This is a genomic window from Vibrio sp. B1-2 (assembly GCF_963888445.1).
GTDB classification, from domain to species: Bacteria; Pseudomonadota; Gammaproteobacteria; order Enterobacterales; family Vibrionaceae; genus Vibrio; species Vibrio anguillarum.
The window spans coordinates 1-57671 of the sequence record NZ_CAWPJH010000012.1 but is presented as its reverse complement, the minus strand read 5'-3'; the positions used below and the strand labels follow the sequence as shown (position 1 = coordinate 57671).

50 protein-coding genes are annotated in these 57671 nt (G+C 44.9%); 20 read left to right on the top strand and 30 right to left on the bottom strand.

The window, feature by feature from the left end; genetic code table 11:
• Positions 1-288 precede the first annotated feature (288 nt).
• A complete protein-coding gene (locus AACQ75_RS06945) occupies positions 289-1260 on the top strand; it encodes an arginine deiminase-related protein (protein ID WP_017045022.1) in 972 nt (323 codons plus the stop codon).
• Here the strand turns inward: AACQ75_RS06945 and AACQ75_RS06940 are convergent.
• The 8 genes from AACQ75_RS06940 to AACQ75_RS06905 all read right to left on the bottom strand — a co-directional run bounded on the left by AACQ75_RS06940 (position 1250) and on the right by AACQ75_RS06905 (position 8327).
• Positions 1250-2206 carry a diguanylate cyclase domain-containing protein gene (locus AACQ75_RS06940; RefSeq protein ID WP_026028163.1) on the bottom strand — a complete coding sequence of 319 codons (957 nt, stop codon included), beginning with the start codon at positions 2204-2206 and terminating at the stop codon, positions 1250-1252. The genes AACQ75_RS06945 and AACQ75_RS06940 overlap by 11 nt on opposite strands.
• A gap of 119 nt (positions 2207-2325) precedes the next feature.
• Positions 2326-2748: a hypothetical protein gene (locus AACQ75_RS06935; protein WP_010316849.1), complete on the bottom strand. Its 423-nt coding sequence runs from the start codon at positions 2746-2748 to the stop codon at positions 2326-2328.
• 188 nt (positions 2749-2936) lie between these two features.
• Entirely contained in the window at positions 2937-3818 is an 882-nt protein-coding gene (locus AACQ75_RS06930) for an L-ribulose-5-phosphate 3-epimerase (protein WP_029189691.1), read from the bottom strand.
• Positions 3819-3826: 8 nt separating this feature from the next.
• On the bottom strand, positions 3827-4474 hold the full coding sequence (locus AACQ75_RS06925; protein WP_017049270.1) for a 3-keto-L-gulonate-6-phosphate decarboxylase UlaD: 648 nt from the start codon (positions 4472-4474) through the stop codon (positions 3827-3829).
• A 5-nt stretch (positions 4475-4479) separates the two neighbouring features.
• Positions 4480-5301: a Cof-type HAD-IIB family hydrolase gene (locus AACQ75_RS06920; RefSeq protein WP_170889692.1), complete on the bottom strand. Its 822-nt coding sequence runs from the start codon at positions 5299-5301 to the stop codon at positions 4480-4482.
• A gap of 5 nt (positions 5302-5306) precedes the next feature.
• Positions 5307-5999, bottom strand: a complete 693-nt coding sequence (locus AACQ75_RS06915; protein WP_019282360.1) for an L-ribulose-5-phosphate 4-epimerase — start codon at positions 5997-5999, stop codon at positions 5307-5309.
• Positions 6000-6006: 7 nt separating this feature from the next.
• Positions 6007-6489, bottom strand: a complete 483-nt coding sequence (locus AACQ75_RS06910; RefSeq protein WP_170889690.1) for a PTS sugar transporter subunit IIA — start codon at positions 6487-6489, stop codon at positions 6007-6009.
• 77 nt (positions 6490-6566) lie between these two features.
• A complete protein-coding gene (locus tag AACQ75_RS06905; RefSeq protein WP_170889688.1) occupies positions 6567-8327 on the bottom strand; it encodes a PTS ascorbate-specific subunit IIBC in 1761 nt (586 codons plus the stop codon).
• A 390-nt stretch (positions 8328-8717) separates the two neighbouring features.
• On the opposite strand from AACQ75_RS06905, the gene ulaR reads away from it, so the two are divergent.
• Positions 8718-9473, top strand: a complete 756-nt coding sequence (gene ulaR / locus AACQ75_RS06900) for an HTH-type transcriptional regulator UlaR (protein WP_026027147.1) — start codon at positions 8718-8720, stop codon at positions 9471-9473.
• A gap of 123 nt (positions 9474-9596) precedes the next feature.
• A complete protein-coding gene (gene ulaG / locus AACQ75_RS06895; RefSeq protein ID WP_013868344.1) occupies positions 9597-10664 on the top strand; it encodes an L-ascorbate 6-phosphate lactonase in 1068 nt (355 codons plus the stop codon).
• Positions 10665-10765: 101 nt separating this feature from the next.
• Here ulaG and glgX read toward each other — a convergent pair whose 3' ends face one another.
• Complete coding sequence (gene glgX / locus AACQ75_RS06890) at positions 10766-12763, bottom strand: glycogen debranching protein GlgX (RefSeq protein ID WP_017048138.1); 1998 nt, start codon at positions 12761-12763, stop codon at positions 10766-10768.
• 438 nt (positions 12764-13201) lie between these two features.
• Here glgX and lamB point away from each other — a divergent pair, with 438 nt between their 5' ends.
• The 4 genes from lamB to AACQ75_RS06870 all read left to right on the top strand — a co-directional run bounded on the left by lamB (position 13202) and on the right by AACQ75_RS06870 (position 18607).
• Positions 13202-14401 carry a maltoporin LamB gene (lamB, locus tag AACQ75_RS06885; RefSeq protein ID WP_017042148.1) on the top strand — a complete coding sequence of 400 codons (1200 nt, stop codon included), beginning with the start codon at positions 13202-13204 and terminating at the stop codon, positions 14399-14401.
• Between the two features lie 111 nt (positions 14402-14512).
• On the top strand, positions 14513-15346 hold the full coding sequence (locus tag AACQ75_RS06880; protein ID WP_017048140.1) for a MalM family protein: 834 nt from the start codon (positions 14513-14515) through the stop codon (positions 15344-15346).
• A gap of 148 nt (positions 15347-15494) precedes the next feature.
• Complete coding sequence (locus AACQ75_RS06875; RefSeq protein ID WP_170889686.1) at positions 15495-17132, top strand: glycoside hydrolase family 13 protein; 1638 nt, start codon at positions 15495-15497, stop codon at positions 17130-17132.
• 329 nt (positions 17133-17461) lie between these two features.
• Positions 17462-18607: a tetratricopeptide repeat protein gene (locus AACQ75_RS06870; protein ID WP_019282475.1), complete on the top strand. Its 1146-nt coding sequence runs from the start codon at positions 17462-17464 to the stop codon at positions 18605-18607.
• A 111-nt stretch (positions 18608-18718) separates the two neighbouring features.
• Here the strand turns inward: AACQ75_RS06870 and sstT are convergent, their stop codons facing one another.
• The 5 genes from sstT to AACQ75_RS06845 all read right to left on the bottom strand — a co-directional run bounded on the left by sstT (position 18719) and on the right by AACQ75_RS06845 (position 22833).
• Complete coding sequence (gene sstT, locus AACQ75_RS06865; RefSeq protein ID WP_026028166.1) at positions 18719-19936, bottom strand: serine/threonine transporter SstT; 1218 nt, start codon at positions 19934-19936, stop codon at positions 18719-18721.
• A 354-nt stretch (positions 19937-20290) separates the two neighbouring features.
• Complete coding sequence (locus tag AACQ75_RS06860; RefSeq protein WP_017048143.1) at positions 20291-20734, bottom strand: copper chaperone PCu(A)C; 444 nt, start codon at positions 20732-20734, stop codon at positions 20291-20293.
• A gap of 1 nt (position 20735) precedes the next feature.
• Positions 20736-21344, bottom strand: coding sequence for an SCO family protein (locus tag AACQ75_RS06855; protein ID WP_094133716.1), 609 nt, complete (start codon positions 21342-21344; stop codon positions 20736-20738).
• Complete coding sequence (locus tag AACQ75_RS06850) at positions 21341-21769, bottom strand: hypothetical protein (RefSeq protein ID WP_019282478.1); 429 nt, start codon at positions 21767-21769, stop codon at positions 21341-21343. Before AACQ75_RS06850 ends, AACQ75_RS06855 begins: the two co-directional genes overlap by 4 nt.
• A 143-nt stretch (positions 21770-21912) precedes the next feature.
• The gene (locus AACQ75_RS06845) at positions 21913-22833 is read right to left on the bottom strand and encodes a DUF368 domain-containing protein (RefSeq protein WP_017042156.1); all 921 of its coding nucleotides are present in this window, start codon (positions 22831-22833) and stop codon (positions 21913-21915) included.
• 651 nt (positions 22834-23484) lie between these two features.
• Here AACQ75_RS06845 and gltS point away from each other — a divergent pair.
• Positions 23485-24711, top strand: coding sequence for a sodium/glutamate symporter (gene gltS / locus AACQ75_RS06840; protein WP_026027149.1), 1227 nt, complete (start codon positions 23485-23487; stop codon positions 24709-24711).
• A gap of 44 nt (positions 24712-24755) precedes the next feature.
• Here gltS and AACQ75_RS06835 read toward each other — a convergent pair whose 3' ends face one another.
• Positions 24756-25499, bottom strand: a complete 744-nt coding sequence (locus tag AACQ75_RS06835) for a flagellar brake protein (RefSeq protein WP_017042158.1) — start codon at positions 25497-25499, stop codon at positions 24756-24758.
• A 136-nt stretch (positions 25500-25635) separates the two neighbouring features.
• On the opposite strand from AACQ75_RS06835, the gene AACQ75_RS06830 reads away from it, so the two are divergent.
• Positions 25636-25923 carry a GNAT family N-acetyltransferase gene (locus tag AACQ75_RS06830; RefSeq protein WP_017042159.1) on the top strand — a complete coding sequence of 96 codons (288 nt, stop codon included), beginning with the start codon at positions 25636-25638 and terminating at the stop codon, positions 25921-25923.
• Positions 25924-25935: 12 nt separating this feature from the next.
• Here the strand turns inward: AACQ75_RS06830 and AACQ75_RS06825 are convergent, their stop codons facing one another.
• Positions 25936-27063, bottom strand: a complete 1128-nt coding sequence (locus tag AACQ75_RS06825; RefSeq protein ID WP_170889684.1) for an endonuclease/exonuclease/phosphatase family protein — start codon at positions 27061-27063, stop codon at positions 25936-25938.
• Here AACQ75_RS06825 and AACQ75_RS06820 point away from each other — a divergent pair.
• Positions 27062-28252, top strand: coding sequence for an MFS transporter (locus AACQ75_RS06820; RefSeq protein WP_170889682.1), 1191 nt, complete (start codon positions 27062-27064; stop codon positions 28250-28252). The two genes, AACQ75_RS06825 and AACQ75_RS06820, sit on opposite strands and share 2 nt — an antisense overlap.
• Positions 28253-28353: 101 nt before the next feature.
• Here AACQ75_RS06820 and AACQ75_RS06815 read toward each other — a convergent pair whose 3' ends face one another.
• The 6 genes from AACQ75_RS06815 to deoD form a co-directional block, all read right to left on the bottom strand.
• Positions 28354-29484, bottom strand: coding sequence for an HlyD family secretion protein (locus tag AACQ75_RS06815; protein ID WP_170889680.1), 1131 nt, complete (start codon positions 29482-29484; stop codon positions 28354-28356).
• On the bottom strand, positions 29484-29870 hold the full coding sequence (locus AACQ75_RS06810) for a DUF3302 domain-containing protein (RefSeq protein ID WP_170889678.1): 387 nt from the start codon (positions 29868-29870) through the stop codon (positions 29484-29486). The genes AACQ75_RS06815 and AACQ75_RS06810 overlap by 1 nt, the downstream gene beginning before the upstream one ends.
• 62 nt (positions 29871-29932) lie before the next feature.
• A complete protein-coding gene (locus AACQ75_RS06805; RefSeq protein ID WP_013868365.1) occupies positions 29933-31513 on the bottom strand; it encodes a diguanylate cyclase domain-containing protein in 1581 nt (526 codons plus the stop codon).
• A complete protein-coding gene (locus tag AACQ75_RS06800) occupies positions 31494-32981 on the bottom strand; it encodes a hypothetical protein (RefSeq protein WP_013868366.1) in 1488 nt (495 codons plus the stop codon). Before AACQ75_RS06800 ends, AACQ75_RS06805 begins: the two co-directional genes overlap by 20 nt.
• A gap of 163 nt (positions 32982-33144) precedes the next feature.
• Positions 33145-34614: a hypothetical protein gene (locus AACQ75_RS06795; protein WP_064626598.1), complete on the bottom strand. Its 1470-nt coding sequence runs from the start codon at positions 34612-34614 to the stop codon at positions 33145-33147.
• A 60-nt stretch (positions 34615-34674) separates the two neighbouring features.
• Complete coding sequence (gene deoD, locus AACQ75_RS06790; RefSeq protein ID WP_013868368.1) at positions 34675-35385, bottom strand: purine-nucleoside phosphorylase; 711 nt, start codon at positions 35383-35385, stop codon at positions 34675-34677.
• Positions 35386-35696: 311 nt separating this feature from the next.
• Here deoD and AACQ75_RS06785 point away from each other — a divergent pair, with 311 nt between their 5' ends.
• The 4 genes from AACQ75_RS06785 to AACQ75_RS06770 are packed head-to-tail and all read left to right on the top strand — an operon-like array spanning position 35697 to position 39831.
• A complete protein-coding gene (locus tag AACQ75_RS06785) occupies positions 35697-36650 on the top strand; it encodes a YbgA family protein (RefSeq protein WP_026027151.1) in 954 nt (317 codons plus the stop codon).
• Positions 36640-37473 (top strand): MerR family transcriptional regulator, encoded by an 834-nt coding sequence (locus AACQ75_RS06780; protein ID WP_019282545.1) that lies wholly within the window; start codon positions 36640-36642, stop codon positions 37471-37473. The genes AACQ75_RS06785 and AACQ75_RS06780 overlap by 11 nt, the downstream gene beginning before the upstream one ends.
• Before the next feature lie 16 nt (positions 37474-37489).
• Positions 37490-38902: a deoxyribodipyrimidine photo-lyase gene (gene phrB, locus AACQ75_RS06775; protein WP_170889675.1), complete on the top strand. Its 1413-nt coding sequence runs from the start codon at positions 37490-37492 to the stop codon at positions 38900-38902.
• Between the two features lie 5 nt (positions 38903-38907).
• Positions 38908-39831, top strand: coding sequence for a L,D-transpeptidase family protein (locus AACQ75_RS06770; RefSeq protein ID WP_013868372.1), 924 nt, complete (start codon positions 38908-38910; stop codon positions 39829-39831).
• A 108-nt stretch (positions 39832-39939) separates the two neighbouring features.
• Here AACQ75_RS06770 and AACQ75_RS06765 read toward each other — a convergent pair whose 3' ends face one another.
• Positions 39940-40209 carry an Lpp/OprI family alanine-zipper lipoprotein gene (locus tag AACQ75_RS06765; protein WP_026027153.1) on the bottom strand — a complete coding sequence of 90 codons (270 nt, stop codon included), beginning with the start codon at positions 40207-40209 and terminating at the stop codon, positions 39940-39942.
• Between the two features lie 395 nt (positions 40210-40604).
• Here AACQ75_RS06765 and AACQ75_RS06760 point away from each other — a divergent pair, with 395 nt between their 5' ends.
• From AACQ75_RS06760 to AACQ75_RS06735, 6 genes are all read left to right on the top strand, one after another.
• A complete protein-coding gene (locus AACQ75_RS06760; RefSeq protein WP_026028423.1) occupies positions 40605-41951 on the top strand; it encodes a DEAD/DEAH box helicase in 1347 nt (448 codons plus the stop codon).
• A gap of 256 nt (positions 41952-42207) precedes the next feature.
• Positions 42208-44220 (top strand): prolyl oligopeptidase family serine peptidase, encoded by a 2013-nt coding sequence (locus tag AACQ75_RS06755; RefSeq protein WP_170889674.1) that lies wholly within the window; start codon positions 42208-42210, stop codon positions 44218-44220.
• On the top strand, positions 44221-46362 hold the full coding sequence (locus AACQ75_RS06750) for a TonB-dependent hemoglobin/transferrin/lactoferrin family receptor (RefSeq protein WP_170889671.1): 2142 nt from the start codon (positions 44221-44223) through the stop codon (positions 46360-46362).
• Positions 46363-46371: 9 nt separating this feature from the next.
• Positions 46372-48648, top strand: a complete 2277-nt coding sequence (locus AACQ75_RS06745; RefSeq protein WP_170889670.1) for a proprotein convertase P-domain-containing protein — start codon at positions 46372-46374, stop codon at positions 48646-48648.
• 2 nt (positions 48649-48650) lie between these two features.
• Positions 48651-50111, top strand: a complete 1461-nt coding sequence (locus AACQ75_RS06740) for an Lcl domain-containing protein (protein WP_170889668.1) — start codon at positions 48651-48653, stop codon at positions 50109-50111.
• Positions 50108-50665 (top strand): Lcl C-terminal domain-containing protein, encoded by a 558-nt coding sequence (locus tag AACQ75_RS06735; protein ID WP_017042172.1) that lies wholly within the window; start codon positions 50108-50110, stop codon positions 50663-50665. The genes AACQ75_RS06740 and AACQ75_RS06735 overlap by 4 nt, the downstream gene beginning before the upstream one ends.
• A 175-nt stretch (positions 50666-50840) precedes the next feature.
• Here the strand turns inward: AACQ75_RS06735 and AACQ75_RS06730 are convergent, their stop codons facing one another.
• The 7 genes from AACQ75_RS06730 to yhfZ form a co-directional block, all read right to left on the bottom strand.
• Positions 50841-52094 carry a phosphopentomutase gene (locus AACQ75_RS06730; protein ID WP_170889666.1) on the bottom strand — a complete coding sequence of 418 codons (1254 nt, stop codon included), beginning with the start codon at positions 52092-52094 and terminating at the stop codon, positions 50841-50843.
• Between the two features lies 1 nt (position 52095).
• Entirely contained in the window at positions 52096-53253 is a 1158-nt protein-coding gene (locus AACQ75_RS06725) for a YhfX family PLP-dependent enzyme (RefSeq protein WP_094123393.1), read from the bottom strand.
• A 159-nt stretch (positions 53254-53412) separates the two neighbouring features.
• A complete protein-coding gene (locus AACQ75_RS06720; protein WP_094123394.1) occupies positions 53413-54714 on the bottom strand; it encodes a YhfT family protein in 1302 nt (433 codons plus the stop codon).
• 9 nt (positions 54715-54723) lie between these two features.
• Positions 54724-55083 (bottom strand): DUF2620 domain-containing protein, encoded by a 360-nt coding sequence (locus AACQ75_RS06715; RefSeq protein ID WP_013868383.1) that lies wholly within the window; start codon positions 55081-55083, stop codon positions 54724-54726.
• 37 nt (positions 55084-55120) lie between these two features.
• The gene (locus AACQ75_RS06710) at positions 55121-55996 is read right to left on the bottom strand and encodes a phosphotriesterase-related protein (RefSeq protein WP_094123395.1); all 876 of its coding nucleotides are present in this window, start codon (positions 55994-55996) and stop codon (positions 55121-55123) included.
• Positions 55997-55999: 3 nt separating this feature from the next.
• The gene (locus AACQ75_RS06705) at positions 56000-56377 is read right to left on the bottom strand and encodes a hypothetical protein (protein ID WP_228209306.1); all 378 of its coding nucleotides are present in this window, start codon (positions 56375-56377) and stop codon (positions 56000-56002) included.
• Positions 56378-56429: 52 nt separating this feature from the next.
• On the bottom strand, positions 56430-57326 hold the full coding sequence (yhfZ, locus tag AACQ75_RS06700) for a GntR family transcriptional regulator YhfZ (protein WP_026028897.1): 897 nt from the start codon (positions 57324-57326) through the stop codon (positions 56430-56432).
• Positions 57327-57671 lie beyond the last annotated feature (345 nt).

Below are 57671 nucleotides of genomic sequence, written 5' to 3'. Positions count from 1 at the left end.
TCTAACGTCCATCGGGTGAAAAAATGAAGCGAGTTAAATATCGTTATCGACGATAAGAGAACCATAAACGAGTTGCGTTACGTTTAAGTGAGTTTTTACTGTGAATATTTTTTGAATAAGGGTGAATATTTTTAGGTGTGATGAGGATTTTGCCGTAATTTTTAATGTGAAAAATAGTTTTCTCAGTAATTAATAGGAGTTATTCGATGAAATAACCCAAAATTCAGTCAATGTTGATTTAACATTATGCTTACAATTGGCCTAAAGTGAGTAGAAGGGAAAGTTTCTATGATGTTGCAGGAACAAGTGATCACACAGCCAGCCGTGAATACGGTGCAAAATGCCAATTGTGTCGTAATGGTGCCGCCAAAAGAGTTCAAATTTAACGCTCAAACGGCACAAGATAATGAATTTCAACACCAAGTTGCATTGAGTACCGAACAAGTTCGCATCCAAGCCATGGCCGAATATCAAAGCATGGTTGAGACACTGCGTCTCGAAGGCGTACAAGTAGTGGAGTTTGATTACCCATTATCTGAAGTGGAAACGCCAGATGCCGTCTTTCCCAATAACTGGTTTAGCACTACGCCAGAGGGAACCTTGTTTACCTTTCCGATGGCTTGTAAAAATCGACAGCAAGAAGTGCGCCCACAAGCGTTGGTTGAAGCCCTTACTTTGTCAGGCCGAAAGGTATTGGCGCAAGATTCGTTGCTCGCGTATCAAGACCAGCAGGCTTATCTTGAAAGCACCGGTGTGATGGTGATGGATCACCTTAATCGAACCATCTATTCGGCGTTGTCACAGCGCTGTGACCGTGAAGTGCTAGAGGAGTACGCTAAACGTATCGGTTATGATCGCGTGGTCTCTTTTCAAACGGCGTTGCCTTCAGGCCAACCGGTTTATCACACCAATGTGATGATGGCGGTTGGTGAAGCATTCTGCGTGATTTGCGATGAAGTGATCCCGGAGTTTGAACGCCGTTTTGTGGTTAAATCACTGGCCAAAGATAAACAGATCATCTCAATTTCACTTGAGCAGATGAACTGTTTCTGCGGCAACATTTTACAATTAGAAACGGCGGCAGGGGATAAAGTGATCGCTATGTCGCAATCGGCGTTTGATGCCTTTTCGCCGGCGCAGCGTGCGCAGCTGGCCAGTCACGGTAAGTTACTGCCGTGTAATGTGAAGACCATTGAGGATATTGGCGGTGGTTCGGTGAGATGTATGTTAGGGGAAGTGTTTTTGCCTTCTATTGGCTAAGATTGATGTACTCAACGCCATTTTTGCCATTTTTCTTCACCTGATACATTGCTTGGTCGGCCAATTCATATAAGGTTTCAAAAGTATGCGTTGAGGTTGTGAATTGGCAAACACCAATACTAAAGCCAATTTGCACTTCTCCATGGCTTAATTTTAGTGGTGAATAGGCTTTGGTGAGCAAACTGTCGATAAACTGCTTTAACGTTTCTGTGCTTTGGTTGATGCACAATAGGACAAACTCATCGCCGCCCAAACGAGCAATCGATGATGGTTGAGGCGCATTTTCTTGAAGCCATTGAGAAACTTGGAGTAGCACGAAATCCCCAGCTTGGTGCCCAAGATGATCATTGACGGTTTTAAAGTCATCCAAATCGATAAAAATTAGTGCCGCAGGGTGTTCGACAAGATCATTCATCTCGTCAAACTTAGTTTCTAGCGCTTTTCGATTTAATAGGTTGGTTAATGGATCTTGCGCGGCGAGTTTGGAGAGTTCTAATTCATAATGTTTTTCATTGGTAATATCCGTGTGGGTGCCCATCATGCGCAGCGGCTTTCCATTCTCATCATATTCAACGATTCGGCCGCGATCCGACACCCAGCTTTGACCTCCATCTTTGCGGATCATCCTGTGTATGACCTGATAGGTGTCAGCCTTGCCATTCAAATGGTCCTCAAAAGCGCCCACGGCTAAGTCATAATCATCGGGGTGGAGCTTGCTTTTCCAAATGTCGACGGTGGCGTCTAGCTCGTGTGATTGATAGCCAAGCATATCACCCCATTCTCTATTGAATATTTTAAGGGTTCCGCTAGGAATGTGTTGTTCCCAAAGACAAAGACCAGTGCCTTCTAGCGTTGCATTCAGTTTTTCTTCAAGAGAGCTGTTTTCTTTTTTGAGATGCTCAACTTGCTCTTCAAGCTGCTTGATTCGTTTTAAGTACTCTTCCATAAACCGTGATGAACCGAGTCTGCATTTATGTCGAGTGTGCCACAGTTTGCCGATGGATTCACAAGGTTGTTGATATCTTGTTCAACATACATCTCATTTTTTCCCGTGGGTCACAAAGCTTATTTGGTTTGAATAAATTTGCTGTAGGTACTGACTCGGCCGTTGATGTACTCAATACCGCAGTGAATGCTGTGTTCGTTATTGCCAACAATCTGATATTCGACAATAAATTCACCGCTGATCACTTTGATAAATAAGAAACCGTCGATGACTTTCCATAATCCTTGTAGCGTTTTTTCACCAAACAGATCTCGCTCGACCAACGTGCCATTAGGCTTTAAATGCAAAGCGGAAGAAAAACCGTCTACATTCACTTTTACCCAAGTATGTTGGTGAGCTTCAAAGCTTAATATTTTGCGTCGACACTTAACCCACTCTGCCAGTGCTTGTTCTTGGGTTGGGGTGAGCGTAGGGAGCGCTTCCATTTCTAAAAGGGTGTGATGCTTTTCATACCAGAAGAGTTGTAAGTGAAGTAATTTCATTGGTTCTCAGAGTGTTATGCATCGGGGTGTTATCAAAAAGCAACTCTGCGCGATTGTGTTGGTGATGTCAATATTTGCCAAGAAAAGCTACCGCGCTCATGGGGGAGAGGGCGCGGTATTATCCAATATGAGGATGAAGGATGCATAAAAGATGCACCCGAGCACAATTTATAGGTTGAATAAATGAGCTATAGGTTGAATAAACGAGGCGAATCAGCGGCATCGCAGGCTTGATTTAGCCGATGCTGCGCAACACGAATATTGTGTTTCCAATGTTCATCTTGCGCCCACATTTCGATCACCATCGGCACAACACAGTTTGCCTCTTTCAGCGTTTGGGAAATAGCATCGAAATTGACTTCTCCTTCACCAATCACCAAGTCTCGAAATTGGCCCGTGGAACTAGAGGTGACGCAATGGGTATCTTTAAGGTGGATCTGAGTAATGTGTGGCATACCAAGTGCCAATTCAGTACACACATCGTAGTTCCAACCTGAAATGTTGCCTACATCTGGATACGCCATAAAATAGGGGGAGGGTACTTCCCGCTTTAGTATTTCGAACTTGCTCAGTGAATTAAGATAGCTGGTATCCATGATCTCCACTGCCAGCATCACGCCAGCACGCTCGGCCAGTTTGGCGGCAAGCTGCATGCCTTCAATGAAACGTTGATGAGTTTCTTTATTAGCGGGTTCGTAATAGACATCATAGCCTGCGAGTTGGATGGTGCGAATGCCCAGTTTGTAAGCTAAGGTAATCGCTTTCTCCATGTGCAGAATGGCTTGCTCTCTAATGGCGGGGTCTGACGAGCCAAAAGGAAACTTGCGGTGTGCACTTAGGCACATCGATTGCAGCGGGATTTGGTATTGCTCACACCATCTTCGTAGCTGATAGATGGTTGCATCATCCCAGTCTAAGCGTTGACGACGTTCATCCGACTCATCGACGGATATCTCTAAAAAATCAAACCCTAGCTCTTTCGTTGTGGCGAGCTTTTCTTCCCAACTGAAATGATTGGGGAGTGCTTTTTCATACAACCCGATACGTTGGCGTGGCAAATGCTGATACATACGGCCTCCTAGCACCAAAAACGATCGATTTGACTGCGCAGTGCTTCGGCAGTGACGCGACCTTTTTCACCGACCAATGCACGCCCCGCAATGAACGTTTTGGCCTTAATGCCTTCAAATAAATAGAGATCATCTGGCACGATGCCACCTGTGATGGAAAGTTCAAGCCCCATATCGGATAGAGTTCGCATCTTCTCAACATCTTCGCTTGTCCAACCAATACCGGCCAGTTCGGCATCTCTTGAACGGTGATAAATAGCTTGAGTGATACCAAGGTCAATCCACGCTTGTGCATCAGCAAAGGTCCAGTTGCCGTAAATTTCGATTTGGATTTCGCCATCCAGTTCATCGGCGACTTTCTTACACGCGCTGATGGTGGCGATATGTGCTGCGGCAGAAACGGTGATCCAATCTGCGCCAGCTTCAAATGCCATCCGCGCCAAAATAGCACCGCCATCGGTGGTTTTCATATCGCACACTAGAATATGGTCAGGGTGATTATGGCGTAACGTTTTGACGGCCTTCATGCCTTCAGCAAAGGCGAGGATGGTGCCGACTTCGATGACATCCACAAAGCTTGCTACGTTTTTTGCCACTTCGATGGCAGAAATAAGGTCAGTTTGGTCGAGAGCGATTTGGATCATTGGTTTAGTCATGAGAGTTATCCTTGAATTTTGTCACGGATCAAACGGGCGAGCCCGTCGTGATTGTTATCGGTTGTACAAATCAGTTTGGCGTGGGATTTCACCGTATCGTCGGCATTGGGCATCGCCACACCGAGCCCTGCGTAGTCGAGCATTGAAATGTCGTTATGGTTATCGCCGACAGCCAGCACGTGATTGGCGTGGTAGCCAAGCGATTGCACATATTCAGCCAAGCGCTGACCTTTACTATTGCCTTTGGCAGCAAAGTCGATGCGATTCGACCATGAACGCTCGCCATTGAATGTCTCTTGTACCCAAGCTTGTTGGGCAAGGCGTTCAACGGAACTCGGTAGCCCTTCAACCACAAATTTCCAAATAAACGTTTCTTGCTCGACGCGGTGACGAAACGAGTCAATTTGCTCGATTTTGGGCTGTGCCGTCGGTGGATACTGGTTGGCCCATTTTTCTAACGCTTGCATGTAGGCGATTGGGCTACGCTTGGAATAGGTCATCGCGTCGGTCACATACATCACCAGTTTCATTTGAAACTCTTTAGCCAGTGCAAGAAAGGTCAATGCATCGTGTTTGGTGATGGCATTGTGCTTGAGCACTTTTTCATTTTGGTAGTCATACACATAAGTGCCGTTGCAGCAGATTATGGGGGTTGTGAGCCCCAATTCTTGATAATAGGGTTTAGCCGCCGTGTGGTGACGGCCAGTCACGATCACCACGTGGCAGTGTTGCTGCGCCTGTTGAATCGCCCGCTTTAGCAGCGGATGAATGGTGTGTTCATCAGTCAACACCGTGCCATCAAGGTCGAGCGCGAGAACTTTATACATAGCCGCTACCTTTGACCGTAGTAAGCGTTATCACCATGCTTACGTTGATAGTGTTTATCGGATAATTCCGGTTGAATCTTGATGCCACTGTTGAGTGAACGAGTCGCCAGCGCCATGGCGGAAATCTCCTCTAAGACGACGGCGTTATGAACCGCATCGTTAGCATCTTTGCCCCAAGAGAAAGGAGCATGCCCGGCGACAATCACGCTTGGCACCGCCATCGGATCAATGTGACGATGTTTGAACTCTTCGATGATCACAAGGCCGGTATTTTTCTCATATTGGCCAGCGATTTCATCGCAAGAAAGTTTGCGTGTGCAGGGGATGTCACCGTAAAAATAATCGGCGTGAGTGGTCCCTAAAGCCGGAATGTCGATGCCCGCTTGCGCCCAAATAGTGGCACTGCGCGAATGGGTGTGTACCACGCCGCCGATCTCTGGATAAGCTTTATAGAGTTCGAGGTGAGTGGCGGTATCACTGGATGGATTAAGTGTGCCTTCCACAATCGCGCCGTTAAGGTCAACGATCACCATGTCATCGACTTTCATCACATCGTATTCTACGCCGGAAGGTTTGATGGCGATGACGCCCTTCTCGCGGTCTATTTCTGATACATTGCCCCAAGTGAAAGTGACTAAACCGTATTGGGGAAGCTTAAGATTTGCCGCAAATACTCGCTGTTTTAGTTCGCTATACATGACATCCTCACTCGACCAATTGTGCCGCTAACGCTTCATCAATTACTTGGTAAACATCCTGCGCGGTACGACAACGGCGCAGTTTATCGAGATCAACGCCAGTCTCGCTCTCTTCATCATCCAGCACTTGGGTTACTTCCATTAATCCTTCCATATGCTGATCAGACGAGCTACCAGCCAAGGTGATCAGCACATCGACTGGTTCATCTTCGCCGTCAAAATAGACAGGCGTTTGTAGCGTCACTAAAGCAAAGGCGGTTCTGATCACGCCATTTTCAGGACGAGCATGAGGCAGGGCAAGATTCGGCGCGATGACTATATACGGGCCTAATTGTTCAACGCTGCTGATGATGGCATCGTGATAGCTGGGGTGTATGGCTCCTGATTTGATCAGCCTATCCGTACCGATTTTGATCGCCTCTTGCCAAGTGCTCGCTTGGGCATTTAATTGAATGGAGTCATTGTCGATCAGTGATTGTTTCAGTCCCATAGTTCTATCTCCAGAGTGGGTGCCAGTGCGTCTGGCACCTATTGTTGTTTTTGTACTTATCGTTTTGTAGTAAATAGCTATTTCAAAGTGACAAAGTTTTTATCGATGATATCGAGCAGCTCATCACCAAAAGAGTTCGGATTCAGCATGTTTTGTACGCCGAGCACAAATTTGCCTTCTCCGGGCTCCATCTCACCAGAGAGATGTTTTGATGAGACGATGATGTCGGTGGTGGCGAGCTTAGATTTATAATCAGACACTGCGCAGGAATCCATCACGTGTGGAATGCCTTTCTTCTCTAGATACTTACCGATTTTCATCTTCATCATCATTGAGGAGCCTTGCCCATTGCCACACACGGCTAAAATGCTGACCGGGCGCACGCCATCACTGACTTTCAGTGCTTGTTCGACGGCGGCGATGACTTCTGGATCGTCACTGATGTTCACCAAACCTTGTGCATCTTCCTCTTCACGCAGTTTTTTAGAGGCAAAGAACATGTACACACCAGCCAATGCAATCAGTACAAAGAAGAACAGTTTTGAGACGGATAAGCCTTGCATGATTGGCGGGAAGACTAACGCCCAGTCGGCCATGCCCATCCAGCCACTGAATTCGGTGCCGTATTGGTTGAAGATGTGAATGGCCCATGCGGACCCCGCTACTTCGATGATACCCATCACAAAACAGATCTTCATGACCGCGCGCCAGCCGCCAAAGTGGTTGGCAAAAACACCAATGGTCGCGTTGGAGAAGAACATCGGGATAAAGCCGGGAATGATCATTATCGGTGCATCAAAAGCGAGCATGGCCAGCACCGCGGTAAATTGACCAATCGCGCCCCACATAAAACCAAACACCATGGCATTAGGTGAAAATGCGTAGATAGCGGCGCAGTCAATGGCTAAAACCGCGTTAGGGATGACGCGCTCTGAGATACCTTTAAAGGCTTCAGACAGTTCAGCAACGAACATGCGTACACCTGCAACAATCACTTGGATCGCTACCGCAAATTTAAGACCAGTTTCCAGAATGTAGATAGACCAATGGGTTTTGCCCGCCATTGCTTGCAGGTTGTCTAAACCAAATGAGAGCAAAATAATGCCGAAAAATAGCGTCATCACAATCGCGGTTGCGGCAATGCTGTCGTGGAAAATGTGCAACCATTTAGGCAGCTCAAGGTGGTCGACACTCTCGTTTTTGTCGCCCAATTTGGGGGCAATCTTAACCGCAATCCAAGACGCGACTTGTTGCTGGTGGCCGATGGAGAAACCTGCTCCACCCGTGACGGCTTCGGTGGGTTTGAACATAATGTTGGAGGAGATAGACCAGTAGAGCGCCATCAAAACAGCCGAATAAAGGATGGTTTCCCACATGCTTGCGCCCAGCACAAGGTAGAACACCGCAATTAACCCTGCTTGTTGGAACATAATATGCCCCGTTAGCATGATGGTGCGAATGCCTGTGTAGCGGCGCAGCAAAACGAGCAAGATGTTGATCGCCAGTGCCAGTAGTACGGTATAACCAACCCAAGAATAATCATCCCCCATGATTTCCATGGTGGCCATCATTGAGGTGTACGGGTCGATAACCGAGCCAGTTAAACCATGATATTCCGATAATTTCTCAATCACAGGCTTAAAGCCTGCCACTAAGGTTCCTGCACCCACTTGTACCAACATAAAGCCGACGATGGTTTTGATCGACCCTTTAATGATGGTGGTGGTATCTCTTCTTAATAACCAGTAACCGATAAGGGTGACTAAGCCCAGCAGCAAAGGTGCTTTAGTCATTACTTGGCTATAAAAAATGTAGAAGATATCGTAGATGAACTGCATATCTTTACCCCTTGATTCTCTATTTATCGTTATGTGTATTCCCGTCTTACTCGAAGCTGGGTGTAGGTCAGAGTGAATCAGCAAGGTGATGCCGATTTCAATCCTGTTTTGCTCACGAAATAGACTTTACCAATCAAAAGTAATCATTCAATGCTCATTTGTGATTATTTTGATTTTTATCAATTTCTTCGCCAAATGGAGACATTATTTGATACTCAAGTCACAGTTAAAATTTTATTTCAAATAAAATCAATTAGTTAGGTTTTATTGTGAGCGAGAGGGAAGTTTTGTTCGTCCAGTGTTTGACATTGTGATGGATGAGAAATAGAATCAAAACAAATCATAAATAATCACCAAGTAATCACTTGATGAAAAGATAAGGTGATAACCATGAACGAAGTACAAAGACATAACGAGATATTGTCTTTGCTAGACAATATGCGCACCATCAACGTCACGCATATTATTGAAAAATTTAACGTGTCACCAGCAACGGCCCGCCGCGATATTTCTAAGTTAGATGAGCTAGGTAAGCTGAAGAAAGTTCGCAATGGTGCTGAACGTTTAGAGATTAGAAAGCGGGCGTGGACGCCGTTAAATATCGACAGTACGGATCATTTCCATGAAAAATCACAGATTGCCATGGCTGCGGCTAAGCTCTGCAATCCAGGTGACAGTGTGGTAATTAACTGTGGTTCGACCGCCTTCTTGCTCGGTAAAGAGTTGTGTGGCCAAGATGTTCAAATCGTGACTAACTATTTTCCACTGGCCAGTTACCTTATCAATGAAGATCACGACGATGTAATCATCATTGGTGGGCAGTACAACAAAGCACAAAACATTTTCCTTAACCCCGCCCCTGATTCGTTAGGTGGTTATGCCGGACATTGGATGTTCACCAGTGGCAAAGGGCTGACGGAAAATGGCTTATACAAAACCGATATGCTCACCGCCGTTGCCGAGCAACAGATGCTAGAGCAAATCGGTAAGTTAGTGGTGGTAGTGGATAGTTCTAAAGTTGGGCAGCGTACGGGCATGCTATTTTGCCCCGCCAGCAAGGTTGATATTGTTATCACTGGCAAAGCCGCCGATCCGCAAGTTATCCAAGCGCTACAACAGCAGGGGACAGAAGTGATTCTGGTATAGAAAGCACTTCGCTCTACACATTCTAATAATAAACACAGGCTCAGTGTCTTCACCTTTGGTTAAGACGCTTGGCTCCCTACATCCAAAATTTGTCTAACTGATCGTGAAATAAAAGGTGTTGCTATGAGTAAAATTGATGAAATCACACGCGATTCATGGGTTCTAAGTACGTTTCCTGAGTGGGGAACTTGGCTGAATGAAGAGATAGAAAAGACCGAAGTGGAAGCCAACACCTTTGCTATGTGGTGGCTTGGTTGTACAGGCATTTGGCTAAAAAGTGCCGGTAATACCAATCTTTCGATCGATTTTTGGTGTGGGACGGGTAAGAAAACGCAAAAGAATGCCTTGATGAATCAACAGCATCAGATGATGCGTATGGGGGGCGTGCGTGAACTGCAACCCAACTTAAGAACGTCTCCTTTTGTGTTGGACCCATTTGGCATCAAAGAGATTGATGCGGTACTGGCGACGCATGATCACGCTGATCATATCGATATTAATGTCGCAGCAGCTGTGCTGCAAAACTGTGGTGAGCATGTGAAATTTATTGGGCCACAAGCTTGCGTTGACCTGTGGCAAGGCTGGGGAGTACCGAGTGAGCGCTGCATTGTGGCGAAAGTGGGTGATTGCATTGAAGTCGGCGATATCAGTATCCGAGTGCTGGACTCTTTTGATCGCACTGCGTTGATTACGCTGCCTAAAGGTGTTTCATCTTATGATAAGGGGATTCTTGATGGTATGGATGATCGCGCGGTCAACTACTTATTGGAAACCTCCGGTGGCTCAATCTACCATTCAGGTGATTCGCATTATTCGAACTACTATGCCAAGCATGGTAATGACTACAAGATTGATGTGGCGCTGCTCTCATACGGTGAAAACCCACGAGGCATCACAGATAAGCTGACTGCATCTGATATTTTGCGCGCAGGCGAGGCGTTAGATTGTGAAGTGGTGATCCCATTCCATCACGATATTTGGGCTAACTTCCAAAATGACCCGCGTGAAATTGAAGTATTGTGGCAAATGAAAAAAGATCGTCTGCAATACGGTTTTGCGCCATTCTTTTGGCAAGTGGGTGGAAAATACACCTACCCAACCGACAAAGGACGTATGCATTACCAGCATTTCAGAGGCTTTAAAGACATTTTTGTCGATGAACCAGAGCTGCCTTTCAAAGCATTCTTGTAATATTCTGAAAGCAAAAATTAGAGAAGAGAAAGAGGCCAATTGGGCCTCTTTGTTTATTGGCAATCTCTTTGCTTATTGGTAATGATGTGCAGCACTTGATTTTATACTTCAGGTTGGTAGTGCAAAATTGTCATTGATATAGGCGACTGTAACAACTCCCCTTCTGCATGGCCGGGTTGTACGTTACGTAAATTGGTATCGCATATCACTTCCCAGTTTTGGTTACGATCTTTAGGTAGAGTAAAACGAGCGGGTGCGTTGGTTTGGTTGATCAAATAGAGCATTTCAGCCCCATCCGATCCAATGCCCATCTGCAATGCCACAGAACTTAAGCGGTTCCAATCATCATGTTCCATCAGTGTGCCATCTACGCGTCGCCAGAATACGCGGTTGGCATTACGTTCCTCACCACTAAAAGCACGAATAAAGGGCACCATATAAAGGTGTCTTGCCGCCACCATTTGACTCAACCAATGTTTGAAGTAGCTTTTGCGTTCGGTCATGTTCCAGTCAAGCCAACTGATCTCATTGTCTTGGCAATAAGCGTTGTTATTACCTTGCTGAGTATGAGAAAGCACATCCGCGGTGAGAATATGAGGAATGCCAAAAGCAAAAAGTAAGCTCGCCATCATATTGCGTTTTTGCTTTTCGCGAGTTGCTTTTATCACCATGTTCTCTGTTTCGCCTTCGACGCCATAGTTGTCGGAGCGATTGTCACCGTGACCATCTCGGTTTTGTTCACCATTCGCTTCATTGTGCTTATGCTTGTATGACACCAAATCTTGCATGGTGAAGCCATCATGATAAGTGATGTAATTGACGGTCAGTTTGTAGGGCCAGTTGGCGGCACTGTACAAGTCGCGCGAGCCCATTAAGCGTGTGGCGAACTCTTTTAAATAGCCTTGATCGCCGCGCCAGAAGCTGCGTGTGATATCACGTAATTTGTCGTTACATTCATTCCAACCGAAAGGAAAATTGCCTACTTGGTAACCGTTTGGACCAATATCCCAAGGCTCTGCAATCAATTTAACTCGTTTTAACGTTGGATCTTGCGCCACCGCTTTAAAGAACGCAGCATCGGGGCTGAAATTATCGCCATTTCTTCCAAGCGTTGCGGCCAAATCAAAACGAAAACCATCGATTTGGTATTCGCTAACCCAGTAGCGCAGCGTGTCCATGACTAGGTTAAGGGCGGGTTGATAAGAGAGATCAATGGTGTTACCACAACCGGTAAAATTCGCGTAATGTTGGCCGTGTTTTAGATAATATTTAGGGTCGAGTGCTTTTAAATTGAAAATAGGCCCATCTTCGCCCCCCTCTGCTGAGTGGTTATAAACCACATCCAGTATCACTTCAATTCCGTGACGATGCAGTTCTCTGATAGCCGTTTTCAGTTCCGTTACCGCATCTTTTTGCGCATAACGTGGATCTGGCACCATAAACAGATAGGGGTTATATCCCCAATAGTTGACTTTGCCCATATCCAATAGATGTGGCTCATGCATACAAGCCGCGATGGGCAGTAGCTGTAGTGTGTTGATGTTTTGCTTGCGATAAAACTCCAGCATCTCCTCACTGATTAAGCCTAAATAAGTACCTTGTTCTGCTTTAGGCACACGTGGATTGAGTTTGGTCACCCCTTTGACATGGGTCTCAAATAAAATAGTCTTATCGCGAGGTATGTGTGGCTTTTTAGTTGATTGCCAATCGAATTGATCGTCGACCACGACACACTTAGGCAGCTCGAAACTCTTTTTTGAACTAAATGGTGTTTTATAGCCTAAGTTTTTATCTATCGCCTTCGCGTAGGGGTCGGAAATATAGTGTGGCTCGTCACCATTTAAAATGAGGTAACCGTATTTTTGCCCTGCTTTAATGTTTGGCACATGAGTGTACTTCACGCCCGCATATTCATTCTCTAACTCGTGGGTGGTGAAACTTCCCTGTTGATCAAACAGAGCGAGTAGAAGCTGTTTATTTGCTGGAGCATGAATAGCAAAATTGCAACCTGTGTTGTCAAGGGTTGCACCGAGTGGGTAAGGGCTAGAAATAGTACATTTCATATGGGCATCTTTAATTGTTATTTTGCTGCACGTCATCGCTTTAAGTAAAAAGCTTTGTTGATATTAGGTCAAGCGCCCAATGAATAAAATTTGAATGTAATTTTATTTCATTTTAATGATGTTATTGGCCCTAAATAGTGATCAATAAGGCATTTTGTATTCTATTTTATAACCATTAACTGATCTCCTCCCCCTGAAATCCGTGATCTGTGCGTTAAAAACGCCATACTATAAAATTACTCATCCTTTCTCCTCCCCCCTAAATTACTTTGAGGTGGAGGAAGCAAGCCTATTACGCCTTTAGTAACCTTATCACCGTTGAAACAACTGGGGACTTAGTCCCGTCTTACCTCTTCTTTTAGCGTTTATCTGTCAACTGCCTTGCAGGTTCCAATAGGAGAAGAGTGAAAGTTTTAAATGCTGTCCGTAGTTAAAATTTTCTATAAATATAAATCGTCCTTAATGGAGTTAAGAATGAAAAAAGTAAGTGTAATTGCTGCCGCAGTGGCTGCTACTCTAGCAGCAGGTTCTGCTTTTGCTGTTGATTTTAATGGTTATTTCCGCGCGGGTACCGGAATTAGTGGTCAGGGTAATGGTGATCTTGCTGTTAACAAGAATGGTGTAGGTCGTCTCGGTAACGAAAACGACAACTACTATGAGTTTGGTTTTGCTGAGGAGTTAAAGACAGGCGAGCAAACTTGGCGTGTCGAATCAATGATTGCACAAGGTAACAAAGGTGCAAATGGTTGGGAAGATGGCGATTTTAACGTTGCTCAGTTTGCGGTAAAAGCTAAAGGTCTTATTGCTGGTGATGAGTCTGCTGAAATTTGGGCGGGTAAATCTTATTACCAACGTAAAGATATCCACATCACCGATTTCTATTTCTTGAACACTTCTGGTACAGGTGGCGGTATTCAAAACCTATCAGTCGGCAATCAGAAACTGTCACTTGCTTTGATCCAAGATGGCGATAATACCAACTCAACGGGTTATATCTTTGATGCGCGCTTAGCCAATATCGGCCTTTGGGAAAATGCTAACCTAGAATTTGCATTGGCTTATAACTTTGCAACCGAAAAAGGTGATGCAACAGAGCAAGCTGATGATGGTTTGTTGGCATCAGCCATTCTGCACCAAGGTCTATCAAACGGCTTTAACCAAACAATTCTTCAAGTGGGTACCAATGGTTATGGCGTGCAAGCGGCTAATCTTTGGGGTGCAGGCACTTATTATAACCGTGGTAATGCAGATCAGAACGATGCAACTGGCTACCGTTTATTAAACTGGGGTGTAGTGAGTTTTGGTCAATCGTGGGAAATGGGCCATCAACTTGCGTACTTAGCAGGTTCTGATATTGGGGCTAGTAAAAAAGACATTGATCAGTATTCAGTTGTTGTGCGCCCAATGTACAAATGGGATGAGACAATGCGCACTGTATTTGAAGCTGGCTATAACGCTGGTGAGAAAATTAATAGTGCAGGCACAGCAACAGAAGATTTCGGCAATGCGAAATTGACAGTAGCACAAGCGTGGGCAATGGGAGACAGCTTCTGGGCTCGTCCAGAGTTCCGTGTATACGGCTCATACCTACTTGATACCGAAAACAAAAATGCATTTGCAACTGGCAAAGACACTGAATACGTCGTTGGTATTCAAGTGGAAGCTTGGTGGTAATTCCTCCTTGTTCTTATTAGTCTAAATCCATATGCTGATAGCCGACTGATGTCGGCTATTTTTTTAACGACTCGGAGATGAGTCGTTAAAAAAATACTAAAGGAGCGGAAAATGGTTTTTAAAACACTACTATTAGGTAGTTGCATTGCTTTAACTGGCTGTCAAACAGCTCCTGTTGTTGAGCAAACACAAAGTTCGGCAGTGCAAGCTGTCAATAATATAGAACAACTACAAGTCACAAAAGTGAAGCTACCGAGTACAACAAAAATGGTGCTCACAGCCAATACTCAGCGCTTGCATAACTCATTGATTCATAGCCCTGTCGCCGTGTTTGAAATACCAGCCGATCGTGGCCAAATGAATTTAACGGTCACCAGCGAAATTCAAGATTCAGTATTTTATCCTTATGTTGTTATCACAGATAAAACAGGAACCGTTTTAGAATCGTATACCGACACTGAGTTCGAATATCGTAAGCCACGTTTAAATTTGGGTAATCGTCTGGTTGCTGATTTGGAGTTTTATCCTCCCCAAGGTCATAAAACGCTTTTACTTATTGTTTATACAAAGGAAAAAGATCTATCAGGCGTAACTTATGTTGCACATCCTGGACGTATTGATGCCGAAGGCCGTGGTAACTACATGCCGGAATTAAAAGATATTCCAATGCCACACGGTTTGACTGGAACCATTGAGTTGGATGTTTCTGGTCCCAGCTTTCTATCGTTTGTGAAGCCTGAGAATAAAGTAAAGACAGTTTCAACGGATGAAGCAAAACTGATAAAAAAAGTGCAGCCAGATACTGAAACTTACTACAAGGTATCGATTCAGAAAGCGGTAAAAGCGAACGATATATCTAAAGCACTTAGCTTACTTGATGAAGCCAAAGCGCTAGGTATTGATGGAGCACAAGAAGTCTTTGTTAAAGCCGTGAATGCGAAATAATTAAAGATCGTACTACTGGCGTCCCTATGTGGACGCCTTTCTTTTTCTAGTCTCAAAATTCTGAGCTTCGATTACTAAAGATGACAAGCGAATTATCACTTCTCTCACTTTAGAACTCACTAGATCATTCAATGCAGAGATAAATATCATGGAACCCAAATGGTGGCATAGCGCTGTGGTATACCAAATATACCCGCGCAGTTTTTACGATTCTAATCACGATGGTATCGGCGATTTAAATGGCATTATTAGTAAGCTTGATTACCTTGCAGAGTTAGGCATTAACGTTATTTGGCTATCTCCTGTTTATCAATCTCCAATGGATGATAACGGTTATGATATTTCTGACTACCAAGCAATAGCTCAAGAGTTTGGTTCCATGGAAGATATGCAGCGTTTACTGAGCGAAGCACAAAAACGCAATATTAAGATAGTGATGGATCTTGTCGTTAATCACACATCGGATGAACACCAATGGTTTTTACAAGCGAAGCAATCGCGAGACAATCCGTATCGAGATTACTACATTTGGCGGGATGCAAAACCGGATGGCAGTGTACCGGATGATACAGGGTCAATTTTTGGTGGCAGTGCTTGGCACTGGGATGAGCAAACGCAGCAATATTACTTCCACCTTTTTTCTAAACGTCAGCCAGATCTGAATTGGGAAAACCCTAAAGTGCAGCAAGAAGTGCACAGCATGATGAACTGGTGGATTGAACAGGGCATTGGTGGTTTTCGATTAGATGTTATTGATTTAATTGGCAAAGAAATTGATAAGGGCATTACTGGTAATGGCCCGCGCTTGCATCCGTTATTACAGCAAATGAATGCCGCCACCTTTGGTAATCAAGATCTGCTGACCGTGGGAGAAACTTGGGGAGCCACACCAGACATTGCAAAACTGTACAGTGCGCCGAGTCGTCGTGAGTTATCGATGGTTTTCCAATTTGAACACATCACTTTGACGTGGGAGCAGGGTGACAAATGGAGCCCTATTCCGTTAGATCTTAAGCAGTTTAAACAGGTATTAACCAAGTGGCAGATTGAGCTTGCCGATCAGGGTTGGAATTCATTATTTTGGAATAATCATGACCTACCACGCGCTGTATCTAAGTATGGTGATGACAAACGCTACCGAGTTGAATCTGCGAAAATGTTGGCAACGAGCTTACACTTTCTGAAAGGCACGCCTTATATTTATCAAGGCGAAGAGATTGGTATGACGAATGTGGCCTTCGATTCGCTCGCTCAATACCGAGACATCGAGACGTTAAATTTTTATCGTGTGAAGACAGAATCGGGCGTTTCTCATCAGCATATGCTGGATGCTATTCATCAAAACAGCCGCGATAACGCTCGAACGCCAATGCAATGGTCAGCGGATAAACACGGCGGATTTACTCAAGGTTCTCCGTGGATAGAGGCGAATCCTAACTACCTAAAAGTCAATGTTGAACAAGCGCTCGCTGATAAACAATCGATTTACCATCACTATAAAAAGTTAATTGCACTGCGTAAAAAACACCTGTCCATCGTCTATGGATCGTTCACGCCTTTATTTGAAGAACATGACCAAGTGTTTGGCTATGTGCGTGAGTACCAAGGTGAGCAAATTGTCGTGGTCAGTAATTTTTCATCGGCCACAGTTTGTTTAGCAATACCCGAAAAGTTTCAATTGAGAGCGGTGGAGTGTTTGAGCTCTAATTATCAAGAGATTGAAAAATTAGAAGAAAATCTAGTACTCGAGCCTTATCAATCCATCGCGGTTTTGATGAGAGAGTAAACTGAGTGGCTCATTTTTGATCTGGAATGAATGCAGCGATTTGGCTGCGTTTTTTCATTCATTGACCCAAATCGGAATCTATTCCTCAATTAGTGTGATTGTGCGTAACACTCTTGAAAAGAGTACGGTACTATCTTAGTGCTAAGGCTATGTGGCTTTATTAATCCACGAGCATTAGATATAGAGTGGCCTCTCTGTTTTGGATGAACGGATTTGACTGTTTCGTATGCTTTAAATGGTTCGAGACAGAATGAATGTGGTCAGACTTTTTCAAAGATTGAGAAAAATGGTCGATAATGAAGTTAATCAGCTAAATAAGATTTGAATCAATGAGCACTATTGGGATTGCCATAGGCGCAACCGGGTTATCACTTATCCTCATCTTCGTGTGGATGTTTTCGCTCTCTTTGCGCAAAAAACGCTTAGAGGAAGAGAGAAAAGAGAGAGAAATCGCTTATCGCAAAGCGATAGAAAAATCACGTGAACAAGAAAGACAAGATCGCTTGTTTAAGGCCGAAACAGGCCATGTGCCGACGATTTTGTATTTAGCGAAAGAAGCCGAACGAACCAACCTCAAAGAGGCGATGTACTGGTATGACAAAGCGGCAAATTATGACAATGTTACGGGAATGTATGGTGTTGTTCGGATTTGCCAAAAGTTTCGAGATGATCTGATTTTGCGGGAAAAAGAGAAGTTTTGGCAGACTTGTATTGCAGGCATTGAAGGTAACTTAACCGCAAAGTATGAAACTGGCATGGCCTATATTCATGGCCGTGGCGTGGAAGCGAATACTGCGAAAGGAGTCTCGTTAGTACAAGAGGCTGCGGAAGCGAATTTGCTCGACGCTGTGATTTTTATGGGGGATTGGTGTGTTTCACATGACAATATTGCGCCATCACCAGCGGATTCAACATTTTGGTATTCCAAAGCCGCGAAGCTAAATAGCCCGATAGGACAGATGAAACTAGGCTTGAATTACCTTAAGGGTGTTGGTGTCGCAATGGACCACAGTAAAGCTTGTTATTGGTTAGAGCGAGCTTCTGAAAAAGGTCATGTAGAGGCGATGTATCACGCAGGAGAAGCTTGGATAGATAAAGGTTCAAATGGCAATGCTATTGCTTATATTTGGTTATTTTTATCGGCTCATTTTGGTTTTGAACCGGCAAAGGTGCTAAGAGATCAAGTGGGCTCACGTATCGGTGTCGATTCTGTTGTGGGGTTGCAATCGTTGGCCAAACCACTCATGAAGAAAATCGGCGCGGGTACTGTAAGTAAACACTCAATTATTAAGGCGCTGAACAAGCTCTACAAACGTGGGATCCCTATCCCAGAGAAAGGGGAGTTACCTGATGAAGACGATCTCTCATTGAGCGTAGTGGCGGATGCCTCCGAAGAGCTTTTGTCATCCAAGCCATCTGATGATCATGAGGTTCTAACGCGATTAGATTTCTCCAATACTTCAATGGACAGGTAATGTTGGATCGATAAAGTGGCTAAGCACTGTAAATAAAAAATCTCTGAAATGAAAATCCCCAGCGAATCGACTGGGGATTTTTGTTGGTATCGGTTTTAGTGTATCGAATGATTATGCTGATTTATTGTGCTCAGCTTGGCAAACCGCAGCGGTGAAGACAACATCTGTGGAGCTGTTGAGCGCTGTTTCAGCTGAATCTTGAATCACGCCTATGATAAAGCCAACGGCAACAACCTGCATTGCTACGTCATTTGAAATGCCAAATAGCCCACATGCGAGCGGGATCAGCAGCAGTGAACCACCTGCCACACCGGATGCGCCACATGCAGAAACAGCAGCAACGATGCTCAGTAGCAAGGCTGTCATCAGGTCAATTTCAATACCTACTGTGTTTACTGCAGCTAGGGTGAGAACCGTGATAGTAATGGCGGCACCAGCCATATTAATGGTCGCACCGAGTGGAATCGAGACTGAATAAGTATCTTCATCCAGTTTTAGTTTCTCACACAATGCCATGTTTACTGGGATGTTGGCGGCGCTTGAACGTGTAAAAAATGCGGTGACACCACTTTCACGCAAGCACTGGAACACCAATGGATACGGGTTTTGGCGAGTTTTCGCGTACACAATGATTGGGTTGACAACTAATGCGATGATCAACATAGCACTGAGCAATACGAATAAAAGGTTGGCATAACCAGCCAAAGATTCAAAGCCAGTCGTGGCAAACGTGGATGCAACCAAGCCGAAAATACCAAACGGTGCTAGGCGAATAATAAAACGCACAATTTGTGAAACGCCGTGGCTTAAATCTTCAAATACGGCTTTAGTTGTTGCTGAGGCATGGTGTAAAGCTAAGCCCAACCCAACAGCCCATGCCAGAATGCCAATATAGTTTGCACTCATTAGAGCATTGACTGGGTTATCAACCAGCTTAAACAGCAGGGTATTAAGCACTTCAGCGATGCCTTGAGGAGGCGTTGCACCTTCTGCCCCCGCAACCAATGTTAAGGTTGTAGGGAAGATAAAGCTCAATACAACGGCAGTAAGAGCGGCGGTGAAGGTCCCAAAAAGGTAAAGCACCACGATTGGGCGCATATAAGTGTGTTGGTTTTTCTTTTGGTTTGCGATGGACGCGGCGACCAAAATAAACACGAGGATCGGCGCTACGGCTTTAAGTGCGCCAACGAAAAGGTCGCCAAGTAGGCCGACGCTTTTCGCATCATCGGGTGAAAGGGTTGCTAATATCCCACCGAGAACGATACCGGCGAGTATTTGCAGAACCAAATTGCCACGCGCAAAACGGGCGAAAATATTGTTGCTTTGCATAGTTATCCCTGCAATAAATCGAATTACATCCTGCATGACCTAAATACTACGAAGCCATAGCATCGGTTATGGTAGACAAATAGAGTTATAGTGACATCAGTGAGCTCCACTGAAGGGGGTAATGATATCTACGCGGGATATTGTGTCTAGAATTAATTGATAATCAGCACAAATAATTAATCAATGTGTGGAAATGCAATCGATTTTGAGTAAAATGTAAATAAAATGTAGCATTTGTGGTGGTGGAATGATAAGCCTCTCGTCGGGATGTCTCGCTCTCGCCATTAGACTGGTCAATGAGCGGTTAGTGCGATGATAAAAGAGGGTAAGCCAACATCGCTCACCCTCTTCTTTTTAATGGTGTGCCATACCACTCATCACTTTTTTTACTGGTGCAGTAATGGTTTGCTGCTCACCATTGGCAAAGGTCAGTTGTACGTCAATCTTTTCACCTTCAACCAATGGTTTCTTCAAATCAAAAAGCATGATGTGTAAGCCGCCCGGTTTGAGTTCGACGTGCCCTTTGGCCGGAATTTTAAATTCAGTGACTTGACGCATTTTCATCACATCTCCTTCGGTGATTACATCATGCAACTCAACTTTCCCTGCCACATCGGTGTTGGCCGATACAATGAAACGGTCCGTTTCACCTTTATTCATGATTTGAGAAAATACTGCGCTGGTGGTAGCGGTTGGTGCGGTAGCACGTGCGTAAGGGTGATGTACCATAATATCTGTGTTCGCAAAAGCAAGTGGGCTAAAGGCAAGGCTTGCTAAAAAAAGAGCATTGAGCTTCATGTTATTTTCCTTGTGATGACGTCATTATTGTTTTGATGGCTTCAACAATGGGAGCCGGTGAAAGCGTGTGTGGAACTTTAGTGATTAATGTTCCATCTGGTTGTAAAAAGTAGAAGTAGGAACTGTGATCTAATGTGTATTTCAGTTCTGATCCCTTTAATTCGGTTTTGCGGAAAATGACGCCATACTGATGCGCCAGTGGTGTTGTAATGTCTAAAGGAGCAGAAAGCCCCTCGATCATAGGGTGGAAATATTGGGCGTATTGATGAGAAGCATCAGCAGCGTCACGCTCTGGATCGAGAGAGATAAATAAAGGGCGCAACTTTGCTTTGGTTACATCATCCAGTTGATTGAGTGCACCTGCTAACATAGCCAGAGATGTTGGGCAGACATCTGGGCAGCGTGTAAAGCCGAAGTAAACAACACGTATGCGTTCATCTTTAGTATCAAAAATAGAGATGGATTGATTTGCTTTGCCAAATAAAATCACCTCAGAAGATGAGCTATTACCGCTCTCTAAATCCATACTTTGCTGCGTATCAAAATAGGTTTTTATGCCAAAGCCTAATACAAACGCAACCACCAATGCCAGAGACCAATTTTTACTCATCTTTCCATCCTTATTGCCGGGAATACTTGGGTACGACCATCAGAGAGCTCGCCAATCCATGTCATTTTTTCAGTCGTGCAAACTGGGAGTACAATCTGTGCTGTGTAGAGCCCGTCTTCCTGCGGCGTCAGTACATATTTAGCGGTGCCCATCTCCATCTCTAGCCCATTGAGTGTGAGTGTGAGTTTACTTGCATTGGCTTGCGGCCATTCAACGGTCAGAGTGTTAGCCACCAAAGGTTGAGATTTATCGTGTGCCAATGTCATGACAACATCTCCTTGTCGGCAAGGGGTACTCGACAACTGGCAATATCGATTAATGTCTGGAGAAGAGTTTGCTGAAGAGAGCCAATTGAAAATATCGCTGCTAAAGTAACCCGCTAGCAGGGCTAGAACAAAGACGCCGATTTTGATTGCGTTGTGCATGGGGACAATCCAAGCGGTTATAAAACGCGAATGTTATCACAGCTATCTTTTTGCAGTGGTGACGAATGGATAAAATGTGCAATAAATCAATATAGAAAAGGTGAGTCTCCCCACCTTTACTCATTCATGCTATGCGGTGTGATTTACACATCGTGATGTTTTGCATATTGCTCCAAGCCAAGCACGAGGGCAACAGCGCAAAGCATCAATAAAATGGCTACCAGCAGTTGCGAAGGTTGTGAAGTGATGGACTCAAATTCGAATGGAGAAAGGTTTCGCTGTAGCAAAGGAACGAGCTCGCCGTGAGAATTGGTTCGCCAAGTGAGCGTTTCTTTCCAAGGCCAGATTTTGGGTAAGGTGCCGATCATTAATCCAGTAAGAAAAATTAAGGTCAAGTCTCTAAATTGTTTGAGTAACCAAGATAATACGTGAGAAAAACTCAGTAAACCACCGACACATCCGAGTAAAAAGAGTGCCAAAATATCGGCTTGCATCTCTTTCACCGCGCCCAGTACCGGTGCGTACATACCAATCAGCAACAGGATAAAACTGCCTGAAATTCCCGGTAGAATCATGGCGCAGATGGCAATAGCACCGGCTAGAACTGTGTTCAGCGCTGTTGGTTCCATCTGCATTGGGTTAAGCACCGTAATACTGTAAGCAAACGCAATTCCCAGCAAAGCGAAGAGCAACCGAGAAAGTTTGAACTGCTCAATTTGTTTCACAATATGGAACACCGAAACCAGAATTAAACCGAAGAAGAATGACCAAATGGGAATAGGATGCGTGGCTAACAGCCAAGAAATGAGTTTAGCCAAAGAGAGGATACTGGTGAATATTCCCCCAAACAGTGCGAGCAAGAAGAAGCCATTAATATGTTGAAATGCGGCGGCTAACCCATCTCGTTTGACTATGCGCAATAAACTCGGGTTAATCCTACGAATACTTTCAAGCAAAGTGTCATAGATACCAGTGATGAATGCAATGGTTCCACCCGAAACACCCGGCACAACATCGGCGGCGCCCATGGCCATCCCTTTTAAAAACGTACTGAAATAGTTCATTGAATCTGCATGATTAAGTGTATGTGCCGGAAGTATATAATGAAATAACTAAGAAATGCTTGTACAAAAGATGAGTGAGTGGTGCTGGCTTAAGGTGAAAAAGCGCAGAAAGTTAGTTTGTTTTATAGCAACTGAGTGAGTATTGTTTTGCATTCGTTTCGCATAATGCAATTTGCGTAATGCGAAAAAGTACTACATTTTGATGAATTAATGCGATGCATAGCTAAAAAGCAGACCTTTTTTAGTTGGCATACTTAATGCATAATACTATTCGACCCTTCTTAAAGCCGAGGGTCACCTAGCCAACTGACGTTGTTAGTGAATGAATTTGTTCACACTATATATAAGCCAATCGCATCATTGCGGTTGGCTCTTTTTTTGTCTGTTAGGTATGATACGCCTCCTCGCTCGTCTAATGAGAGTTTGTAAATGACAATCAAAAGCCGTGAGCGAAGATGTTTTTCGAGCAAAACCAGTTAGGCCATATGTTCGTAAAACCCATCAAATAAACATCGTATATCATTGTAAATAAACAATATCCATAAGGATGATCCGTATCGATCAATCGTATTTTTTTCGAGTTTATCAAGCTTTCTTTGATGATCTCCAAACTCATTAAGGAAGATGAGTGAAGCAGTAATAAGAGGTTATATGCACCATTTAATTTCAATTGGGCCCCTTGAGTCTTTCTTAATCGCTATTAGCGTGCTTTTTTTAGGCCACTTTATTAACGCAAAACTGCCTATCTTGGAAAAATTCAACATTCCTGAGCCCATCGTCGGTGGCTTAATTGTCGCTTTCGCGATCACTCTTCTACATTTTTACGGCTTAGATTTAGAGTTCTCATTGCCGTTGCAGAATATTTTTATGCTGATGTTTTTCAGCACTGTAGGCCTTGCGGCCAATTACACTCAACTGGTTAAGGGGGGCGCAAAAGTCTTTCTTTTCCTCGCCGTTGCCTCGTTTTATATCATCATCCAAAATGGCGTCGGTGTATCGTTAGCGACGGCTCTTGGTCTTGACCCACTGATGGGGTTGATCGCCGGTTCTATTACCCTCTCGGGTGGACACGGTACGGGAGCGGCGTGGGCTCAAACATTCAACGATAATTATGGGCTTAGCAATACGCTAGAAATTGCGATGGCCTCAGCGACCTTTGGTTTGATCATTGGGGGGATTATCGGTAGCCCAGTTGCCCAAAAACTCATTAATAAAAACGGGTTTGAATCTGAGTATGGACGAGGAACCAAAACGCACGATAGGTTCCCAGAGCTGGTTACGTACAATGAATATGAAGAAGATAAAGTCACCGCTAAGAAAGTGATTGAGGGTTTGTTCATCCTTCTTATTTGTGTCACTGGTGCTAAATATTTAGAACAGTGGGTAAGTGCATTTGAAATCAAATGGTTGATGATCCCCGATTTTGTCTATGCGCTTTTCATCGGTGTGTTCATTACCAATATACTGGAATTGACGAAAGTTCATAAAATTGATGCTGAAACCGTTGACATCTTAGGCACCGTTTCTCTATCGCTATTTCTTGCTATGGCACTCATGAGTTTAAAGTTATGGAATATTTTTGACTTGGCTGTCCCATTTCTGGTGATTTTAGCGGTGCAATCGGTTGTGTTGGGTATTTTTGCTTATTTTGTGACATTTAAAGTCATGGGATCAAATTATGACGCTGCTGTGATCGCTGGTGGGCACTGCGGTTTTGGTCTTGGAGCAACGCCAACCGCTGTGATGAATATGGGGTCGCTAGTGACACGATATGGTCCATCCCCACAAGCGTTTATGGTCGTGCCAATCGTTGGGGCATTCTTTGTGGATATTGTGAATTTGGTGATATTACAAGGGTATATTTCGTTTCTCGGTTAAAAATAATAGCAATACACCCTAACTTATTGGTTAGGGTGTATTGCTTACTTCAGCGTTAGTTTTGTGCCATCAAACTTCAATTGGCTTAATAAACTCTTTGCATTTTTGACACCTTCTTCATCAAACTGCACTCCGTAACGAGCATAGTGCAGTGAGCGTTGCAGGTTACAAACTTTACCCATCAAAGGCGCAAAGAATTGGCTGCCGCGAGGATCAGTAAATAATTCGAGACTAATCTTATCACCCACTTGGAAAGTACGTCCAAGAGGAGGTGTGACAAAACGACAGCCACTTTTGGAGAGATCTCTTACCTCACAATCCGACTTATGCGTTCCTACCGTTGCTTTTCCTGCTAGATTCACATCGTAACGAGCTTCTTTGCGCAGTTGGGTCACTTGCATGCTGTTGGGAATGGATAACATGGCGAGCGGTATAGGCTCTTGCAATACATGTAACAACTGGCTACGAAAATGGATTAAAGCCCCTTCGCCACGTGGTGAAATAGCTCTGATATTCATCCAAAAACCTTCTTGGAAGAAAAAAGAGAGATCATCTGCGGAAATTTTAGGAATTTCTACAAGGAGATGGGAATGAGAGTAGGTACCGATAAATGACGTTTTACACTGGAATTTCGTACCAACGGGAGTGGTTATACTTAAGGTTAGTTCGCTACTGTGTTCAACCATAGATAACGCATCAGTACTATTAAGTGTCGATAGGGTTTTATTACGTTCGGTTGAACGGTTTGGGTTCTGTTCATCTTTCAGCACTGCCGACTGCGATTCCATCTTAATTTTCTCCGTGATGCAGTAGCTGCATTTTATTCTAATTTTTGTAATAGTTTAAATTCTAGGGGTAGATGTTGGAAGATTCAATTCTGAGAATATCAATTTATTTGATTTATATATCAATTAGGACGTTACCATGATTCATGAAGTGCAACATGATATACAAAATTGTCAATATAAAGTACATCTTGAGGGAAATCTATTCGCTACTGTGACATACCAACAACAGGATAAAGTGTTGTTTATTACTTCGACTCGCGTACCGGATGAACTTCAGGGTAAAGGATACGGAAAAATAATGATGGAGAGTGTATTACCGCAAATTGAAGCGCAAGGTTACACCATCAAACCTGTCTGTAGTTATGTTGTGCATTATTTAAATCGACACAGTGAATGGCAGCATTTATTGCATCGAGAGTCGTAGCATACAAGCCCATTAGCTCGGTGCTGTGTTTACTTTTAATGTGACCGCGACCAGTGCATGGTCAGTACTAAAGTTATCGAGCTCATAGCTCGGGTTGACCAGATGTTGATCAAGCACAGTATAGTGGCTGATATAGCTTTTCATTGGCTGGATAAAAGGCGCGAAGTCTGCGGAAAGGAGAATATAGTCGAGTACAGATCCCGTGGAGCCGGCGTAATGAGTGGCTTTGCGAGGCTGCTCAACACTCTCGGTATGCAGATCCCAAGCATCGTAAAGCGCATAGCCAGCCAGCGGTTGTTGTGTTTCTGGTCTGCGGTATAAGGCCTGCGATAGTAGTCCTTGAAACTCCTCGTGATGTAACGGTTTATTAAAATCGCCCATTAGCACACAAGGCCGCCCAGTTTGTTTTTGAGTATTGACGATATATTGGTGAGTCAGGTTTGCTTCAAAGCCTCGCTGAACAGTAGAGAGCCAGCGTCCTAGCGTTTCTTGTTGCCATTCATCGATCAGATGATGAGGTGCCGCAGGCGATTCTGCCGGACGTTGAGATTTAAAATGCACAATATAGACATCGATATCCCCGAGCATTGGTAGGCAAACCGTAGCGTGTAACGGTGTACGATTAAAGCAAAAAGGGGCAGCTTGGTTTGGTAACGTGCCATGTACGGCGCTCACTTGGCGCAGAGAATAGCGAGAGGCAATTACTACAACCGGATGGCTATAGATGTATCCATCTTTGACGATAGGTTCATCTACACAGGCCACATACGGGTAGCCTAAATCCATCATCTGGTTGCGCAGTTCATCAAAACTGAAAACTTCTTGAAAGCCAATGATATCGGCATCCAGCTGTTGGATCTTCTGGTTAAACCATTGCTTTTTTTTCTGCCACTCTGCTTGCGTGTAAATATTGTCGAACTGATAATATGCGTTCGGCGGAGCTAAATAATTGAATAAATTAATCGTTGCGAACGTAATCGTCATGTTAAATCCCAATATTTGTGTCTCGGTCGATCTTATACCCGAACGGTGTAATTTAGCAGTGCTAATCCCTAACCTTGTTTCCTGTTGTGATGAGCTCTCGCCTTTTAAGGCGACTTGAGTATATGATGCGCTGAAACATAGATAAGGATCTCTCATGTACCCTAAAGTCTCTCAAGGTTGGCGCACGCCACAAAATTTCCTATTGATTATCTCCATTATTGTGCCGATTGCATTTTCTAGTTGGATGGCACTGTTGAATAATTTCGTGATTGAAAAAGCGAATTTCGATGGTTCAGACATTGGCTTATTACAAAGTGTACGAGAAATCCCCGGATTTTTAGCCTTCACCGCCGTATTCGTTTTACTGTTCATTCGAGAGCAGCGATTTATCCTGATCTCATTGGGTATGTTGACGTTAGGAACCGCGATGACGGGTTTTTTCCCTTCTTTAACCGGGTTACTGCTCACGACATTATTGATGTCGACTGGGTTCCACTACTTTGAAACGCTTAAACAATCCTTGTCTTTGCAGTGGTTGAATAAAGATGAAGCGCCAGAAATGCTTGGCAAACTCATTTCGGTTGGAGCACTTGCATCACTGATCACTTACGGTGCTTTGTGGGTAATGTTAGAAGTGTTTCAGCTCGATTTTAAATGGGTCTATGTCATTTCTGGCGGTGCTGGTTTTGTGCTGGTGTTGATCATTGCATTTGCCTTTCCTGAATTTAAAGCGGAAGTGCCACAAAATAAAAAGCTCGTGCTACGCAAACGTTATTGGCTGTATTACGCCTTGACCTTCATGAGTGGTGCGCGTAGGCAAATTTTCACTGTTTTCGCTGGTTTCCTTATGGTGGAGAAATTTGGCTATTCAGCGGCCGATATTACCTTACTGTTTTTGATCAACTATTTGTTCAACTTTTTGTTTGCTAAACGTATTGGTAAGTTCATTGGTGTAGTCGGCGAGCGTAAAGCGTTACTGTTTGAATACACGGGGTTGATTGTTGTTTTTGTTGGGTACGGTCTTGTACAAAACGCACATTGGGCGGCGGCACTTTATGTGGTTGACCACCTCTTTTTTGCCTTGGCTTTGGCGATTAAAACTTATTTTCAGAAAATTGCAGATCCTGCGGACATGGCGTCTACAGCGGGAGTTTCTTTTACCATTAACCATATTGCGGCCGTGTTCATCCCCGCCACGTTTGGTTTAATTTGGCTTATCTCTCCGGCGAGCGTCTTTTACATTGGAGCGGTAATGGCACTTGTTTCGCTGCTTTTATCACTCAATATTCCAATTAAACCCGAAGCGGGTAATGAAGTTAGAATTCTGCGTTGGAGCGACAGGTAGCAAAAGGGTCGTTTACGACCCTTTTAACATGATGCCAATAGTCACTAGACAAGCAACACCTGGGTTGGCTGTTTTTCAACGTATGTCGTGATGGATGGTATCTAATGATCTATGTAGAGATAGTTTTGCCAACTTTTCATCCGGATGAGTACCTTACGCATAATCGAGACATGAGAGAAACTGTCTGAATAGATAGCGGCTTCAAAAGCGGTTCCGAGCGGTAGGTGATAATCGCTTAAATCATCGGTAACTTTAAGGGTGACGAGTACGCGTCCATTGGTACGTAATGCCTCAGTTCCTAGCAAGGTGCCTCGTGCTTGGATCTGGCTTTCACCAATCACAGGCAATATCTCAACCACTTCTCCTGTGAAGACTTTTCCGGGCAGTGCTCTGAACAAAAACTCGGCTTCAAAGCCCGGTTTTAGGCGTTGAAGAGAATTTTGCCTAAATGCAGCTGTGTAGATTTTATCTTCTGTGTGTACAAATGTCATCATTGGCGCTAAGGGTAATGGTACGGACATCGCACCTGGTCTGAGAGCTAATTGCGTCACATAGCCATCAGTAGGCGCTCTGACAATGGTTTGTTCAAGGTTGAATTGGGCTTGTCTAAAATCGGCAAGCAGGCGAGCAACGGTAGTATTCTCACCATTGATTTCTGAGTTTAAGGAGATATTGGCTTGATTTAGACGTGCTTGGGCGACTTCTACTGCTGCCTCTGCTGCTTTATAAGCTTGGCGACGGGTATCAAGATCTTGTTCGGTGAATGCACCTTTATCATACCCACGTTGATAACGAGTATACTCACGTTGTGCTTTATCCCGGTCAGCGATAGCCTGTACTTTCGCTGCCGCAGCTTCAGAAACATTCGATTCTAGGCCGAGTGCACCTTGGCTCGCCTCTTTGATCTGAGCTTCAATTTTTGTCAATTCCGCTTCAAAAGGCACAGGGTCAATTCTAAAAAGCACATCACCTTGTTTTAAGGGCTGGTTTGCTTGTACCGGAACCTCAATCACTCTTCCTCGTACCCCTGATACGACAGGTGTTGTGGAAAAAACTTGGCTACCCAACTGAGTAAAAGGATGATTATAGTTCATCAGTAAGATCAGGGTGCCGATCAAAATAACACCACCTAATACAGCGGTAGGGACGGTCCACTTATTTAATGGAATTTTAAAGACTTTGAATATCGCAATACATAAAGCGGCATAAGTCATGATCAGAAGTAAATCCATTATTTCGTCTCCTGATTACTGGTATGGTCGATGTTCACTTGAGCAACGGGTGGCTGCGCTTTTAACTCATGTAACTCCCGAGTGAGTATTGCTACTTGATCGATAAGTTCATCGACGCGATGATGAATATCGTGTTGTTCTTCTTGAAGTTTAGTGAACCCCCAACCGCGATCTTTGCGCCACAAGGTTGCCCAAATCCACAAAAATGGCCAGATAGTGTGCAAGGTAAATAAACTCACCCAGCCAGAAACATGAATGGCATCTTGATGTGGATGGTCGCGCTCTTTGGCTATTTCATAAGGGATATCATGAATGACGATGATTCCATAAAAAATGACCAAGGCTACGAAAATCAGTAGACCAAGGGCAAAGTAATCTAAAAACATAGTTGCTCCTGTATTTCAATGACGAGTGTAAACGGCAGCCAATAGCTTAACGTGATGGAAAGTTACTCAGTGCACACTTGGTTGCGGCCATTCGCTTTCGCGCGATATAAGGCTTTGTCGGCGCGGTAGAATGTGCGTTGTGTATTTTCACCATCTCGATGCAAGGTTATACCGATACTGACGGTTAAGCCGCGCTCACCTAGAATATCGTGCCAACCAAATTGGAATATGCGTTCTCGATAGTTTTCGGCATGCATTTCAGCTTGGTCGAGCGAGCAATCTTCTAAAATCACCAGAAACTCTTCTCCACCAAAACGGACACAGGAGGAGCCTCGGAATTTAAAGTAGTTTTTCAACTCACGTGAAACATTGACTATCGCTTTGTCACCAACCAAGTGACTAAGTTCATCATTAATCGATTTAAAATGGTCAATATCAATGACTAGAAATGCAAATAGCTTCTCATGAAGCAGTAGGTCTTTCAGCTTGACATCTAACCAGCGGCGGTTGTGTAAGGTGGTGAGTGGGTCAGTGAAGACATCCTGTTGAAGTTGGGCTACGGCATTCTTTTGATGTTCGGTGGTTTCTTTGAGCTCGCGATTTTCAATCTCAGATAAGATCAATTTCAATTGCAATTCAAAGCGCGATAAGCGACGCAGTTGATTAGCCCCCAGCTCACTAATCGGGATGTTTTTCATCAGATCAGTTTCAATTCGAAAGCCTTTTTTTTCATAAATCAGGGCGGCTTGATAAAGGCCTTGGCGCTCGCACACGGCACTGAATGCTCGATACAGCTGCTTGGCCATCGTGGGTGACGTGTATCGTTGCAGACGTTTGTCTGTACTGGCCAGCATCATATTGGCAATATGACTTTTGCCTATTTTAGCCAGGCAGTTGGCCGTTTCAATTCGAATCATATTCGATAGCCAGGTGGAATTCATATTCCCAGCACTGTACTGAACACTAGAGAGCGTAATGAGCGCTTTATCGACTTGATCCTGATGAAGATAAAGTTGAGCTTGATAGAGTGAAATTTGCCCGGTAAGAATTTTATCGCTGACCAAAATACTCAGCTCTTCACACTCTTTAATTAGGTCGGTAGCTGCGGAGATTCGGTGCAGTTGAATGTAACACGATAGCATGTAAAGTTTATAACGCAGGCGTAATGAGCGGCTGGTGATTGCGTGATCAATACTATCAATTTTTTGGTAGTATCGAAGGGCTCGGCTGTGCTCGCCATAAGCATCACACAGGTTACCCATGCCAATGACGGCTAGTACATATTCGTCAATGTAACCCGTGTCGACGGCAATATTAGAAGCGGACACATATTCGTTGAGCGCCGCGGCAAATTCACCGCTTTCCATTAGGCGATCGCTCAAACTGTTTTTCACAGACAAAATAATTTCGGCGTCCTTAGGCAATTCAAGTAATGCTAAGGCGTGACGAAGCTCCTCTATACTGGCGGACGACTGATGCAGTTCTGAACGATACTCTGCACTGATGATGTAGCTAAGTGCTTTTTCTTTTGATGTTGAGGCTATATGTTGTCGGACGTGATTCCAGAAAATGATGGCCTCTTCTCCGGAAACGGAGGTGGCATCCAAACCCGTATCTTTAATCTTACTGAGCAGTACTTCCATGCGACCATTCCTGAGGTTGACTGTCTTCCAGTTGTTCTAATGTGAATGGGAAACTCAAAATGTCTTGGAACATCACTTGAGGTAGCGACCCCGTTAATCCTTTTCTTTCCCAGGGGTATATTTCAATCATCTTAGCCAATACATGGAAGACGTGCAGCGCTGCATCGCCTTTATCGGCAAGAAGCAGCGCTAAGCGTTCGCTACTTAAACGAGAAACGAGATCTTTTTGGTTACAGAGCGAGTGGGCAATCTCGGTACATACATCGAGGTACTTTGAGTCGTTATGTTGGATGACAATGACGGCGTGATTAGAATGCTTCAACTCGGTCTTGAACAGCATGAGTTGTTCCCACCAATAAGTCTCTGAAACTACATTGGAGAGATGTTTCTCTGGGTCGTATTCGTGTTGACCACGAATACGGTTAATGAGTTTACGTGCTCGTTGCTCAAGTTGTCGCTTAGAGGCTCTTGCTTTATCAAGGCCAATGCGCGCCGTTTGTTCTCGAAGCATCTCAACCGTAAATTGGCGATATTTCTTAAATGAGGCTAAAGAAGCTTTAAAATCACCACGCTGCTCTGCGACTAGGGATTGTTGGTAGCAAATCTGTGAAAGTAGCTCACCTTTATCAAATGAAGCAGCAGAGGCTTCAGCAAGAAGCAACAGCTCAGTTGCTTTCTTGGAGTCTTTTCTCAGCAGTTCCAAACGAGCTCGACTAATGAATGAGTGGGCCTTCATCCACACAAGGTTATGCTCCACGGCAAGTTCGAGTGCTTTGGTGGTTGCCGCTTCCGCATCTTCGATTCGTTCAAGCCCGAGCAGTGCCAAGCCGCGAAAATCCCAAACCTCGGCTTGCCAAGTTTTATCGGGATGATCCTGTAGCGCTTCTTCTGCACCATCGAGTACGGTCAGCATATCGATGTATTGGTTAAGTAGATAGAGATCCCATGCCCACAGAATACGGGCTTTGCCTTCTAACCAATGGATACGGGCATTATTAGCGACTTTAACGGCTAGCTCGTGTGTTGAACATGAAAGTTGATATTCGTTGGTAATACGCCAAACATTACCCAGACCAATGAGGCACTCTATCTGGATATCAACTTCATCAACCAGAGCTGATTGTTCTAAGGCATTTATCCAATATTGTTGGGCGGTATAATATTTTGCCTGACCCCAAAGTTGCAGCGCGTGAATATGCAGAATTTCGGGAAGGCAATCATCAGTATCGAGGGTATTTTGAGTGGATAAGGCTTCTTTAATGTATTTTAAACCCACGCGGTAGTCCATTAAACACCAAGCGCAGCGAGATAAAATGATCAAACATTGAATCGCCCCTTCTGGGAAAAAGATCTGCTGTGCTCTCAATAAACACTGCTCCGCGACGATCGACACCTTCTCCGGCTCAGTTTCAATACGGGCTCTAAGCTGTTCTATTTCAATTTCAAGAAGGTATTGGCTTTTATCCAAACGGGCTGTTCCTCAAAAGTAAGAAGCCTAAGTCACCGATTCATTATATGAAGCCAACGTTAAAGCGCACTATTTACTTTCCCAAAAGTGGGTGCATTGGTTATTCATTACCACAATAATTTGCGCTACTTCACAATCCATAATTTAAATATAACCTAAAAATCTAAGAGAGTAGTTCTTTCAACGTCAGTGGATGTTTGGTTAATTCCAAATTTTGGGCGGCGGTGAATCCATGTTTATCTTGGTAGCACAAATTGTGCCAAGCACGAAAAATATCCAGCATTGGTTGTAGGCCGCCAGGGCGAAGTTTGCGCCTCGGTTCGTTGATAAAGCTTTCGAACAACAGTTGGAAGCGTTTTTGATAGAACTCTGTTTGCTTAATCGATGCTTTATCGAGCCAAGCTTCGGGTGTTGGATTGTCTCCTGCCAAATAGCAAACACCTTTGGCAGCCTGTGCCTGATTGGCAATAGCCCAGCGATCTCGCCACCATCCCATGTGAACAATGTCCGTTTTATTCACGGAATGTCCATTTTGCCATTGCGGATCTTCCTCAACGTACATCAAGTCAACATTCTTACGCTTGATTCGCGGCAAACAGACGCTCAATGCGGCAGAACGTAAAACCGGATCTTGAGGCAGATAGATAGAAACTCGCTTATCTTCAAGGCACAAATCCAGCACGTGGAGGAAGTGAGCATAAGAGGTGTAAGGAGGGCGAATCAAGGCGCCTTTAGAAGGGTAATGAAAAGTGGTGAGGTTACCCATGGGGTCTTCAACATTACCGCGGGCTAAAATTGTTTGGTATTTCTGATCAATACGCTCACGCAATAGCGGAGATGCGTCAGGAGTGGATAGATTCGCTTCGGATGAATGTTCACGAGAAACAAAACGCGCGGGCGAGTGATAGGGGTTGTGATCAAGCTCGCCTGCAGGCTCTTCATTGGCGGAATAGTTTACGTGCTGACAGAGTATGTAACCTGTTTTGGCTTCACCTGTTGCAAACCACAATACGCCGTTGTCGCTATGGGGTTGGAGCGGGATGTAATTGCAAGCCAGTTCATATTGGTTTGCATGATTCACCCAACGCGCATCAATCATGGCCAGTTTTCGCCGACAGCGACTGGCAATGTGCTCGACATGATCATAAAACGTTTTTGGGTTGATGGATAATTTACGGCAAATCTCTCGCACCGAATAACTCATGAAGAGTAGGCCGAGTAAGGTTTCTTGAAAAGCGAGTTTTTTGTTGGCTCCTGACCACTTATCAACAAAGGTACTCTGGCAAGCTTTGCAACGGTACCGCTGGCGATCGCCGCTGTAGCCAAAAGCGTGATAGAGGTGTTTGTGTGTATGAACAGATAAACCGAAATTTTGGCAATCATCACTGCGACAAGCGGGCAACCCGTCGCTGTGAAGCTGTCTTAAACGGTGTAATTCGTTTAACACTTCTCGGTTGTTAAGTAAGGGGGGGAAAGCTCCACATTCACGACAAACCATCGTTGGACGCTTCGGGTTTACGCGCTGCAGAACGTACCGTTCGGCTTCACTCAGTCCAAAGTTGTCACACGCCAATGTTTTACAAAAGTTGAGTTGTAAACCATCTGCGTCCTTGGGTAGTTGGTCGTTGGACACAATCGCCCCCTCGGGGTAATTTAAGGCTGTCAATTTGGGTGAGCAGCTGAGGTTTAAAAATTAGATACTAATCGCTGTTTCAAGCGCGACTTTCATCATGTCGTTAAAAGAGGTTTGGCGATCTTCAGAGCTTAATTTCTCACCGCGAATGATGTGGTCAGACACCGTAAGAATCGTCAATGCTTTTGCGCCTAGATCCGCTGCAACGCCATAAATACCGGCCGCTTCCATATCCACACCTAAGATGCCAAGCTTATTCATTTTTTCGAATAAATCACCTTCAGGTGTGTAGAACAGATCAGCGGAAAACACGTTGCCTACTTTCACGGGCACGTTTTGTGCGCGTGCTTGATTGACGGCCGTTTCAAGCAATCCGTAATCCGCAATCGCGGCAAAATCGTGGTTGTTAAAACGGATGCGGTTAACTTTGGAATCGGTTGAAGCACCCATACCAATAACGATATCCATTAGATTGACATCGTCACGAACTGCGCCACAGCTACCAATACGGATGATATTTTTTACACCGTATTCTGAAATCAACTCGTGAACATAAATCGAGCATGATGGAATGCCCATACCGTGGCCCATAACGGATACTTTTTTACCTTTATAAGTACCGGTATAACCGAACATACTGCGAACATCACAAACCTGTTTAGCATCATCTAAAAAAGTTTCAGCAATGTATTTTGCACGTAATGGATCGCCTGGCATTAGAACGGTTTCAGCGAAATCACCAACTTGCGCATTAATGTGTGGGGTTGCCATCGTTGTTACTCCAAAGTTTTCGAGTCAGCGATTTATCCGCAATAAGTGGATTAAATTACTAATTCTGTTGAATCTGATGTGTTTTGTTGAGGCAATATTAGCTAGACCTGACACTGTTCCTTGAGAGATTAGTCACAGAATTAAGGTTAATACCCTTTTTTGAGCTCATTGATAACTAAAAGTGTTGAAAGTGGTAAGGCAATCGATTTGGGTAAACGTTTACCTTTTATGTGTACATAAATATATTTTGTATAAGGTGGTTGGAGTGTGCTATACATTATACAACAAATATTTTTGTATATGAGGCGGCGATGAGTAATCCAGAAATTCGTATCGGGATCAGTGCATGTGTGCTGGGAGAGCAAGTCCGTTTTGATTCTGGCCACAAAGCGAGTGACTTTGTGACCAAAGAGTTGACGAATTATTTCTCTTTCATACCCGTTTGCCCAGAGGTTGCGATTGGCTTAACCGTGCCAAGGCCTACCATTCGCCTGATCTCTCACGAAGAGCGTTTAGCGCTGGTTGAAACTAAAGATGAAACCAAAGATTACACGCAAGCCATGTTCGATTTCTCAGAACGAAAAGTTGATGAGCTCGAATTGATGAAATTGTGTGGTTATATCGTTTGTGCGAAATCCCCGACATGTGGCATGGAAAGAGTCAAAGTCTATAAGCATCAGCGAGCAGACAAAGAGGGTGTTGGGCTTTATACCGCCACTTTGATGCGTAAAATGCCGTGGTTGCCTGTAGAGGAAGATGGCCGTTTGCATGATCCTGTGCTTCGCGAAAACTTCATTACGCGTGTCTACTGTTTACATGATTTTTATCAATCGATAGGTGACAACCCGACACCGGGCAAAGTGGTGGCTTTTCATTCACGCTACAAATTGACGTTAATGGCGCATCACCCGCAAGCGTATCGAGAACTCGGCCGTTTGGTGGCTGAAGTCAAGCAGCATCCGCCACAGTATTTTATTGAGCATTATCGCCAAGGGCTAATGGATGCGCTTAAACACAGAGCGAGCCGTAAAAATAACACCAATGTTTTGATGCACATTCAGGGTTATTTCAAACGAGCCTTAAACAAAGAGCAGAAAGTAGAGTTAGCGCAATTGATTGATGACTATCGAACTGGCGAGCTTCCTTTACTTGCGCCTATTACGTTGCTCAAACATTACATAAAAATGTATCCCGATGCTTATCTGCAGCAACAGCACTATTTATCGCCTTATCCACAAACGCTAAGGTTACGTTATGGACTATGAGAACCCACTGACTAAAAACATGATGACTGAAAAATTATACGCTATTCGAGACGTTGCCGAGATGACTGGAGTAAAGCCCGTTACCTTGCGTGCATGGCAGCGCCGCTATCACCTTGTTCAGCCACAGCGCACGGAAAAAGGGCATCGCCTTTATTCACAAGAGGATATTGCGACGATTCGTATTATTCAAGGCTGGCTGGCGAAAGGGGTTTCGATTGGCAAAGTGAGTGCATTGCTTAGTGGCAGTGAAAGCATCATCGATACTTTGGCAAATCATGGTTCAGAGCTTTTAGAGCAAGAACAATTGCTGCAAGCTTTAGTGGATCTCAATAAAGGCAAAGCGGAATCAACCATTGCTACAGTATTGAAAGAGTATCCGTTAGAGATTGTTGAGCAGCAGTTTGTCTTTCCTGTCATCGACACGTTAGAGCGGGTTAAAGGACCGCTGCGCAGTTTGCAAAAAGGGCTTTTTCAGGCACTGATGATAAGCAAGTTGAGCTCGATCATTGAAGCGGAAAACAAAGCGGCAACTAAAGGAAAATGTCTTTGCGTTAATCTTGATCCAACATCGAGCATACTGGCTTGGTTATGGTTCGTGGGAAAGGTGGAAGCTGGGTATAACCTCACTATCTTAGATGGTGTCGAAGATCTTACCGCTCTTGTTGATCATGATGCTTTAGCAAACTACCAACAGGTTGCGCTGTTTGCCAATCGAGCGTTAACCGAGCAGCAAGTTCAAGCGTTACGGAAATTGCGTATCTCACTGGGAGATAAGCTTTCGTTGTCAGATGTGGTTGCTCGTCTGCACCATTCGTTAGATTAATCAGTAAGGATGTACAGTGAAATTACTCTGGCTGCGCCGAGATTTACGATCCGTTGATAATACGGCATTACATGCCGCCATTGATGGTGAAGAACCTGTTGTTGCCGTATTCATTGCAACGCCAGCACAGTGGCAAAAACACCATCTTGCTCCGATGCAGGCGGATCTTATTTATCGGCGTTTATTTGAGCTGCAACGTGAACTGCAAGCACTCAATATTGCTCTATTGTATGAGGAAGTCGATGATTACGCTGATGCTGCGCAGCAGATTGCCACTATGGCTAAGCAGCTTAATGCCAGCGCAGTGTTGGTTAATCGCGAGTATGAAACCAATGAGTTGCAGCGTGATGAGATGGCGAGCCAGTTTTGCCTAGAGCGCCAGATCGAGTGGCGAGCATACGACGATAAGTGCATTATTGCCCCCGGTTTGGTCAAAAACAAGCAAGGTGATTATTTCAAAGTCTTTACCCCTTTTAAACGGGCGTGGTTGTCACAAGCGGCTCTTCCTCAAATTTTACCAACGCCTATTTCTGCACATTATAAACGCATAAAGGATCTTGAGCCGTTGCTGTGGAGCGAACACCGCTCGTTCAGCTATCCACGCATCAGCAGTGATCATTGGGTGGTCGAGTTCGATGCAATTCGCGCTAAATTACGCCAGTTTTGCCGTGATAAGGTACAGAATTACCACCAGCAGCGTGATTTTCCCGCGTTGGATTCGACCAGCGCACTGTCACCTTATCTCGCAATAGGGGCGCTTTCTGCGCGTCAATGTATGGCGCGTCTATACGCTGAATCGCAACATATTGGGTTGTCTGAAGGGGCGCAAACTTGGCTGAGCGAAATTATTTGGCGTGAATTCTATCAGCATCTGATCGGGTTTCGTCCTGATCTCTGTAAGGGAAAAGATTTTGCACCTTGGGGGAAACACGTATCTTGGTGGGAGAATTCAACGGCCTTTGAACGTTGGCAGCAGGGTCAAACCGGGTTCCCTATTGTCGATGCGGCGATGCGCCAACTGAACAAAACGGGGTGGATGCATAACCGATTAAGGATGGTGGTGGCCAGTTTTCTAACCAAAGATCTGCATATCGATTGGCGACTTGGTGAACAATATTTTATGCAAACATTAGTGGATGGCGATTATGCATCGAACAATGGCGGTTGGCAGTGGTGCGCCTCAACAGGGTGTGATGGGCAACCTTATTTTCGAATTTTTAACCCTACCAGCCAAGGGGAACGTTTTGATCCGAAAGGTGATTTTATTCGTCAGTGGGTACCTGAATTGGCTTCGTTGCCAGATAAGTACATCCACACGCCTTGGAAATTCCCTGTCGTTAATTCCTTGTCATATCCCGCGCCAATGGTTGATCATAAAGTAGAAAGAGAGATAACCTTACAGCTCTATAAAGACGCCAAGGATACCTGATCACCATGCTACGCAAGCTACTCTCTTTGTGTTGCTGCTGGGGGGCGCTCAGTGTGAACGCGTTTGCCGCGACTTATGATTTTCCTGCCGAAGGCAGTAGCATGGTTGGCCGAACTCAATATCACGTGATTGAGCAGGGCGAAACCTTAGCGCAAATTGCAAAACAGTACGATGTTGGGTTTTTATCTTTGATGGCGGCTAACAAAGGAATTGACCCATTTTTGCCGCAGCAAGAGTTTGTGCTAACCATTCCGTCACAAATTATTTTACCGCGCGTGGCTTACGAAGGCATCGTCATCAACTTAGCGGAACTGCGGCTCTATTACTTTGAGCCTGAAAAACGCAAAGTGCATATTTTCCCCGTCGGCATTGGCCGTATTGGTCGTGACACGCCCGAAATGGAAACCACTATCAGCCAAAAACGGCCGAACCCAACTTGGACACCTCCTCAATCTATCCGCACTGAATATAAAGCGAAAGGTATTGAACTGCCTGCGGTTGTGCCTGCTGGGCCAGATAACCCGCTTGGTGAATACGCGCTTCGTCTCGCTTATGGTGCGGGTGATTATTTGATCCACGGTACCAACAAAGATTTTGGTATTGGTATGAGAGTCAGCTCTGGTTGTATTCGTATGGATCCCAAGGATATTGAATGGCTGTTTAAGCAGGTTCAGCGTGGCGAGAAAGTGAAAGTGATTGATGAGCCGATAAAATTAGCCTTAGAGCCAGATCGAAGCGTATTTCTTGAAGCTCATGAACCTTTGACGCGCAGTAACGGCAGTAAAAAAGAGTTGCAGGTACCGCAAGAACTTCGCTGGTGGTTGGATGAATTTAACAAATCAGATGCGAAAGCGAGAGCGGTGATCTTGGCGCAAAATGGTGTGCCTGTCGAAGTTGTGGCTGCAGATTTTTCAACCTCATTGGAGTAATTAAAGAAGTTGATGAGTTCATTAATGGTGAACCATGTAATAGCAGCAATAAAAAAGGCTTGAATTAACAAGCCTTTTAAGCAATTTCAGCTATGGAATATAACGAAATTATTTCGTGTATGACTGAGCAATATTATCGATACGCTCGTTTGCACGAGCCGCTTCTTCTTGCGCAGCGGCAGCGGCATCAGCCGCTTGGCTTACTTTAGACGAAAGTGTCGATTGCTCGCTCTTAAGTGCAGAAATTTGATCACTGAGTTGGCTAACTTGGTTGCTTAGCTGATCCATTTTCGTCATTGCTGCGTCATCAGGGCCTGATGCGCAACCAGCAAGTAGAAGTACAGAAGAGGCTGCAGCTGCAATTAACATCTTATTCATTATTGAACTCCTTGTTTGTAAGATTATTATCAATGACGCCCTATTATACTTTTCCTACTTGAAGCTACAGCGGTGCTGTTTACCTGCAACGTCAAGTTGTTTGGGTATACACTTGTTTGGAAATCATCATATAGTGACGAACTCAATTGTAGACACTATTCTAGCGTTCACCCAGTAGCCGAACGTCAAAATAATCCAAGAATTTCAATTTATGCTCATTTACTCCGCTATGTCTCATCGTTAAGAGACGTATTTTCTATCTTCTTATGCCTTGAAAAAGTGTGCGTGCTGATTATTTTTATGTGATCTCTATCTATCTAAGCGCCTTTCGGGCTATCATATTGCGTTTTCATTTTGACCTCTTGCCCTATTTATTGTGGCAACTTTACAAATTTTTGGAGAATCCTTTGCAGTTTAAAGATTTAGGCTTAGACAATCGCTTATTGAAGACCCTCAAACACTATGACTTCAAACAAGCGACAGAGATCCAACAACAAGCGGTTCCCGTGGCGATTGCAGGTAAAGATTTGTTGGCATCCTCTAAGACTGGTTCGGGTAAAACATTAGCGTTTGTTTTGCCAATGCTGCATAAGTCTCTCAAAACTAAAGCGTTATCAGCAAAAGACCCTAGAGCTCTGATTCTTGCTCCGACACGTGAGTTGGCCAAACAAGTGTACGGTGAGCTGCGTACGATGCTCAGTGGGTTGAGCTACGAAGCAACGCTGATTGTGGGTGGGGAAAACTTTAACGACCAAGTAAAAGCACTGCGCCGTTTCCCCCGTTTTATTGTAGCGACTCCTGGTCGTTTAGCGGATCACTTAGAGCATCGCTCGTTGCGTCTTGATGGTTTAGATACGTTGATCCTTGATGAAGCTGACCGTATGCTGGACTTAGGTTTTGCTCCGGAACTACGCCGTATTCATCATGCAGCGAACCACCGTCGTCGCCAAACACTGATGTTTTCCGCAACGCTTGATCACGGCCAAGTGAATGACTTTGGTACCGAGTTGCTTAAAGATCCAAAACGCATTTCGATTGGTGTTGTCAACGAAGAGCATAAAGACATCACCCAAAAATTCTACCTCTGTGATCATCTCGATCACAAAGAAGCCTTACTCGAACGCGTGCTGCAAGAAGCCGAATATCGACAAGTGATCATTTTTACCGCAACCCGTTCTGATACTGAGCGTTTAACGCTTAAACTCAACGAGCAGAAACTGAAAGCCGTTGCGTTGAGTGGTAACTTAAATCAAAACCAACGCAACACCATCATGAGCCAGTTTGAGCGCGCTGTATTTAAAATTTTGGTCACGACGGATGTGGCTTCACGTGGCCTTGATATTGCAAACGTGACGCACGTGATTAACTTTGATATGCCCAAACATACGGAAGAGTATGTGCACCGTGTTGGTCGTACAGGCCGTGCGGGTAATAAAGGTGATGCAATCTCGCTGGTTGGCCCAAAAGATTGGGACAGCTTCAAGCGCGTGGAAGCCTTTTTGCAGCAAGATATCGAGTTCTCTCAATTTGATGATCTGAAAGGTAAATTTACCGGACTAAAACCACGTGTTCCGGCCTTTAAGAAAAACGCAGCCGCTAAGACTAAAAGTACTAAGCCCAAGGCGAACACCGCCAATAAGAAGCCCGTTAAACGCGATAAAACCTTTTATCAGAATGTGGCAGTGGGTGATGCGGTATTTGTGCCGAAAAAGAGAGTTGCACCTAAAGTTGATGATGAGTAACAGCGAGCGTCTTGTCAGCGTGACCTTTCGGTCAATCGAATCTGCTGACGGACTCAATGCCAGTATTTGCTGAGACAACCTCACCCTAATTATAAAAACACCGCCAAATAGGCGGTGTTTTTATATACACGCAAACGTTCACCCTTATAAATCCCATAATTTCTCTATTTTATATAAAAATGATAATTGATCTCATTATCGTTTAGTGGCAAGCTGCGCCTCATTATAATAATTGGCTATGTTTTCACTGATCATAATGAAATTACTCAATATCATTGCTTTTGTTGTTGGTTTGTCTTGTTTTCATTCATCTTATGGTGAGTCACTGCAGTGGCTGGAAGATGGCTCGCGTAGCCAGCCTAAGGTTCGAGCACACCTTGAAGATCACAATAAAAAAACACAACAGTGGCTCAATCAAGCCACACCACTTTCTAATGCACTAGTCAAAACATGGTCAGAGAGTAAGAGCGTAAAAGCACCGACACCTTGGCTCATCCAGTACCAAAATTACTATCATGATCAAGTAATTAAGGGTGAACGTTTTGTTGTTAAAAAGACCGCAGAAGGCAGCCCAATTGAGCGATTGGTCAATATCAGTGTAAGACAGCAGCAATCAGATTATTACCAGTTAGCCAATTGGGCGGTGGCAAAAGGGGACCGCTTTATTGCATTAAGCGAAGATTTGACTGGGGAAGAGCACTACACGCTGACGCTGCTGGATCGTGTATCGAAGCAGGAAATCGTGCTTAGCCAATCTGCAACAACTCAAGCTATTTGGTCTGAAAATGGCCAATACCTCTATTTTTTGGCGGCAGAAGAAAGCCGTTCTTCTAGCTTATTGCAGCGCTATGATGTGCTGAGCAAGCAGACAAAAAACCTATGGGAGTGGATTGATCCGCAGTGGATCGTGTCTCTCTATTTGGCAGCGGATCCGCATTTTGCCCTCGTGCAAGTCAACAACGAAAACAGCAGTGAACAACGTATTTTAGAGACCAACACCTCTCACTTAAGCCTTCCGCTTCGTGCCGCACAGCCGGGTATTGAATACTACGCAGACGTTGCTAATGGCTGGCTCTACATCAATAGTAACCTCAACGGCAAGTTTGCACTCTACCGTCGATTACTGAGCATGAATGAAAACCCTTGGCAGCTTTTTTATGCGCCAGATGATCATTCCACGCTGGATAATTTCTATTTATATCAAGCTGGCATTGTGGTTAAAACCAACCAAGCACAGCATTCTCAACTGGCCATTATAGATCAGCATGGAAAGTTGAGAGCATCACAGCCTTTGGCAACAGAAAGTGAGGTCGCTTGGGTCTCTCGTAACGGTGATTGGCAAAGCAATAAACTGCGCGTGCGTTCAATGTCGATGGTTTCTGCAGGAGTTTGGCGTGAGTTTGATGTGGCAAGCTTACAATGGAAGCGACTGGGTCAAGACCACTATCCTGCTTATTTACCGGAACAGTATGAGTCACAACAGATTGTGGTGGATGTTGATGGCGTGGCTATTCCTGTCACTTTGGCGTACCGAAAAGACACCTTGAGCGCACAGTCCAGCGTCTTTCTTTATGGCTACGGCGCGTATGGCGTCACTATGCGTCCGTATTTTATGCCACAAGTGATCAGTTTATTGGATCAAGGCGTAATTTATGCGATTGCTCATGTGCGCGGTGGTGGTTATCACGGTGAATCATGGCACCGCGCTGGGTCTGGCATTCTGAAAAAAATAGGCATCTCAGATTTCCTGAACGTCGCCTCTTCATTGCAGCATTTTAATAACGGCCAACGCGCTATTTATGCGATTGGCGGCAGCGCTGGTGGAACCTTAGTTGCGGCCGCGGTTAATCAAAACCCAGCACTTTTTGCTGGAGTGGTGCTGCAAGTGCCTTTTGTGGATGTGCTTAGAAGCATGTCCACAGAAGACTCCTCTTCACTCTCGGTGCAGCAGCGAGAAGAGTGGGGAGATCCTAGCCAGCCATTGCAACGCTCAGCAATTGAAGCTTATGACCCACTACTCAATATTCAAGCCAAACCTTATCCGCCAACCCTCGTCCGTGTCGGGTGGTTTGATAACCGTGTCCCTTATTGGGAAGGCGCGAAATACATAGAAAAAATGTCGATGATGAGTACGGGTAGCGGGCCTTACTTGTTATGGACGGACTTCAATAGCGGGCACAGTAGCGATTCACGTAAGGCACTACAGCAACAGGCCGTGGAATACGCCTTTCTTCTTACCATAGATAAAAACAAAAAAGCGGAGCAGTAAATGAAGCTTTCTCCAATCACCGCAGCGGTGCTTAGCGTGCTTGCGGTAGGGTCAGTGCATGCCGAATTCAGCCTAACCAAGCTTGAAGAAGTGGTGGTGAGTGCCAATAAAGTAGAACAGCCGCTGTCAAAAGTCGCCGGCTCAATATCAGCGATTGACGGTGAAACCATTGAAAAACAAGGCGCGACAGAACTGTATGATGTATTGAGTCATGAACCCGGAATCAGTGTTACGGGTGGCGCTGGTCGGCCACAAAACATCACGATTCGAGGGATGACGGGCAACCGCATTGCGATCATTCAAGATGGCGTCGCCGCATCGGACGGCTATGGTGCCAATGACATTAACGACAAAGTAGGCCGCAATACTTTCGCCTTAGACAACATAAAAAGCATTGAGGTTGTGAAAGGGGCAGGGTCTACCATTCATGGTTCAGGCGCGATCGGCGGCGTTGTGGTTGTCACCACAAAATCGCCGGCGGATTATTTGCAAGGACGTGATTTCTATATTGATGCCTCTGGCTCCTACACAGGGATCAGCAATCAATATAAGAGCAGTAGCACGCTAGCGGTGCGCAATGGAAATGGTGAAAGCTTGGTGACCATTTCATATTGGCAAGGCGAAGAGACTCGCAACTTTAACCAAGATCTCTATAACCGAGATATTGAAGGATTCAGTGCATCGTTAGCCCACGATCACATGGTCAATGATTCGCTGTTACTCAGTGCAAAATTTAACGCCTATAAAGATGAAAACATCCGCAAAGAAGGCATTGCTTCCATTCAACGCGATGACAAATGGGAAAGCAAAGAATTTTTTGAACAGGAACAGCACCAAACCTTATCGGCATCATTGGGGGTGCAATTAGATACCCTTTCTTTCTGGGCAGACCATGTGGACGCCAAGCTTTACTGGCGTGATAGTCAAAGTGATACTCAAACCAATCGCTTATTGACCAAAGAACATGCCTTTTTCGACACCCTTGAATTTCGTCGTGAGAGACGCGATGAAAGTTTTTCTGATCAGTTGATAGGGCTATCGGTTGATTTAGAAAAAGCAGCACGAGTCCACAACATCGAACACCAATTTATTTACGGTGCAGTGCTTAATACCAATCGTTATGAACGCCCTCGTCACGTGGATACCAAGGATTCCAGTGGGGAAACCTACGAAAATATTATTCCGTTTGCACCAGCGAAGGCCTATGGTTTTGGCGTCTATTTGCAAGATAGATTCAGCCTCAACCAGTGGACATTTAGCGCTGGTTTACGTTTTGATTTGAATAACCTTACTCCTCAGTCAGAGCAACCTATTGCTGGTTTTGCTGTTAGTGAAATTCAAACCAGTGAATGGTCACCGAGCGCATCTGTGGCTTACCAGTGGACGCCATCATTCAACAGTTACCTCAGTTACAACCACGGCTACCGCGCTCCGACCTATGACAAAGCCTACGGTGCGGCAGACCACAGCTTTGTTCCACTGACGCCGTTTTTTATCGCGCCGAACATGAATTTACAGGCTGAAACCAGTGATAGTTTTGAGTTGGGTTCAAAATACGATAATGGCCAATCTCAAGCTTATGTCGCGGTTTTTTACTCTCTCTTTGACAATTTCATGGACACCAAAGACGTGGGATTTGATAGCGATAGAGGCGCTTGGATCAAGCAGTACCAAAATATTAATGGCGTCGAAACGTATGGTGTGGAGTTCACCTTCGCCCATCAACTGAATCAACATTGGTCAACCACGTTCAAAGCGGGTTATGTGGATGGCAAAGATGATCAAGATGAATACGTCCGTACCATCACGCCGTGGGAAGGAAATGGACAACTAAATTACCAGCAGCAAGATTGGGATGCCTACGCACGTTGGAACTGGGCGAGCTCGATGGATCGAGCACCAGCATGCTCTGATGATATCGGCCGTAAAGCGCAATGCGCGCAAACGTCGGCATGGTCTACGGTCGATCTTGGCGTGAGTTATCAAGTGATGCGTGACCTTGATGTGAGTCTCAACATCATGAACCTATTCGACCGTGAATACGTTCGTTATCAAGACGTCGCGGGTGTAAGTCAAAGTCAAACTCTCTATTCCACTGAGCCCGGGCGTTACTTTACCGCTACGGCTAAATACGTGTTTTAGGAGCTAGAGATGAAAAAAATTATCGTTCTGAGCACCTTGCTATGCTTGAGCCATTCCGCCTTTGCGGGGGAGTGGGACTATCCACTGGCGAAAACGACCATTGCAACGAAAGAGTCGGCTGAGCTGTATTTGAGCTCGCTTTATCCTGATGTTGGGACACTGAAGTTTCGTTATCAAACCGAGAGTTTACTGGGAAATCATTACAACTTTGATGTATGGCAGAACGGCCAATACCAACCGCAAAAAGCGTTAGTGCTCTCGACCGATCAGTCTGGCGTAGTGACGCGCGTGTTCAAAAGTTTGCACAATACAGTCGAGCGAGATGGCGTTGCATTGGTAGCGGCAGAGCTCGAATCGCCCCGCCGATTGATGGCGAATGAACCGCCTTCGCTCTCATCAGGAGATGTGCAGAGCATCAATGTGCGACTTTTTGACCCCGATTTAAGAACCATGGATCAATTTCCTGCGCCAGATTCGGCGTGGAATGACCTTGCTGATTACCCAAATCAGCCGCACTACCAAAGTGTGAATGTCGAGATGTTGCAAAGTGCAGGTAAATATTACTTAGCCAATGAACGAGTACGACAAGTTGATGCCACCGCCATACAGCAACAAGATGATGCCAAGCAGTGGGTTGATAGCGGTGTTGGCTTACTTAGCGCTGAAGACGTGGCGCAATGGAACTCAGATGCTGAAATTCTCTCCATGGAAATGCTTGATGATCGCTTTGTACAGCTGATGGCTTTTTACCATCTTGATCAATCGATTGATTATACCAAACAGCTCGGTTTTTCCTTGTTTAGTGAACCTGTGAGGTTTGATGCGAGAGGTTTATCTAGCAACAACTCTTCTTATTATGTTGGCCCGAAAGCGGTGTTGTTTGGTGTTGGGGGCTCGCCCGATGCATTAGATGCCGACGTGGTTACCCATGAACTTGGGCATGGAATTCATTATCAAATCGTTCCCGATTGGGCTTATGGACATTCGGGCGCGATTGGTGAAGGCTTTGGTGACTATTGGGCGGGTTCGCACAGTTTTCGCCGCCAGTATGCACAAGGAAAAGCGTTCGAAATTGACACCGTGTTTAATTGGGATGGCTATTTTGGTACTCGTATTTCGACACGCAGTTTGTGGAATCAGCGGGCAAAATATTTTGCATCCGCAGAGTATCGAGCGCATGAAAGTGTAGCAGGTGAGTTGGGTGATGAATTGTGGTCTACCCCTTTATTTCAAGCGCTGAAACAGGCCGTGAATGAGTACGGTCAAGAAGCGTTTGCTGAATTTGACCGTATTGTTCTTGAATCAATGTACGGCTTAGGTCGTGGTCTAAAAATGCATGATTTGAGTGAAAGCATGCTGTATACCGCCAAACAGCTGTACCCGCATCGCGCTTATGATGCGATGCTATTACAGCAATTTAAGCAACATAACTTAGTCCAAGAACCCTTCAAATTCCTGTTGGAACGTCGATTTGTGATGCCAACGGATCCGCTGAACGTGCACATTCAGGCCACGGATCGCCAAGCAAGTTTACAAACGGTAGCCACTTTGCAAGGTGAAACCGTTACTTTCGCTAGCGAAAAATTCCAGCAGCAGCAATGGAGCATCGCGCTGCCAACCACGTACACCTGCGGCGTCAAACAGACTCTACAACTTGAATCGAGTTATCAATATCAACCGTACCTTGTGATGCAATCTGACAAGCAAACTTTATCGTTTATCGTGGGTAAGCCACAGCTTGCAACGCCGCCAGTGGCCATAAATTCAGTATTGAAAGACGCCAGTATTGACGGTGCAGACACGGTTACGTCCGGATTTAAGAGCTATGGCTTGACGATCGATGTTGGCAACGTATTGATTGATGAAGATTTTGTGGTTCGCCTGCAGTTATCGCACCCAGAGCTACAAGAGCTGCGCGTTACCTTAATTTCACCCGCAGGGACACGCGTCGAATTACTCAACCAAGCACCATCGGCCATCAATGGTTTTGATGACTATTGGGTGCTGGCACATGATGCCATATTGGGCTCTTTACAAGGCGAAGCCCTAAGCGGTTACTGGCGTTTGGAAGTGGTTGACTACAGCCCGGGAAATTCCGGCACCTTGATTGAATGGGGGATAGGCCGCCTAGCGGGCTATCAATGCCCTCAACCTGTGACCAACGCACTTTCACCTGAAACAGGTGGCGGTTCGACTTCACTGCTCTTATTACTTCCTCTCGCGGCATTCGCTATAAGACGACGTAATTTGTTGGCTATTTTTTCACTTAAACTGAAGAACACATAACTATGCACTTAAGACTTTCAACACTTTCGCTGGCACTTTTACTGGCTGGTTGTGGTGGCGGTGAAAGTGGAGATGTAGCCAATACATCTTTACCCAGCCATAAAATTAGCGGGCAAATTCAAGCGCAAAACGTCGCACTTGATGCCACTGTCTGCATTGATTCTAACCAAAACTTTGCCTGTGATGTGGGCGAAATCAGCACGCAAGCCGATAGCCAAGGGCGCTACACCCTCACGAGTGACAGCACTCAAATCTACCGTTTTCCTATTGTGGCTGACGTTTCTACTGGCATTAGTGTCATGACGAGAAGTCGCCAAACCAGCCAATCATCGATCCTGATTGCGCCGGCGCTGGGCAAAAGCAGCGGCAACATCCTCAACGGTGTGAGTTCTATTTTTGCCGGCATTATGCTGGATGGAAATACGGAGAAAGAAGCGAATCGCTTGCTTGCCGAGCAGCTTTTGCAATTAGGCGTTGAAGTGAATGGTGATATTTCACAAAACTTTAGCCACACAGCATTGGCAATATTGGATGCCAATGCTGTCGTGTTGCTCCAAAAAGCGAAAGCAAGTGAACGAATTGATTTGCTGGCAACGCTTGGGCAAACCATGGCAAAAAATACACCACTGATTGCCTCTGAGATCGTTTCTGGCGAAAAGATGACCGAATATGCTAATACATTGATGACGCAAGTATCGGAAGAGCGACCTCTGCAAGACACGGGCATTATTCAGTTCTATTCCGATCAAGGCGCACAAGCGCGGGCTGATGCTGATTATCCCGGTCAAGATGCTGAATATGGCCTAGATATTACCGCCAAAAATGGCGTGACGGGTAAGAGCTTTGCGTTCATCAAATTAGATGCGGCTGGCAATGAACTTGAGGCAGAAGCAAGCGATTGGTCATGCGTTAAAGATGTTTACAGTGGACTTATTTGGGAAGTGAAGTCAGAAGATGACGCGTCTTTGAACTATAAAGAGCGGTTGTTTGCATTAGAAATTGCCGACAAGTTTATTCCTTTTACAAAAGATGTGACGGCTGCTTCCTGTCTGGCGGCAGGTGATACTATTTGCACTACGCAAGATTACGTCAATCGCATTAATCAAGATAAATTGTGTGGGTTACAAACGTGGCGTTTACCAACCAACAGCGAGCAATACATGATGCTTGATTTCGGTGAATTGGGTGACGATGCAGTTGGTTTCAACCAGCACTATTTCCCGCATCAGCCGCAGAACACCGAATTTTTTGATGGGCATACGTGGACTTCTGGCATTGCTTATCTCAATACCTCTCAATTTCAAAGCGATGGTTCGATGCAATATCTTTACACGGCGCTGTCTGGTGCAACCAAAGGGGAACGTAGCCCAATTGAACTCTACTCCAGCAGTACGGCGGCGGACAATGACCCGTCTTATGTCTCGCCGATTCGAGTTGTTGCAACCAAGGAGAACAACCAATGAAATCTCATTTAATCGCGGCTTCTTGCTTGATCTTTTCTGCTGTCGGCGTCGCCCAAGAGTGTTCTCCTGATATGACGAAAAGCGCACCCAACACGCGCTATGTCTACAGCGAGCAGGGGACGATCAAAGATAAGCTCACTGGCTTAACGTGGATGCGTTGCCAAGTTGGTAAAACATGGAACGCCGCTACGGAGCAGTGTGATGGCGAAGCGACCGGGTTTCGTTGGCAAAGTGCTTTGCAAGAAGTGGCGGCTATCAACCATCCTCAAAGCCGACACGCATTGCACCAATTTGCCAGCCAAGCCGAATGGCGATTGCCGAATATTAAAGAGTTAGTGTCATTGACTGAAATGGCGTGTTTTGGCCCAGCGATGAATAGCAGAGCATTTGCCCAAGGCTTTAAGTATGAAACAGGCAATATCTTGTCGTATTTATGGAGCCAATCACCCCATTTAGCGAGTGGTCAGGTGTGGTCTTTTGATTCCGTCAATGGCGAAATTTACCACTACGCACCGAATTTTGAATTTGGTGTTTTGCTGGTGGCTGAAGAATAAGTGTTATGAAATGACGCCACTTACGCTGTCAGGTAAACGATCAGTCATGTCATGTTGGCATGACTGATTCTCTAACCAGAGTGTTCAAAAAATTAGCTGGTTTTATCATGGGTGATCAATCTGTCGACATGGATAGATGTCATGAGTGATCAAAACCCAAGAAGTACCATTGTCATCATTGATGACATTTCTGCTGGTCATTGAGCAACGAAGTGATTGGTGTTCCATGATCGGGTAGTTGCGCGCCGAAGAAAGCACAGACCGTCGCACCGACATCAGACAGTGTTGTGCGCAGCCCAATAGATATAGCTTGTTTACCCTTTTGATAACACAGTAGTGGTACTTGTTCACGGGTATGTTTAGTGTGACCGATGAATGGGTCGTTACCGTGATCGGCCATGACGATTAATACGTCCTTTTCATTCATGTTCGTAATAACGTCTTTTAAGCCTTCGTCGGCTTTCTCCAAAACGGTCCAGTATTGTTTAGGATCTTGTTGGTGACCTGCAAGATCGGTTTCTTGAATGTTGGCGCAGAAAAACCCCTCCTTTTCGATACACAAATCACGAATAAGAAAACGAAATATTTGGTTTGTATCAACGAGCGAGGTGTACGAACAACCATGCGGATTTTGTACGATATCGGCCACTTTACCATAAAGCCAAGTTTGGATATTACGCTGATGTAAGTACCAAGGAACTTGGGTTTTTGCATCCACGCCATAGCCTAAGTGTGCCACCTGAAATCCCTCACTGTATACCCCGCTACTGGGTGCATTAATGCCGATATACTTTTGCCCATTAGTCGGGTTTTGTTTCACTTCAACAGCACTTAAGATTTGATCCATAGTGATACCGCACCCAGAGCCGCCAAATGCAATATTGCGACTCACGGAGTTGGCTTTACGCACCACGGCGGCTATTGCCAGCAAGGATTCAAATGTCACTCGGTTAAAGTTACAAGTTAAGTTATAAACTTGCCCCAAATCCGCTTCAAGATTGTCACCAATCACCACCCCTTCATTGACGATCAACAGTGATACTTGTTGTATTGTGTGGCGATTGACGCGATAGCCTTGTGCGAGCAAAGCCGATTCAATATCGGGCAATGCTACTTGAAATGGTTGGATAAGAGGGGCAGTTGGACGAGTGCCCATAATTTCTTGGTGCCCCATAAAGGTGTCGCCCCCCTCGTGAGCTAAGTTTGCACGCCCGGTATTTGCCTGCGGGTTTATCTCCATGACGGATTGTGGGCTGGCAATAATATTTTGCAATCCCAATCTTTCTAAGGTAGGCAAGCGTTTCAACGCAAAATGAGCAAGTAACTTACCCGCGGTATTCGCACCACAGTCTTGTGGCCTAACCAGCGGTACATCCGCCATTTCACCGACACCAAAGCCATCAAGTACAACAACGATAAATTTTGCCATATTAAACCTCATTACCTAAAGAATCATATAGGCCGATTAACTTGGGATTAGGCGTGGAAACGCCCTGCACTAATGCCACATCACTACGGGTTACAAAAACTTGTGTTCGATACGCCATCACAACCGGAGAACCGATAGGATGAAGACCGGGGATGCGTAAGTGGTAGTCGATGCTGTCCGTATCATCATTGAATACAGAGACCCGTTCACAGCTGTCACCGCTATAAACTCGAGCGTTTTCCAACTGCCCGCGCCGATAGTACCCTCCGCCGAAGCAATAACTGTCGTTAGCGAACTGGTGGGAGATCTCGCTTAAATAAAGTAATGCGATTGATTCTGCTTGGGGCTGCGTAGCATTAGCGGGTGTGGTGCCAGTGAATGCATGACCGGGTTCTCCATGGGTGCAGCCATATTGAGCCAGCAATGGTAGGGTCTCTATACTGGTGGAAGAGGGCGCATTGACTTGCTCACATTCGATGCCTAAATTGGCTAAAGCTTGCTTAGCATCAATAAGCGTTGTGAGGTTCGGTGTTGGCTCTGTTTTCCCTAATGTTTCATCGTATAAAAAACAAGGAAAATGTGTCACACCTGCGATGTAAACTCCGGGCATGTTTTGAATCGCGCGCACGACGTCGGCAGCTTGCTCCAACGGAAATCCCGCTTCTTGATTGACGTACAGCTTGTCGCGACTGTGGAAAAACTTTAATAACAAACCTTGTTGCCGCTTGGAGGCTATGGCCGCATCCGATATTTGTTGCGCTTTTTCAAGGCTATAAATGGTCATTACTTGTGGTTTGATCTGAGCAACCAAAGACCGAATCATATTGCTAGGTGGTTGAACTAAGTGCCCAACGTTAGCAATGGGTAAACCGTGTGCCGCCATCATTCTGGCCTCTTTATAATCGACACACACAATCCCTTCATAGCCACATTGCTCTATTAACAAGCGGGCGATTAATGGGTTGCGGCCAAACTGTTTAGTCATGGCGTAAAGGCATATGCCCAACCTGTCAGCGACCTCCTTCATGCGTTGAGCATTATTGAGCAATTGGTCGACATCGATAACGGTGGTGTCTGGTTGTAACTTACCTTGCTTAAAGAGTGTCAGTGCCGCCGTGATTAAATCTGGATTTTGTTTTTCTAAAGCGTCTAAAAACATATTCTCCCCTTTTTAGGCATGAGCTGATCCTGCACATTATTTGGTAATGCGCATGCTTAATAACAAAATAAACGTAAAGAGTAAGTGTGCTATATAACGCTGAAGAACAACCCGCCTAAATACAGTATCAAAATAAATTAAGGTTAGTTAAGCGTCTCATTACAAAGCAAATAACCCAATAACGTAAAGAATATTTAAAATAACCCCAGTGAGAATAGCGGCAACCGCTGGCGCTGCAATTTTAAGGACTGGTCGTCCCATGACTTCGTTTAAGAAAAATAACATCGCGAAAATAGTAAAACCTGTAGTTGAGCCCATTTTCATCACCGCCAATACGCCACCAATTAATAATGCAAACTCCATTAATGTATTCATTGAATTACGTATATTGTCTGATGCATTTCGAATCGATGGGAATTGTTCCAAGAAACGACCAATGCCACGAAGTAAGAAAATTTCGATACAAATGGTTATGGCTCCAAGGACGGCCGCGACGGGCATATTAGGAGCTAAATAACCGACGACGAATACAAATGTCATCCCAACCACGCCGTAAACGCCAGTCGCCAGTGCCGTAGTGGCAATCAGCGGAATAAAGCCGAGGCCACGCATGAATTCCGATAATGCCACTTGTTTCATTGCGGTATCGTGAGCCGCTGGGTCGGTGATTTTATAAGCTTCAGCGAGTGAATAAATAGAAACTTCAGATCCCGCGAAAATACCACCATTTGAAACCGCAGCAATTAATGCCCCTGTGACTGCAAGAAATGGCAGGTTTTTTACGATACGTTTAGTCCGCTCTTCAAATAGGCCATGTAAACCAGACATATCTGGTGCTTCAATGCCTTTTTTACGATCGGATATATCTTTTTGAATTGCGAAAAATACCAGCATTAACATGCCGATAAAAATCTGGATTGATTCTGGATAAATCCCCGTAAACTTCATCACCATTAATCGAGAAAATAGGATGACGACTGCCGTAATTGCCCCGGCTTTCCAGCCGAATTGATAAAATATCGCAAGCAATGGGAACAGGGCAAAAGCCGACATGACGGGAGTACCCAGCTCACCGAGTGCGCCCAATGCATCGACGGGAAGGCCCGTTAAGACGGCATTAACACCAGCAAGCGAAGTGACAACCAACACACCCCATAAACCACCCGCCGCGGCAGCCAGCCAACGGCTACCAATCATTACGCCTAAAATGTCTGTTGGTAAGAAAAGCAGCCAAGGGTTGAGTAGGCCCGTTGATAAAGTGAATGAAATCCCCACTGATGCCACAAAGCCAATCGATAGGCCAAAAGCGACGGATCCCGCTTCTCGGCGAGTCATATTGCCTTCAACCAATTGGGGCAGAATAGGCCGGATCCCATCATGAAAAACCGCCGCGCTCATGTTGGCGATTAAAGCTGTCATTGCACATAAGGTTGCAACGAGTCCAATATGCATAATATCCATAGGTTGCCTTTACTTTTTAGCGAGTAAGTTTGCGAGCATGGGTATAGCATGCTCGATGTGTTCAATGGAGAGTCCAAATGCAACGCATCCACGTTCAATAAACTGGGCCACTTCAGTTTCCTTGGCCTTAATCGCAGGTTTAGCGATAGTGCAGCTTTGACCAAAACCGATAATAGCAATGGCCATGGCTAATGCGCCTCCGGCGCCGGTATTACAGCAACCAATGAAATAGTCCATTTCCCCCGCTTTCACTTTCAGTGCGGCTTCCATGTCGCTCAGAATATGGCATTCAAATATGCCCGGTTCAGAGAGTTCAATCTGTGCTCGGATTTGCTCTCGTTGCAAACCCGCGATGGCGATTTTTTTCATGTTTTGTCCTTTTTATTTTAATGAGCACAAGTGCTCTTTATCCAAATAAGCGTGCAGGGTTAGTTTGTAACATTGTGCTTATTTGCAGATCACTGATCCCATGCTGCTTGAGCAAAGGAACAAATTCATCGATTAGATAGCTAAACCCAAGGCCACCATTTGCCTTTAGATGGGAGCGACGTGTAATGTCCATCGACAACATGATTTGGCCAACATAACCCCGTTCACATAAGGTTTTTAGTGATTGAGCACGACGCGTATCGGGGTAATAGCTGTTTTTACCAATGGTATCGAATTGGATATAGCAACCTTGATCGAGCATCCACTGGATATCGTCCAAGTTATCGCGTAGATCGCAGTGGCCGACAGTGAGGTTTTCCATTTCAACACCGCAACTTTTCAGCAGATCAATCTGTACTTTGCCCATCGTACTCATCGACTGATGAGTTGAAATCGGTCGACCTGTTTCTAAATGAGCAATCGCCGCCGCTCTAAAGACTTTCTGTTCGGTATCACTAAAGCCATTTTCACTGCTACCGATCTCGCCAATCACACTCGCCTTGAGGGATGAATCCTCGATACCCACTTCAATTTCCTTAATCATCTGTTTTGCCATTTGCTGGGTATCCATGGTGTAGAGAAAATCGGGGAAGAAACCTTCGATATAAAATCCAGTGGCCAGCAACACATTCATTCCAGTGTCGTCGATTAAATTTTCAATAAAATGAGGATTTCTACCCATAAAAGCATTAGTGACTTCGATGATATTTCTCACCCCACGAATTCGCAGCTCTTTCATCTCATCACACAACAACTCATATTGATCCAGACGGCAATCAAGGTTGCCTTTTTGTGGGGATAAATCGATATGTAAATGTTCATGGCAGTAGGTGTAACCAGTGCTGTCAATCATCGTTCACTCCTGAGTTTCATCGTGTTGCGCCGCGAGATAAAGAGCATAAATATTTGCGATGAGAAAACTTTCCTCGGTGGCAGGGACGGTACTTAAACTCATCGCATTGAGTGTTTTTTGATGAATATCGATGACCGATTGAATCCCCGGATCGTCATAGATTTCATCGAGTAGTTCGCTATCAAGCCCTTCAGCTACGGCTTCACCTTGCCAAATTCGATCCGCAGCACGCGATAAATGGGTGAGGGCCATTTGGTATTGCTCATTGTCATGAGGCAAACCCAGTTGACGGTCCATCATGGCGATAACTTGTAAACATCCATCATAAGCACGCTGGCTAATCACATTAGCATGCAGTAAAAGTGCAAGGCGCTGTTCCATATCTGTCCTTTTGCGATTATTTGTAATAAGCATTATGTGTGGTTAAACAGGGTCAATAGCTGGGAGTAATTTCCCCATTGACGACGGCTCGTTGATGCTTAATTAGTTGATCCATCCGGATCAGTTTTCTGAGCAAGGTCGTTATGTGAGTAGAAGCTCCATTCGCCAAGATCACCGCTTCGGATGCATCCCGACAAGCAGGAAGATCACTGAGTGATTTCTCATCTAAACCATATTTCTCCATCTCAATCGCTTCAGGTAACCAAACCACGGCATCAATATCGCCATTCGTTAAGTGGATGAGACTTTCGCCATAATGGATTTCTACAATTTCAATGTTTTTATCCTTAAACGATTGGTGAGTAAGAATTTTTTGGTCAGGAGAGTCTGGGTCAACACCAACTCGGCGTATCTGGTCATAGCCTCCTTTTTTAAAAATGAGACGGTGTTCATGCGAGTAAGAGTGGACCCCTAAAGTCATGGCCGTTACTAGCCCATTGGCTAGCTCTTTTGCTGCCAATTTCGACATAATGGCAATATCATAAGTACCATTTCTGAGGCATTCTGCGCGTACGCTTGCCCCGCGCATATGTGCAAAGTAGAGCGGCAAATCTCCAATTTGAGCTTTCAACCCACTTGCTAACCCTTCGTAATGACGGGTATAAGGCAGCGGCATCGCACATACGACATTGTTTATCCCAGCACAAGCCACTAGTTCACGGTAATTCAATTGAGTAATAAAGGTGCCGTTGCGCCCTTGTTTTGAAAGTATCACTGCATTGCGATGCTCTATGGTTGTTAAGGCTTTCTGAATAAATCCTACTGATACGCAAAATTCCTCAGAGAGTGAATCAATCGTTCTAAGACGGTCACCTTCTGTCGTTGTCATCAAGTATTGGGCGATGTTCATGATCGCCGTACCTTCTTTATTGATGTATTGAGTTGGCATAATGTTTATCTTCAATATTTTGAAGATAAACTATCAGCCGAGGAGTAAAACAAAAAGGAGTGGGTGGGAGAAATGTGAATTACCTCGAATAACTTTTTCTTATTTATGTCAGCTTATAGATGGTTTTGATCTTTTTATCTGGGATATTTCCAGATTTCAGGTTGATCTTGGCTGTTTTTACACATCCATTCCATTCGAAATAAATTACCACTGTGGATAGTAATGCCGTTCACTTAAGAGTGAACGGCATTTTTGTTCTTAGCATACCGTTGTGGTCTAGGCTTAACTGTTCTAGGGAATGTTCTTTCCCTTCGCCCTTCAAGTATTAAGCTTTCAGCCATGTTG

Excerpts from the sequence above, each read along its gene's own strand:
- AACQ75_RS06815 (WP_170889680.1), bottom strand. The coding sequence starts at position 29,484 with ATGGATTTACTTCTGATCATGACTTATGCCGCTTTATGTATTGCGATA.
- AACQ75_RS06835 (WP_017042158.1), bottom strand. The coding sequence starts at position 25,499 with ATGGAATCGCAGTCGGCAGTGCTGAAAGATGAACAGAACCCAAACCGT.
- AACQ75_RS06905 (WP_170889688.1), bottom strand. The coding sequence starts at position 8,327 with ATGCAGTTCATCTACGATATCTTCTACATTTTTTATAGCCAAGTAATG.
- yhfZ (WP_026028897.1), bottom strand. The coding sequence starts at position 57,326 with ATGCCAACTCAATACATCAATAAAGAAGGTACGGCGATCATGAACATC.
- AACQ75_RS06825 (WP_170889684.1), bottom strand. The coding sequence starts at position 27,063 with ATGAGAGATCCTTATCTATGTTTCAGCGCATCATATACTCAAGTCGCC.
- gltS (WP_026027149.1), top strand. The coding sequence starts at position 23,485 with ATGCACCATTTAATTTCAATTGGGCCCCTTGAGTCTTTCTTAATCGCT.
- AACQ75_RS06765 (WP_026027153.1), bottom strand. The coding sequence starts at position 40,209 with ATGAATAAGATGTTAATTGCAGCTGCAGCCTCTTCTGTACTTCTACTT.
- AACQ75_RS06805 (WP_013868365.1), bottom strand. The coding sequence starts at position 31,513 with ATGGAAGTACTGCTCAGTAAGATTAAAGATACGGGTTTGGATGCCACC.
- AACQ75_RS06925 (WP_017049270.1), bottom strand. The coding sequence starts at position 4,474 with ATGACTAAACCAATGATCCAAATCGCTCTCGACCAAACTGACCTTATT.
- AACQ75_RS06875 (WP_170889686.1), top strand. The coding sequence starts at position 15,495 with ATGGAACCCAAATGGTGGCATAGCGCTGTGGTATACCAAATATACCCG.
- ulaR (WP_026027147.1), top strand. The coding sequence starts at position 8,718 with ATGAACGAAGTACAAAGACATAACGAGATATTGTCTTTGCTAGACAAT.
- sstT (WP_026028166.1), bottom strand. The coding sequence starts at position 19,936 with ATGCAAAGCAACAATATTTTCGCCCGTTTTGCGCGTGGCAATTTGGTT.
- AACQ75_RS06920 (WP_170889692.1), bottom strand. The coding sequence starts at position 5,301 with ATGTATAAAGTTCTCGCGCTCGACCTTGATGGCACGGTGTTGACTGAT.
- AACQ75_RS06945 (WP_017045022.1), top strand. The coding sequence starts at position 289 with ATGATGTTGCAGGAACAAGTGATCACACAGCCAGCCGTGAATACGGTG.
- lamB (WP_017042148.1), top strand. The coding sequence starts at position 13,202 with ATGAAAAAAGTAAGTGTAATTGCTGCCGCAGTGGCTGCTACTCTAGCA.
- glgX (WP_017048138.1), bottom strand. The coding sequence starts at position 12,763 with ATGACGTGCAGCAAAATAACAATTAAAGATGCCCATATGAAATGTACT.
- AACQ75_RS06870 (WP_019282475.1), top strand. The coding sequence starts at position 17,462 with ATGAGCACTATTGGGATTGCCATAGGCGCAACCGGGTTATCACTTATC.
- AACQ75_RS06935 (WP_010316849.1), bottom strand. The coding sequence starts at position 2,748 with ATGAAATTACTTCACTTACAACTCTTCTGGTATGAAAAGCATCACACC.
- AACQ75_RS06830 (WP_017042159.1), top strand. The coding sequence starts at position 25,636 with ATGATTCATGAAGTGCAACATGATATACAAAATTGTCAATATAAAGTA.
- AACQ75_RS06715 (WP_013868383.1), bottom strand. The coding sequence starts at position 55,083 with ATGAAAAAAATCGCCATCGCGGGTTTGCAACGAGAGCAAATCCGAGCA.
- AACQ75_RS06780 (WP_019282545.1), top strand. The coding sequence starts at position 36,640 with ATGGACTATGAGAACCCACTGACTAAAAACATGATGACTGAAAAATTA.
- AACQ75_RS06910 (WP_170889690.1), bottom strand. The coding sequence starts at position 6,489 with ATGGGACTGAAACAATCACTGATCGACAATGACTCCATTCAATTAAAT.
- AACQ75_RS06750 (WP_170889671.1), top strand. The coding sequence starts at position 44,221 with ATGAAGCTTTCTCCAATCACCGCAGCGGTGCTTAGCGTGCTTGCGGTA.
- ulaG (WP_013868344.1), top strand. The coding sequence starts at position 9,597 with ATGAGTAAAATTGATGAAATCACACGCGATTCATGGGTTCTAAGTACG.
- AACQ75_RS06705 (WP_228209306.1), bottom strand. The coding sequence starts at position 56,377 with ATGGAACAGCGCCTTGCACTTTTACTGCATGCTAATGTGATTAGCCAG.
- AACQ75_RS06850 (WP_019282478.1), bottom strand. The coding sequence starts at position 21,769 with ATGCACAACGCAATCAAAATCGGCGTCTTTGTTCTAGCCCTGCTAGCG.
- AACQ75_RS06735 (WP_017042172.1), top strand. The coding sequence starts at position 50,108 with ATGAAATCTCATTTAATCGCGGCTTCTTGCTTGATCTTTTCTGCTGTC.
- AACQ75_RS06740 (WP_170889668.1), top strand. The coding sequence starts at position 48,651 with ATGCACTTAAGACTTTCAACACTTTCGCTGGCACTTTTACTGGCTGGT.
- AACQ75_RS06755 (WP_170889674.1), top strand. The coding sequence starts at position 42,208 with ATGAAATTACTCAATATCATTGCTTTTGTTGTTGGTTTGTCTTGTTTT.
- AACQ75_RS06845 (WP_017042156.1), bottom strand. The coding sequence starts at position 22,833 with ATGAACTATTTCAGTACGTTTTTAAAAGGGATGGCCATGGGCGCCGCC.
- AACQ75_RS06915 (WP_019282360.1), bottom strand. The coding sequence starts at position 5,999 with ATGTATAGCGAACTAAAACAGCGAGTATTTGCGGCAAATCTTAAGCTT.
- AACQ75_RS06710 (WP_094123395.1), bottom strand. The coding sequence starts at position 55,996 with ATGATTGACAGCACTGGTTACACCTACTGCCATGAACATTTACATATC.
- AACQ75_RS06720 (WP_094123394.1), bottom strand. The coding sequence starts at position 54,714 with ATGGATATTATGCATATTGGACTCGTTGCAACCTTATGTGCAATGACA.
- AACQ75_RS06785 (WP_026027151.1), top strand. The coding sequence starts at position 35,697 with ATGAGTAATCCAGAAATTCGTATCGGGATCAGTGCATGTGTGCTGGGA.
- AACQ75_RS06820 (WP_170889682.1), top strand. The coding sequence starts at position 27,062 with ATGTACCCTAAAGTCTCTCAAGGTTGGCGCACGCCACAAAATTTCCTA.
- AACQ75_RS06770 (WP_013868372.1), top strand. The coding sequence starts at position 38,908 with ATGCTACGCAAGCTACTCTCTTTGTGTTGCTGCTGGGGGGCGCTCAGT.
- AACQ75_RS06725 (WP_094123393.1), bottom strand. The coding sequence starts at position 53,253 with ATGTTTTTAGACGCTTTAGAAAAACAAAATCCAGATTTAATCACGGCG.
- AACQ75_RS06855 (WP_094133716.1), bottom strand. The coding sequence starts at position 21,344 with ATGAGTAAAAATTGGTCTCTGGCATTGGTGGTTGCGTTTGTATTAGGC.
- AACQ75_RS06930 (WP_029189691.1), bottom strand. The coding sequence starts at position 3,818 with ATGTATCAGCATTTGCCACGCCAACGTATCGGGTTGTATGAAAAAGCA.
- AACQ75_RS06940 (WP_026028163.1), bottom strand. The coding sequence starts at position 2,206 with ATGGAAGAGTACTTAAAACGAATCAAGCAGCTTGAAGAGCAAGTTGAG.
- deoD (WP_013868368.1), bottom strand. The coding sequence starts at position 35,385 with ATGGCAACCCCACACATTAATGCGCAAGTTGGTGATTTCGCTGAAACC.
- AACQ75_RS06745 (WP_170889670.1), top strand. The coding sequence starts at position 46,372 with ATGAAAAAAATTATCGTTCTGAGCACCTTGCTATGCTTGAGCCATTCC.
- AACQ75_RS06810 (WP_170889678.1), bottom strand. The coding sequence starts at position 29,870 with ATGTTTTTAGATTACTTTGCCCTTGGTCTACTGATTTTCGTAGCCTTG.
- AACQ75_RS06880 (WP_017048140.1), top strand. The coding sequence starts at position 14,513 with ATGGTTTTTAAAACACTACTATTAGGTAGTTGCATTGCTTTAACTGGC.
- AACQ75_RS06730 (WP_170889666.1), bottom strand. The coding sequence starts at position 52,094 with ATGGCAAAATTTATCGTTGTTGTACTTGATGGCTTTGGTGTCGGTGAA.
- AACQ75_RS06860 (WP_017048143.1), bottom strand. The coding sequence starts at position 20,734 with ATGAAGCTCAATGCTCTTTTTTTAGCAAGCCTTGCCTTTAGCCCACTT.